This is a genomic window from Mesorhizobium sp. B2-5-11, assembly GCF_006440835.1.
Classification (GTDB): Bacteria; Pseudomonadota; Alphaproteobacteria; order Rhizobiales; family Rhizobiaceae; genus Mesorhizobium.
In genome coordinates, this window is record NZ_VFUK01000015.1 from 1 (window position 1) to 56,870 (window position 56,870).

Genomic DNA, 56,870 nt, shown 5'->3' on the forward strand with positions numbered 1-56,870 from the left:
GTGCCAATTGAGGTGAGCACGCTCGTGATCGGGCGAGTTGCCATCATCAAGAACTTTCGACTGCAACGCAGGTTCCCGTTGTGCCAAGCTCTACAATGCATGCCGGCGGAGCGCCAAGCAGTGGTGGGAGCGCATGTTCCATTCCAAGCGGCGTTCGATCATCTTTTTAGGAGCAGCCTGCGAGCATTCTCTATCTCACCATTTCGGCAGCAACGATCACCGTGGTTTGTGTTCCTCGATTGCGCGTTCGATAGCCTTTACGCGTCTCACCCAAGCGAAGGTCGGCAGTCTGGAAATCGTCTGATGGCCGCGCCACTGACAGTCTCCGAAGCCGACAGTTCCTCAACACGGGTTCGGGCGTCCAGCCGTGTGAAGATGCAATCGCTTCCAGTTCGGCGGCGGTTTGCGTCGTCGGCGCCCGCCAAACGGTGAGTACCCCGCAGCCGTGAGCGAGGCGGCCCATCAAATGACCGAAGATGTTGTCGCTCGACATCGCTGCATCGTACTTCAGCTGCCGAACCTCACGATTTGAGCTTCTATTGTGCAGCTTGCATCCGGAACCAAAGTCTGAGGAGCAAGTTTGGCCGTGAATGCCGAAGTTTGGCATGGCCATTCAAGGAAGGAAAATCCGATGAAAGTACAATGTGGGACGACGGCAGCTGCCGCTGCTTTGGTCATGTTAAGCTTGCCGGCGCTGGCCCAGACGAGTGGGACACCGGAGCTTAAGCCGCCGCCGCAGCAGTCTGGATCCACACCACTGCCAGGCCCTAACAAACAGACAGAAGACCAGACGCGTGAGATGATGCGGCAGATGATGGACGAGATGTTACAGGACAAGCTGCAGGGAGATCGCGGCCCCGAAGAAAGGCCTCCGCATCGGCAAGATTGGCACCGGGACATAGGGCAAGGGCCGCACGATGGGGACAGGATAGCTCGAAAGCCTGATCGCATGGGGCCTCGCATGATGCACGCGGCCAGGATGAAAATAATGTTTGCGATAATGGACGCCGACGGCGATGGAGCACTTTCGCAGAGCGAGATCCAGGATGTGATCGGGAGGATATTTGACGTCGTCGACGAGAACGGCGATGGCAGGATTGATTTGGAGGAGATTGAATCCTTCTCACATAGTCGCGGAAGTGGAGAGATGCAGTAGCACTTCGAACTTAGGCGCTTTTTTGGACGCTATCCCTAGCATCGGTTGGTAGTATGCCCGGCTGGTCGATCGGACCTCCACACCGATGCGAGCATGCTCGTGCAGTGACCCGAAGCAGGCAAGCGTCTCTTCAATTCGTGGAACGTGCCAGAGGCCGAAGTGCCTCGGCGCTTCCAGCAAGGTTTCATGAATTGGCTCAGTTCCGCACCCTGATGGGCGGCTGGTGCAGGCAAAGCACGTCTATTCAAATGCAGGACTGCACAAAACCCGGCGCAAGCCGAACATCCGCCTCACACACCCGACCTTGCGCGTCTCCGATGCCGCGGCGGCGCGGACTCGCCACGACTGATCAGATAATTCGCGACGATTCTCCTGTGGCAGCGCCACCAAAGCGTTTCCGAGCACATGATGGCGCACCGCTGCTGCCTGCCGACGGACAAACGAACCTTAACGGAGACTTTCATGGGCAAAAATCAGCATGTCGTACCTCGCGACGGTCAGTGGGCGGTGCTCGGCGCCGGCAATAACCGCGCCACTTCGCTTCATCCGACCCAAGCCGGTGCGGTCGCCTCGGCAAGAGACATCGCCATCAACCAGCACAGCGAGGTGGTGATCCATCGCCCCAACGGGCAGATCCGCGACTCGAACTCTTACGGCAACGATCCCTTCCCGCCGCGCGGTTAGCGGCTTCAACACAAGGATATCCTGCGCACGTAAAAATAGGCGCTCTTCTTTCTTATCAGACCAGCGACTTTTGCCACCCAAAACCACCCAAATGTTGGAGCCAATGTTGGAACCATACAGGGCGGAAAGCGCTTGGAAACAGCAGTTTGTAGGATTTACAAGGGGTCTAGAGGACGATGGTGGGCCCGGAGGGCGTCTTAAGATCGTTGATTGTATTGAGTTTTTCGTGGGCCAGAAACGGAAAGCTTCCCATATCGTTCCGTATGCTCCCGTGACGCCATTTGGTCCGTTCCAACTAAGTTTGCGAAAGTTTCAGAGCCATGCTTCAGAATCAGCACATTAGGCGTGAAAGCAGCTCTTCTGGAGAATCGCTCGCAGAAGAGCTGCAGTGCCTACCCCTCTCCTGGAACCATGGGGTCTTGTCGAACACGGAGTGCAGTATGCATGGGCTTATCGAAACTCGCGATGGCGCCTCCATGGTTAGATAGAGGCCCGTCACCATGCGAGAAGAGATGTCCAACGCCAATTTCAGCCAAGGCCAAGGCCGTCCGAGCGGTAGACGCGTTTCTTCGTCGACAACGAATACGTCAACTATGATCGGTTGCACAAGTTCAAGCCGCCGCGGCACCGAAAGGGCACCTGGCGTGGTTGTAGCTTTGATGACCTCGCTCTCGCGCTTACACCCCTCACCCGTAGATCGACATCTTCAACCCGGGATTTGATGGAGAGCCAGTTTGGTGGAGCAAGGCCGGCCGCTTGCGCAAGCGATTTGGACTTGGCGAACCAACTGCGCGAAAGGGGGGGTGTCGGCTTGAGATAAAAGCCTTCCATCGTTCGACGCACGAGGGCTTCTCGATCTTTGTCGAGGGCGCGATGTCCCTGGCGTCGACCGCGCTTGCGGTGACCGGGCTGAGGTCCAGTTCCTGACCGCCCAAACTTTGTAGATACCGCTCCAGGAATTCGCGGATTGCCTCTTCGCGCCGGCACGCCTCGGTCCACCGCCCTCGCTCCCCGTAATCATTGCTGTCGTCGCCCATGCTGCCTGCGAAGAATTCAAGCTAACCGAGTGCATCCGCTTTGTTGTCGGCCTTCAGACATGAACGTCTTCAACCGGACACTTTTGAACGCCACGGCGGATGGTCCCATAAGAAACCGCGATCCCGCAATCCAGCAGCATTTCTCCGACCACACGCCTGAAGCGACCGATGGCGCATGTGGCCGACAATCGCGGTGTTAATGCCGCAAACCCACCGATTCTGCGACAAGTCCTAAGCTGGCGTCTGACGAGGACAGCGAATCGCAAGTCCCACCATCCGGATCAGGGCCGCTTGACGACATCCCGATCGTCGGGCGCGTAGACGATGTGGCGCATCGTCAGGCGTGCCTTCAAGACCTTGGCACGAGCCTTGCGTAAGTGGAAACAAACCACGAGCTCGCGCTGAGCCGCATTGAAGGAAAAGTCGGATGTCCGGTATTGCGGGCGCATTTGTGTTGCCTTCAAGTCATTCACAGCAGACGGTTTATAATCGGCTCAAGCACATGGTTCCGAAGCTTGACAATCGTGGACAAGCTGGGTTCGGTCTTGCAGCGTTCATGCACGCAAAAGGAATTCGACATATAAGGTCGTGTCGGCCACCACGCGAATTGGTAACCATCGATTGCGATGGGCAGGACGCGAATTTCAGGCCTCATGTAGCGATTGCACATATTCGAAGTCCATCTTCCCTGGAAAACGATGGCAACGTCGCCCAGCCTGTTGATAACCATAAAGCAGGCTGCCGCCATTTGGCCCTTTCGTTGAATGGGGCTTTAGTCAACGCTAATGAACTTCGGAAAGAATTGCACGCGCGAGGGCATAGCTTCGACGGCCAAACGGATGCAGAGCTTCTGCTCAAGCTTATTGAGCACATTTGCCAAAGAGCTTTTTGGCAGCATGCTCTCCCGGTCAACTACGAAAATGTCTTTCGTGATATCGATGATCGGATTGATGGAGCCGTGAGTGCACTTGTATTAGATGGCGAAGGAAATCTGATCGCTTTCCGCAATAGTAGCGGTTTACGTCCGCTGGAATTTATGCAAACGGAAGATGGTGATATACTTTTTGCTTCTGAAAATTCAGCTTTTGCCGGATTACAAGGCACCACGGAGGAAGTTTCGCCAGGCCACATCAAGTATTTGGATGGAAAAACAGGAGAATGCATTGACAGCTTCGTTGGCCATACCCGATACAGCCCTAAGCTTTGCGTCTACGAAACGCTTTACATCGGAAATCTCGAAACGTCCATACGAGGTCAATCTCACCTGGCCACGCGGCACAATATAGGCGCGAGTCTCGGTGGAACTATTTCGCCGAAAGTGGCGGCACAGATGGGCTCTGCCCCTATTGTCGTTTCCTCCATGCCGCATACCGGGGGCCCGTACGCCGACGGCTTGTTCGCGTCTCTGGCCGAGAAACACGGCGCTTTCGTCCAGCGACGTGAAGTAATCGCAACACAACTTCAGCAGCGGACGCTTATAGGTATCGTTGGCACTCGCAACTCGCTTATCGCGCAGAAATACTGTGTCAATGCAGAGAGCGATGTTAGGGGCAGAGTTGTCATGATGGTGGACGAAGCACTAATTCGGGGGGATACAAGCCGGGCTGTAACAGCAATGCTCCATGCTGCCGGAGCGAAGGCTGTGCATTGGGCGATCGGTTCGCCGCCTATCGTCGCACCGAATTACTACGGCATGGGCATCGAGACGATCGACGAGCTGGCGTTCTGGAAGGTATGGAAAACACTGCCATCCAAAAAGCGGAAAGAAAGCCTTAGCTTTCATAAAACCGAACCGCAAATCCTCAGGATGATCGAAAGCAAAATAGCCCTATCAATCAACGCTGCGTCCATCACCTTTCTGCCCTTTAAGGCTCTGATATCGTTGCTGCCTGGAGGGTCCGATGGGATTGATCTATCTCCGTTTACGTTCGACATGCCAACTCCAGAAGGAGAAAAACGCGCGAATAAGAATTTGAATAGATCGACTATCAATCTCGCCTTAACCTGACTATGCCTGCCTGAGGTCACATAATGAAACCTACTCTTGTATTCGATTGGAACGGGACCCTGCTTGACGATGCCGAGGCATTTCTACAAACAACCAACGCTATTCTGAGCCGCTTCGGTCGCGCTGCCATCGATATGCATACTCTTCGGGAACAGTGCGAGGTTCCACTTTCTATCCTTTACCGCAATCTTGGAATGTCGGAGCGCGAGGTCGCAGAAGTGGAAAACGATGACAGCGCTTTTTTTCACGACATGTACGAACCGCTGGCGAGCAAAGCCGATCTACGCGAAGGCGCGCGCCTCATTTTGGAAACGGCGCGTCAACAAGCTGTCTCAACCATCATTCTCAGCAACCATATAGTCGAGCCCCTTCGTACCCAACTGCGAAGGCTCCGAATCGACGATTGTGTTACCGAGGTTCTGGCATTTGAAAGCCGCGCCACTCAATATAAATCTATGAGTAAGGGCGACCGGCTTGGCGTGTACATGCAAACGAACAATCTGAGTGCCGAGTCGACCTTCATCATTGGCGACATGCCGATCGAAACTGATATTGCACGTAACCTCGGGCTGATCAGCATATCTATTACAGGCGGATTTGTTTCCGAATCACGTTTGCAGGCGGCGCAGCCAGACTACATCATCGATGACCATCACAAGCTGCTGCCCATTCTGAGAAAGTACGGCTTCTTTCGGAATGCGTAAATGAGTTATGCAATAGACCTGACCGGAGATCCGGCATCACCCGCAACGCGTACGACACAGGACAAAAGATCGGCCTGGTCGGCGCAGGAGACATGGGGAACTGGTATGACCCAGTCTTTTACGTCCTGGTACCGAACTGCATATCAAAGCCCGCGCAATGCGCTGTCGCGGATGAACTTGATCGCGCGGAATGCGAACACAATCCCAGGGCCGATTGTGATGCCCGCGCCGGGATAGACCCCTCGCATGACTGAAGTCGCGTCATTGCCGCAGGCGTATAACCCATCGATCGGCTTTCCCCACTGGTCGAGCACCCGGCTATAGGTGTCTGTCGCAAGACCGGTAGCCGTCCCCAAGGTGGCTGGAACGATCCGCAAGGCAACAAAAGGACGGGTCTTGATTTGACCGAGGTTTGAATTCGGCTTGCCAACGGAAGGATCACCGAGCGTTTGGTTGAACGCGGATTCACCTCGCTGGAAATACGGGTCGACACCCGTTCGGGCATGCTCGTTATGCTCCTGAATCGTCTGTGCGAGCGCCTTGGGATCGAGGCCGATCTTCACGGCCAGCGCCGCGAGGGTATCCGCCACCTGGATGTACCCGGCACGCTCATAGGATTTCGTGCTGAGGGTCCACGGCCACGGAAGAACTTGGCCCATTCCGCGCTTTTTGAGAAATTCATGATCGCAGATGAAGTAGAAGTGCTTATCCTTCGGGTAGCCGTTCTCGAACATCGCCATGCAGATGTCGTGATACGGGTTCGACTCGTTGACGAAACGCCGCGCGTCCGGGCCGACGGCGATCACGCCAGGGCGGCCGCGGTCCAGCCAGCCGTAAGGAACCGTCTGCATTCGCCCGCCTTTCTCGCGCAGCAGCGACACGGGTGTCCAGAAGCCGGCACTCGCGACCTCGTTGTCGATCTTGCCGCCCGCTTGCAGTCCAATCTTGATGCCGTCGCCCGTGGCGTCCGCATGGGCCAGGCTTTGGTCATGCTGGTGATCGCCGCTGAGAGCACTGCGAAGTCCGGCATCATGGGGGAACCCCCCGGTTGCGAGCACAACGCCGTGAGTTGCCCGCACGCGCATGTCCCTGCCGTCCTTGCGTATGACCGCCCCAACCACCTTGCCCTGATCTATGATCAGTCCGGTGGCTGGCGCGCTGGTCCAGATATCCACCTGCAGCTGTCTCAGGCTCTTGATGAACCTCGCAATCAATGCGTTTCCGCCGCTGAACTCGGTGCCGCGCCTGTAGCGCATCCGGTCGCCGATGTAGCGCCCCAGGCGCCTCAGGACATGCTTCGTGGAATCCCCCGACTTGAAGGGATTGAGGAATCTTCCAACCTCGCCGGAAGAGATCATCATGCCTCCGAGAACCACGCGAATGGGATCGCCAACCAGATCGAAGTCCTTGTCCAGCAGGCGGCCATCGTACGGAGCGGGGCTCAACGCGCGGCCTGAGTTCATCCCGCCGGGCCGGCTTGAGTGGTAATCGGGAGCCGCGGCGAGCGTGAACCTGACCTCGGAGTGCTTCTGGATCTCGATGAGTGCCTCGGGTCCATCCGCCAGATAGGCTTCGACGAACTCCTTCCGGTAGTAATTCCCGAGTTCTCCCTTCAGATACGTGCGAGCATTGTCGATGCTGTCTTCGACCTTCGCAGCTAAGGCCTGCGGCGAGCAGGGTACCCATATCATTCCGTTCGACAGGGCGGTCGTGCCGCCCAGCTTTGGGGATTTTTCGGTCACCAGCACACTTAGTCCCGACTGGGAAGCATAAAGGGCCGCAGACAAGCCCGCCGCGCCGCTTCCAATCGCGACCATGTCGTAGGCCGCGTCCCAGTGTGTGGGGTCCTCCTGCTTGGTCACGAGTGGGGTTACAGTGTCGGCCATGGATTCCTCGGCAGTCGTGCTTAGGGTTTCTTGCGGTTCAGGGGGACGGCCTTGAAGGCTTCGGCAGCCGATTTCACGGCCCGCTCGATCGGAATGCGCTCGATCGAGGACGCGCCGACAAAGCCGATGCAATCGGTGGACCTGTAGACTTCTTCGGTGTCCTGCGGTTCGGCTATCGCGCCGCCATGGGCAAGAAGGATGACGTCGCCGCGGACAGTGCGCGCCGCGTTGTTGATCCGGTTAATCCGTTCGATCGCCTCGCCGATCGCCTGACCCTCGTCATGGCCGACCAGTCCGCCACGTGTGGCGCCGACATGAGGAACGATGCAGTCCGCGCCTGCTTTGGCCATGTCCGCCGCGTCGTTCGCTGAGGCGACATAGGCCATTGAGAAAATGTCCTTCTTCCGCGCCGTGGCGATCATCTCGACTTCGCGCGCGAAGCCAAGGCCTACGCGGCCACGGCGGTCGCGCCACTTGTCGCCCATCGTCGAAATCGTCGGGTAGTTGATCACGCCGGAGTAGCCAGCGGCCCAAAACTTGTCGAGAAGCCTGTCGAGATCGAGCCGGACCGGGTCCCACGCTTCAACGCCACCAATCACCGGAACGTCGGAGATGACATTGCGGATCTCGTCGGCCATTTCTATGGTCCGCGCGTTCGAATCCCCAATCCGGCTGGTCGGCAGGCCCATGAGCCGCGAGAGGCCCGTGCTGTAGACGACAAGCATGTCCGCACCGCCAAGCGCGGCACATTTGGCGACAAGGCCGCAGCTGCTACCGGCAGCCAGGATCGCGGCGCCTTTTACGGACTGCTCGGCGATCCGGGCCAGGATTTCGTTGCGGTCAAACATTCTCATCGGCGGTCTCCGTATCAATGTGGTCAAGTACCCATTCGACCGCGGCACTTGCGAATTCGGGATCGTTGATGTGGCAATTGAGTTCCCGGACGGGGATGTTCCCGGGAAGCGCGGCGCGCAGGCCTGAGAGCCATGCGCGGTTCGCCTCGGGGTCGTGAAACGGCCCGCCTTCGCGGTCGTAATCCGATACACCTTTCGAGGGCCACAGGACTTGCGCGGGTCCTCTCGACGCCGACAGCTTTTGCGCCGTAAGACGTCCGATCGCGTTCGTCTCTTCAGGCGTCGTGCGCAGCAGGGTCGTATACGGTGTGTGCGCGTACAGCCTGCGCTCGGCGAACTCGGGCGGCACCGAGGAGAGGACACCGAAGTTTACCATGTCCACGGCGCCGGGAGCGATCAATTGCGGAATCCCGCACCGCCCGGCTGCAGTCAGCCGATCCGGTCCGGCGCTGGCGGTGCCGCCCAGGAGCTCGTCGGCCAGCTCGGTCGTGGTGAGATCTATTACGGCATCGAATTCACCCGCGTCGACCAGCGATTCCATCTTTCGACCGCCAGCGCCATTCGCCGGAAAAACGATCGCCTCCATCTTCTTGTCCCCAAGAAGCCGGACGCATGCATTGGCCGCGGGGGTCGTCACGCCAAACGACGTGATGGCTACGATCTTTCGCCGTGATTTCGCTTTGGGAAGGTAATGCATGGCGGCGATTGCCCGCGCCGCGTTTTCAAGCACCCGCGAAGTGAACCCGTTCACGCCGAAGAGATCGACCAGCGTGGGATAGAGCAGGACATCCAGCTTCCCGGCCAGTTCGGCAAGCAGGGCCGGGCGTGCGCTGGAGACTAGCAGCTTGGGAAAACCGTATGGCAGGTCGGCGACGACTTCGCCGAACACGCCGCTCCCCTTGCCGCCGCCGATGCCAATCACGGCGGAGACCTTGCCGGTCTCGAAAAGTCCGTTCACCGACTTGCGGGCCTCGCGCGCGATTCCCGCAAGCAGAACCGCCGGATCATTGGACCGGAACCTTCCGTCCTTTGAGGTGCCCACATCGACGAATAAGACGCTGCGTCCCGCGCCCCTGACGATGTCGGCCACGAACGAAGCCTCGACTTGCTTCGTGTCCATCGTCGCGACAATGGCCACGGAGTTATCAACGGTTGTCTCTGCGATCACGATGTTCCGTACCTTCCTGCAGGGGATGGAGGGGACGTCGAACCTTGAGCTCCCATGTCTTCGCCCTCCAAGGCACCGCTCTTGCTTTGTTGCCCAGGACTAGTAAACGCTTCGGGCAGGCTGGATAATCGGCTGCCGAAGGAGAGATGGGTAAATATGGGTAGGTGGGTAATCGTAGACCGACCGATCTGGACCGATGCCCCGAGCGCCGATGACGCCTACGTGTTTGCGCCGAGCCTTCGCGCCTTGCCCGCTGGGTTTCCCCTTGTAATCGCGACGCTTCCCGTTTGCGACTGGAATGGCGAGTTGCTGCGCGGCCTCAACGAGATCGAGCCCGTTGCAGGCGCTCGTTGCTACGCAGCGATCTTGATGATCGACCCGTTCGCGCTTTGGGAGGACGTCGCGGATGCTCTGACGGAGAAAGGTTTCTGCGGCGTGGTGAACCTTCCGCCAGCCTCTCTCATACAAACCAGCTCGGAGGCGGGGGCCGAAGACCATCTGAATTCAATTGAGCTGGAGCGCATGAGATGGTTCGCGGAGAATGGCTTGGGCTTAGCTCTGACATCGACTAATCGAGACGCAGCCGCGGCAGGGAACCTGTTCGAGAAACAGCCGGAAGCCATGCTCTATCTACCGGCGACGGCCCTTTCCTGTCCGATAGCGCCGATCACGTCGCTTGTGCGTCTGGGCGAAACGGGTAGTGAACTGCCTGTTTGGTCGCTGCCGGCGCCCTCGCTCGCCAAGGCTGAGACGTCATTCTAGGATGCGGTGCTTCTTGATCTTGTTGTATAAGGTTTTGCGGGTAATGCCGAGCGCGGCGGCAGCTTTGCCGCGGTGAAGCTTGTTCCGGCGCAAGGCGTCGATGATCCATTCTCTCTCCGAAAGGGTAGTGGTCGCTTTGGTTGCCGGTTTGGCTCCAAGGACCGGAAGGACCCGTTCCGCCGTGATCGACGTGTTCGAGGGCAAGGTGGCCAGCTGTTCGACGACATGGCGAAGCTCCCTGACATTGCCTGGCCAGGCATGGCTGGCCAGCGCCAAAAAGGCGGAGTTTTCGATCGTCAGCGCCTTTGCATCCGCATCGCCCTTGGTCTCCACTGTGAAATGATGGATGAGCGCAGGAAGGTCTTCCAGACGGTCCCGCATGGGAGGAAGGATAATTTCCAGTCCGGCGAAGACGCTTCTCAATCGTGGCGATAGGGGCAGCGCTTCCAGGCTTGCTCCGGCCGGCACGGTGCAGGTGGCGATGATCTTTGCTTCCGATCGCGTCGCAACCGCGCCGTTTACGGCGCTGAAGGTGCCGCGCTCCAGATAATCGGCAAGCTGCTCCTGGCCGTCTTCAGAAAGTGTGTTGAGGTGAAGAATGACCAGGGAGGTCTCCGTTGACATCTCCAGCAGCGACAGCCGGCGCCGTGCGTCCTTTTCCGCTTCCATGCCGAAGAGCGCCATCTCGTTCTGGTTGCCGGGCGCCTTGCGGCAGGGGAAGGTAACCGGCTTGCGGTGCTTTCTCGCGCCGAAGGCATGCACCAGGGACGCGACGCGACGCTTCCCCGTGCCCGGTTCGCCGACGATCAGAACCGGGTTCGTGCCCGTCGAAAGACGCTTTGCCGCGTCAAGCGCCTGATTCATCAACGCCGATTGCGCGATCACGCCATGGCGGTAGCCGTTCAGCTGGAGCTGCCGCTCCATAAGATCGACCTTTTCCCGCAGAACGTTGATGGTCTTGAACCCCGAGGTCATCTCCAGCACCGACATTTCGAGCGGCACCCGGTCGAGGGAAGAACCGCCTATGAACCCCTGCGTTCCTGTCTCGCGGCAGACGTCCATCAACTCCTGGGGCTTCGTGATCGGGCCGCCTCCGAGCAGACAGACGACATTCCTGTTGATACCGTGAGCCGCCCGGGCGATGTCTCCCGTTCGGGCGGCGAGTTCCGCCAGGCCGATGGACGACGACGACACGGCAGTTTCAGCAGGGTTGAGATTAAAATTCATGCAGATCGCGCCCACGCCCGCTTCGACCATTCGGCGGGCCTCAGCCTGCGTGCGGGTGTAGGCGATCGTCATCAGCCCCCGCGCCGCGGCGTTGATGAGTAGTTCGACCTCGCGCGCATATCCGAGGCCGCAGCCCTCGAGAATCGACCTGCGCGCCTCGTCCACATGGATCACGGACGGAAAATTCGTGATCCCTGCAAACCCCCATCGGGTGATGTTGTCGAGGAAGCGATCGAGGTCGAGCCGAGGGTCGAACGTACAGGCGCCGAAGAACACCGGGAGTTTTGTGCTCCTGAGGATTTCGGAGCGGGCGAAACCGGCAACGAATTCGTTGCTGTTGCGGATGGGAAAGATCGACGCCGGAGACGACCCCCCCATCGCACGGAACCGGCCGGCGTTGAGCGCTAGCACGAAGTCCGCCCCCGCGCGCTCGGCGGCCCGCGCTGTCATGCCGGAGCCGATCGCGGCTCCCAGGATAAATGAACGCGAGTTGCCGAGGATTTGCTTGAAGTCCGTTATCTCAGGCTTTCCCATTGGAATGCCGCGATCCTAGCACGTTTGCGGATCCAATGTTCAATTCCAGCTCCCGGGCGCCTCCAGCCTCGTCAGTGCCTTCCCTTCGGGGTCGAAGAGGTGACAGTCGGCAGCGGAGACGGCGAGCGATACCCGCCCGGCGTTGCCGGCGGGAAAGTGGTGGTTGGGCGATCGGGCGACGACATGGTCGCCGAGAGCGGTCCCATAGAGATATGTCGCACTTCCCAGATGTTCAACGAAGTCGACGTCGATCTCGATGACGAGCTCGCCCGGCATGCCGGTTGGCGCCACGAAATCGTCGGGGCGGATGCCGAGTGTCAGCGCGCGGCCGCCTTTCGACGATGTCGTCTGTATCGGCAGCCAACGGGACATCTTATCGCTCAAGGTAATCTCGGTCCTTGCCTGGTCGGAGCCTTTCTCCTTGCAGGGCAGAAAGTTCATTCTTGGCGACCCTATGAAACCCGCCACGAACTTTGAGGCGGGCCGATGGTAGAGATCGTGCGGCGACCCGACCTGTTCTATGCGCCCGTCCTTTAGGATCACGATCTTGTCGGCCATGGTCATCGCCTCGACCTGATCATGCGTCACATAAATCATGGTGTTGCCCAGCTGCTTATGAAGCTTGGCTATCTGCACTCGCATCTGGACACGCAGCTCGGTATCCAGATTGGATAGCGGCTCGTCGAACAGGAACACCTTGGGCTCTCGGACGATTGCCCTTCCGATCGCCACGCGCTGACGTTGTCCGCCGGACAGCTGCCTTGGTTTTCGGTCGAGAAGGTGCTCGATCTGGAGCAGTGCGGCGGCGGCTTGGACGCGGTCGGCGATCTCGTCCTTCTTCATCTTTGCCATCTTAAGCGGGAACGCGAGATTGTTGCGGACGGACAGATGCGGGTAGAGCGCATAGGACTGGAAGACCATGCCTAGATTGCGGTCCGCGGCATCAATCTTGTTTACCACCTTGTCGTCGATCCTGAGCGTTCCACCGGTGATCTTCTCCAGTCCGCCGATCATGCGCAGCAATGTCGACTTGCCGGATCCGGAGGGACCCACAAAAACCACGAACTCGCCATGCCGAATGTCGAGGTCGATATCGCGCAGGATCTCAAGGTTGCCATAGGCCTTCCTGATCCCTTCGAGGCGAACCTCAGCCATGATTTCCTCCCAAGGTGCCGGCGCGCATCAGCGCTTCAAAAATATTTGTTTCAGGCTCGATACGGTAAAATCCGGCGCCAGCAGCGACGGATCGTCGATCGGCGGAACGCCCGTGGTCACCAGGACTGAGCATAGCCCGGCGCGTTTCCCGGCCTGTATGTCGGTTGGTATCTGGTCGCCGATCATCAGCGTCGAGGCTCGATCTGTGCCGAGCTGCGATAGTGCAGCTTCGATCATGTGCACTTCCGGCTTTCCCACGATGATGGGCTTCACACGTGCGGCAGCCGAGACTGCGGTCAGACAGGCACCTGCCCCGGGCTCGAAACCGGTCTGGGTGGGCAGCAGGAGGTCCGGATTGGTTCCAATCAGCACCGCGCCTTTGAGGATCGCGTCGACTGCGATCGTGAGCTTCTCGTACGTGATTTCCCGGTCGAGCCCCATGACCACGACGCACGGTTGCTTGTCGGTGATCTCGAGCTCCGCATCGGTGATGGCCTTCTTCAGCGAAGGCGCTCCGATGACATAGGTCCGCGTCCCCGCGGGATAGGTTTGCCGGATCATCTTCGCGGCGGTGACTGCGGATGTGACGACGTTCTCCTCCCCCGCCTCCAGGCCAAAGCCGCGCAGCTTCGAGACGACGTCGCCGGCCGTGTGGGTCGAGTTGTTGGTGACGAAGCAGAATGGGATCCGCTCGGCCTGCCAGGCCTTGAATGCCTCGACAGCATCTTCGATCGCATTCTTGCCACGATAGACGACGCCGTCGAGGTCGGAGACGATCCCCGTTATGCGCGGCCACGCAAGCGTTGAAACCATATCAGCCATTCATCAACATCCCGCCGTTTACATGAACGATCTGACCGGTAATGTAGGCGGCCGCGGGGCTCGCCAGGAACACCGCCAGTCCGGCGACGTCTTCCGGCGATCCGACCCGTCCCAGCGGGATGCGACCCGCATGCCTTGCTTCGGTCTCCTCCTTTGGGCGGCCATGCATGGGCGTATCAATTATGCCCGGCGCGACGGCATTCACGTTGACGCCCATGGGTGCGCATTCATAGGCGAGAAGTTTTGTGAGATCGTGGACTACGGCCTTGGAGAAACAGTAGTCGGCTCCGCCTGCCTGATAGTTGAATACGGCGCCCTGCGACGACAGGGATGATCCGATGTTGACGATGCGTCCGCCGCCGTCACGAAGAAATCGTTGCACGACCGACTTGGAGCAGAGGAGCACCGCGTCAGAATTAATCAGCATCGTGCGGTCGATCTTGGCCTTGTCGCCGCAAAGAAGCGACTCCGCCGATTTGATCCCGGCGTTGTTGACGAGAACATCCAGTCGTCCGAAGCGCTCGGCGACGATGTCGAGGACGCGGACGATGTCCTGTTCGCTCGTCACGTCCATGGCGAGCGTGAGCGGTTGGCCGTTGGCTTCAACCATGCCGTAGGTCCGGGTGAGCGCCTCACTGCTCGCATCGGTCGCCACGACATTGGCACCGCTCGCCAGAAAGGCGTTGACGATGGCGGCACCGATACCGCCGCCCGCGCCGGTGACGAGAACCGTCTTGCCGGACATCGTGAAAATTGGTGATGTCATCGTATCTCCAGTAATGTTCTGTGGTTCAGGAACTCGTCGACAGCTGCGGCGGTGGGCATTGACGGCTGTGCGCCCCTTCTCGTGACGCAGAGCGCCGCAACGGCCATGGCCTGGCGGACCGCTTCGCGGACAGGCACATTCCTGGCGAGCGCTGCCGCGAACCCTCCGTTGAAAGCATCGCCTGCCGCCGTGGCATCCACCACGACCACAGGGAACGAAGGAAGGAGAAAGCTTTCCTCGCCGTTCGAATAGAACGCCCCGCGCTCTCCCAGGGTAATGAGGGCTGCCCTGGCCCCCAGTTCGAGTAGAATCGTCGCAGCTCGGGCTGCGCTCTGTGGATCGACGACTTCCACTCCTGTGAGTTCGAAGGTCTCTGACTCGTTGGGGGTGACGAAATCGACCTGGGACCAGGCCTTGCGAGAGAGCCCGGTGCGCACGGGGGCCGGATTGAAGATAAGGCGAAAGCCGAGCCTGGGCTTCAGCGCGAAAAGCCGCTCCAGCGCATTCACGGGGAGGCCCATTTCGGCGACCACGATGGACCTGGGCTCTATGTGATGCGCGACTTCGTCGATCACGGCCGCGGTGACATTCGCGTTTGCGCCAGGATCGATGATGATCATGTTGCTACCGTCGTCTGCCACCATGACGAGCGCTGACCCCGAGGCCTCGCCCGACGCGATCTGGACCGCCTCGGTCAGGACCCCGGCGTCTGACAGGGCGCGCATTAAGACGTCTCCCGCCTCATCATCGCCGAGGCGCGTGAAGAACTTTGGCCGCATGCCAAGCTTCGCCGCGGCCACGGCTTGATTGGCACCCTTGCCTCCGGGGTGACGGACAAGAGAGCCGATCAAGCTTTCACCTATCGTGGGTAGCCGTTCCACATTGAAGCACAAGTCGAGATTCGTGGTGCCAAAGAAGATCAGGGGGCAAGGGTTCATTTAACAGCTCCGAAGGTCAGCCCGCGCTCAAGATGGCGCTGTCCTATGACGATCAGGATAACCGGCACGATCATGGTAACGACCAGCCCGGCGGCCATGACGGGATAGAATTGGATACCGGGATTGAGGAGTTTCAGCAGCGCGACGGTGACAGGCGCCTTGGTTGAACTCAGCATCAGTCCGAGCGCGAAGTTGTGCCAGGCAAGGAGGAATACCAGCAGGGACGCGCCGATGAGGCCGGGCTTCAGCAACGGAAGGACTATGTGCAGGACGACACGAAACGGTTTCGCGCCGTCGATTGCCGCAGCCTCCTCGATGTCTTTCGGGATGTCCTCGACATAGGATCGTGTCAGCCAGACGATCATCGGCAGCGTCACGACCTGGTAGACCCAGATCATGCCTATATAGGTGTCATAAAGGCCCAGGGACTGAAACAAGCTAAAGAGCGGGATCACCACCAAGAGAACGGGAGCGAAGCGAAACCCAAGGATGAAGAACGCGATGTCTTCCTTGTAGGGGATGTCGCGTCTGGCCAATACATAGCCGGCAGGGACTCCCGCGATCAGCGAAACCACAACTGCGCCGAGGGCGATGACGACGCTGTTTATCACGGGTTTGAGGAAGTCGACCTTGATGGTTCCATAGCTCGTGGCGCCCGCCTGGGCCGCATCGAACAGGACGCGGAAATTGTCCATTGTGGGAGTGAAGACGAAGCTCGGAGGCCAGGCCATGACGTCGCTCTGCTGCTTCAACGCCATCATGACGATCCACACGAGCGGAAATGCGAGCACGGCGACGCAGATCAGAACCATTGCGTTGAGCACGATCCTGGTCGTGAGGGAGCGCGTGAAATCCATGGGTCTGGCTCCTATTGCACGCGGCGGCGAACCGCCCGCCAGAGTTTCACGGTAAAGAACGCGCCGATCAACACGATGAGCCAGTTGACGACCATCAAGGCCGCGCCGCGGCCGAATGTAAGGTTCTGAAAAGCCGTGATGTAGGCTTGCACGGAAAGCGCCGAGGTCGAGTTTCCCGGACCGCCCTGCGTGGTTCCGAAGATGATGTCAAACTGGTTCAGGGACTCGATAAGCCGAAAGATCGCGGCGATCAGGATGTGGGGCGCGACCAGCGGCAGCTCGATGTTGACAAATGTGGCCCATGCCTTCCCGCCGTTGATGCGGGCGGCCTCGCGAATATCGTCCGTGATGCCCTGGAGCCCTGCGAAGATGATGAGCGCGAAGAATGGGGTGTAGGTCCAGACATCAATCATTATCACCGAAAGCAGTGCGGTCCTGGTATCCGAAATCCAGGCGAAAGGCGCCAGCCCGATCAGGGACAAAAGATAGTTCATGATGCCGCTCTGCGGGTTCATCATCGTCGTCCACATCAACGCGACACTCATGGGTGGAAGGACGAGGGGAAGTAGGATGACCGGACGCAAAGCCCTGGCCATGAACACGCCGGAGGCGAACAGTTTCGCGACTGCTAGGCCCAGCAGAGCCTCCATCACGACCGACGAGAGCGCGTAAGTTACGGTGACGCGAACACTGTTCCAGAAATCAGCCGTCCTGCCGAGCGCTATAAAGTTGGCGAAGCCGACGAACTTAGCGATCGGCCTGCCCAGGCGAAGGTCAGTCAGAGATTGGTAGACACCATAGAAGAACAGAAGAAGGAAGCCGAACAGGATAAGGACGGCAGGAAGAATGATTGCAAGGCTGAACCAGTCGATGGAACGCCCCTCCAGCGAATCCGAACCGGACGAAGCGCACGCGCCAGGTCCTTCGGCTGCCACCGGCACGATGGGTTTAAGTGCTTGGGATGACACGGCGTGGTCTCCGTCGTTGGCGGGAACAGGGCAGTGCAATAATACTGCCCTGTTCCTTTTGATCAGAGACCAGCGCGGATTTCTTCGGCAAGCGCCCTCAACGTTGTCTCGACGTCATCGCCGTTTACCATCTTCTGCATCGCCACAGCCCATGCGTTCATAGCTTCGCCGAAGCCGACACGCGGTGTGAAAGCCAGCGCGGCGTGGTCCTGTGTCTTTTTGAAGCTGTCAACGAAATTGTTGAACTCGGGCTGCGAAGCGTACTTAGTCCAGGTCTCGTCCTGCCAGGTCGACGTGCGCGGCGGATTGACGAGCTGGCCGGCAACGGCACCCTTGAGGGCCACCTGCTTGGAGGTGGCCCACTGCATGAACAGCCAGGCCGCGCCCTTCTTTTCGGAAGCCGCGTTCATGGCGAGAGCCCAGATCCAGATGTTGGAATCGAAGCTCGTGGCGTTCGGTGCGCGAAGCGGCGGAGCGAAGGCGATCTTGCCGGATGCCGGCTTTCCCGCAACATCGTTCCAGAAGCCGAACATGTTTGAGTCGATCGCCATCGCGGTGCGGCCAGACGAGATGCCGTCCACGACCTGGTACCAGTTATCATTGGCGAAGGAAGGAGCCGCGCACTTTTTGATCATGTCCACGTAATCCTTGTGGAACGCGATCGATTCCGGCGAATCCAGTCCCGTGTCGAGCTTGCCGTCCTTGACGACGAAATCGTGGACACCGTAAGAGCGGGCGATCGAGACTGCGGCGGTGTGGATACTGCTCCAGAAACGCACGCCTCGGACGCCCAACGGCGTGATGGAAGGATCGGCGGCTTTGAGTTCTTCGCACGCGTTTGCCATTTCCGGCGGAGTCGTCGGAACCGCGATGTTGTATTTGTCCAAGATATCCTTGCGGTAGAACAGCTGGATGTTCTCAAATGCGTGCGGGATTGCCCAGATTTGGCCACCATCCCCCGTTGCGACTTGGCCATCTTCCAGCTTCCAGGTAAGCGCCGAGCGTAGGCTCGGGAAGAAGTCGTTGAAGTCATATCCAGCATCGGTAAGCTTCGGATCGCCGAGGTATTTGTCCAGCGGCTCCAGAGCGCCACTCGGAGCGAGGTCCCACGCGGGCTGAATGCCAGTGCCGAACACATCCCATGCTGGCGACTTCGTCGTCAGTTGGATCGTCATCTTGCTCCAGTAGGAGTCGTCCGGGTACAGTTCCGGCGTGACCTTGATGCCGGTCAGCTTCTCAAACTCGGGAAGTTGCGCGGCCAGAGCATCGGCATACGGGTGGATGTCGTAGGCCCAAGTTATGCTGGTCCCTTCGAATTGGCGCCAGTTCATGGTTTCGGCAGCGGCCGAATTGGAGAGCGATGCCGAGACGGCAAAAAACGCTGAAGTCAAAAGCAAGCTGTTTGCGTAGCGACGGGCACCTGTAAAGAGTACGGCGAATGAGCGACCCATGTAATCCTCCCTGGGGCATTTTGCCAATTTCTGGGTCCACTCCTCCATCCCGAGTTCGCCCAAAGCCACCATAAGCGATTTCCAAATACCTCGCTCTGAATGCACCAGGCGAACTGGGTAAAAACGGGTAACCGGAATCTAAAGGTGTTGCAGTATCCCCATCAGGAATACTGCCTCCGTGGTGCTGGTCTTTGCCCGCGCCCTTCCGTGCGATCGGGACGCTGCCCGGTGACGACAACTACCAGCAGGCCGTAGGGAGGTACCCCATTGCCGCCGTTCATTCTTGCGGATCGGCGCGTAATAAACTGTCATTGAGGCTCGCGAAGTGGGTGTGCTCCTGAGCAAGACCTAGGCTTTTCGACCATCGCAAAGCTCGCCGGTTGGTCAAACGAGACGATGCGATCGTAGTTGAGAGCTATACTCAGATTGAAGCAGATGCGCGATCATTGGCCCGAAGGAGCCCTTGGTATGCAAATGGTCAAACGGGAGAAGCAAACTCAACACGAAAGCTGCCAAGGCATAGAGGCCGCGCCAGCGGATCGCTCCCTTCCGGTTCTACCTCACATTGCGGCGCGACAGGTCGTGCGAACTGTTCGCCGATCACAGTTGCGAGAAATCGTCCCGCTATCGGACACGACCATTTATGAAATGGAACAACGAGGCGAGTTCCCACGACGGTTCAATCTGACCCCCCGCTGCGTCGTTTGGGACCTGGGAGAAGTCGAAGCCTGGATTCAGGAACGGCGGAACGCGTCCTCTGCCGGTTCAATCGAACTGGCCCCAGGACCAGACGTGCGGTCACGGAAGAGAAGGCCCGTCAAATCGGATCGAGGATGACGGCTGCCCCGGAAATCGGCTGCAGTGTGGGTGCGTGTTTATTGCCAGCCGCCCACGCTTCAATCATGTCGGCCCATTCCTGCAGCATGTGGCGCCGCTGCGGTTCGTATTCAGCCTTGTTATAGACGCCCCGGGAGGAGCGACTGTCTTCGTGGGCAAGGCATTTTTCGATCCAATCGCGATTGAATCCGATCTCGTTTAGGAGCGTGGACCCGGTCCGCCGTAGATCGTGCACGGTAAAGGGAGCTAGCGGCAGATTTTGTTGTTTTGCGCGTTCCACAATCGCCATCGTAATCCGATTGAAGGTCGCGCGCGACATGGGTTCGTCGGCGTCGTAGCGAGATGGAAGCACGTATCGAGAGTTCGCGGCGCAAGTCTTAAGCGCAATCATGATGTCGAGGGATTGGCGGGACAGGTAGACGTTATGTGGCTTCTTCCGTTTCATTCGCTCTTTGGGAATGCTCCATAGCGCGTTCTCGAAGTCAACCTCATCCCACGTCGCGTCCAGAAGCTCACTTTTCCGAACCATCGTGAGCAGGATCAGCTTTACGCCCAGCCGAATGGTCGACAACGTCGGCACATTTTCCAACTCTTTCAGCATGAGTCGAATTTCTGCGGGTGACAACGCCCGGTCTTTCGCCTCGAAGGTGGCTATGGAAGCTGGCCCTACCTCGTCCGCCGGATTGGCGATCTTCTCGCCGTGCAGAATGGCATAACCATAGACCTGCTTAACGATATCCCGGACATGAATGGCCGTTGCCGGTGCGCCACGGTCCCTCACCTTTGCGCACAGCGCCCGCAAATCGTCCGATGTTATTTCTGCGAGGACCCTTTTGTCCCAAATCGGCAAGATGTCGCGATCAAAGACGGCTTTGCGCATCGAGCGCGTGCTGTCCGCCATCTTCGCCTCTTTAAACCATCTTCTGCCAGCATCGCCGAACGTGGCCGTCCCAGACAGGCGCCGCTTGTCACGCTGCTTTTCCTGGGCTGGCGATTTTCCGGCTGCAACCATTTTTCGTGCGGCAAGACAGCGGTCACGCGCCTCTGCAAGCGAGATGCCTCCCTCCCCATAGCGGCCAAGCGTCACTGTCTCTCGCCGACCATTTACTCGGTAGTCGTATCGGAATGATATCTGCCCTGTGGGAGCCACGGTCGCGTACATACCGTCACGATCAGTGACTTTGTATATTTTATCTTTTGGTTTCAGCTTCTTAAGTGCGATATCTGTGAGCATAGGAGGAGACGGACGGGCGCATCTAGGATTGTGAAACGCCTAATTTTACCGTCATTCGTTTTACCGTCAAGGCTCTGCGAGAGCCCATTGGATTCAATGCCTTACCTCGAAAGATGCCAACATGCTTGAGTCCGGCGCACTGACGGCATCAGTCTGCAGCGAAGATGACGCGAAAAGGAATGCCGTCAGATATACCGTCAAATGATTCCGCTTAGGGGCGATAGTCAGCGATAGACCTAGAGAGAAAAGAAGATAAGATTCAGAGGTTTAATGAAGTTTCTTCGATAGTCGCCGAATGCTGGCGAACGACCGACCTTTATTCCCACTCAATTGTTCCCGGCGGCTTCGACGTCACATCATAGACCACGCGGTTGATGCCGCGGACCTCGTTGATGATGCGGGTGGCGGCGGCGCCCAGGAAGGCCATGTCGTAGTGATAGAAATCTGCCGTCATGCCGTCGACCGAGGTGACGGCGCGCAGCGCGCAGACGAATTCGTAGGTGCGGCCGTCGCCCATGACGCCGACCGTCTGCACCGGCAAGAGCACGGCGAAGGCCTGCCAGATGGCGTCATAGAGGCCGGCCTTGCGGATCTCGTCGAGATAGATGGCGTCGGCTTCGCGCAGGATCTCCAGCTTCTCGCGCGTGATGCCGCCGGGGCAGCGTATGGCAAGACCCGGGCCCGGGAACGGGTGGCGGCCGATGAAACTCTCGGGCAGGCCGAGTTCCTTGCCGAGTGCGCGGACCTCGTCCTTGAACAGTTCGCGCAGCGGCTCGACCAGCTTCATGTTCATGCGCTCGGGCAGGCCGCCGACATTGTGGTGCGACTTGATCGTCACCGACGGGCCACCGGTGAAGGAGACGCTTTCGATGACGTCGGGATAGAGCGTGCCTTGCGCCAGGAAATCGGCGCCACCGAGTTTCTTGGCCTCTTCCTCGAACACCTCGATGAAGAGCCGGCCAATGGTCTTGCGTTTCTTCTCGGGATCCGCCTCGCCTTCGAGCGCACCGATGAAGCGATCCGACGCGTTCACCAGAATGAGCGGCAAATTGTAATGTTCACGGAACATCGAAACGACGCCGGCGGCCTCGTCTTTACGCATCAGGCCATGGTCGACGAGGATGCAAGTGAGCTGGTCACCGACGGCCTCGTGGATGAGCAGCGCGGCGACCGAGGAGTCGACCCCGCCCGAGAGCGCGCAGATGACCTTGCCCTTGCCGACCTGCTTGCGGATCGCCTCGACCGCGTGCTCGCGGTAGGCGCGCATCGTCCAGTCGCCCTCGATGCCGGCGATGTTGTGGACGAAATTCCTGAGCAGCCGGGCGCCGTCGGGCGTATGCACCACTTCCGGATGGAACATGATGCCATACATCTTGCGCTCGACATTGCCGAAGATGGCGAAGGGCGAGCCTTCCGACTTGCCGAACACCTCGAACCCCTTGGGCAAGGAGATGACGCGGTCGCCATGGCTCATCCACACCTGGTGACGCTGGCCGATTGCCCAGAGGCCCTCGAACAGCGGACTTTCCTTCTCGATCTCGACGAAGGCGCGGCCGAATTCGCGATGATTGGAGCTTTCGGCAACGCCGCCCATCTGCACGCACATGGCCATCTGGCCATAGCAGATGCCGAGCACCGGCACGCCGGCCTCGAAGACGATCTGCGGCGCCCGCGGGCTGCCGATATCCGTGGTCGAGGCCGGACCGCCGGACAGGATCACGGCTTTTGGATTGATGCGCTTGAATGCCGCCTCGGCCGACTGGAACGGCACGATCTCGGAAAACACGCCGGCTTCGCGGATGCGGCGGGCAATGAGCTGGGTGAACTGGCTGCCGAAATCGACAATCAGGACGGTGTCGGGTTGATTGGCTGTTTTCATGGCGAGCGTTTAGAGAAAGAAACGAGTCGGCGCAATGGGTTGCGAGCCCGACTTTCAGAACGGTCCCGCCACGTCACCAGGAGAACCCGTCCAAAGCAAGCCCGAGCCGATCGCCTGTTCGAGGCGCATGACGGCATCCGCCAGCTTTTCGTCGATGACGTGCAGATATTCGGTCCAGTCGCCGACATGCCTGAGATCAGCCGCGCCGTCGGAAATGCCGCGCAGCCCAATCAGGGGCACCTCGAACAGCTGGCAGGCGCGCAGGCAGGCGAAGGTCTCCATATCCACCATGTCTGCCGCAATTGCATCAAAGGCCGCGCCGGTGATGATCGCGCCGCCGGTCGACAGCGTGGCTTGCTTTATCCCCGGAATCCGCAACGGCAGCGACACCGTCATCGGCAGGTCGAGGAACGGCGTCGCGCCTTTCTCAAAGCCAAGCGGCGAGGCGTCGATGTCACGATAGCTGACCGAGATGGCCTGGTAAATCTCCGTCTGCTCCAAGGTCCGGCTGCCGGCGGAGCCGAGCGACACGACGAGGTCCGGCAGCGCATCTTGCGACTTCAGCCAAGACAATTCGGCGCCAAGCCGGACGGCTGCCTCGACCGGGCCGACACCGGTCATCAGCGGGGTAAACAGCCGCTGTAGATGCGGCCCGTATTCGGCCTGCACCGCCATGACGAAGAGGACGTTCTTGCCGGACAGGCGCGACACTTTATCGGTCATGATGATTTACTCCTCCCTGTCCTGCTGTCTCCACCACCTGCTCGCCGGGACCCGCTGCCTCCGGCAGCTCCCGGCGTTCGTGGCCTTTCATCGTGCCACTGGCACGATGAATTCGCCTGCGGCGAACCGGCCATTCACCCAGCAATCCCGTCGCGGCCCACCATCGTCATCATGGTGCCGGTCATGGTGGCGATCAACTTGGCTTCGCCGTCGGCGGCGAAGGCATAGGCCTGGCCGTCGGCGACGATGATGGTGCGGCCAGGCTTGGTCACCGAGCCGCGGAACAGGAAGCGCTCGCCCCTGCCCGGCGCCAGCAGATTGACCTTGAACTCGATGGTCAGCACGCCGGAATTCTCCGGCATCAGCGAGAAGGCCGCATAGCCGCAAGCCGAGTCCAGCGCGGTCGAGATGACGCCGGCATGCAGGAAACCATGCTGCTGGGTGAGTGCGGCCGAATAGGGCATTTCGATTTCGATGATGCCGGGCGTCACCAGCGTCAATTCGGCGCCGATGGTCGCCATCGCCTGCTGGCGCGCGAAGGACGCCCTGACGCGGTCCTCATAGTCCGGAGCGGGTACGATCTTTGCTGCCATGGCCGTCGCTGCTTTCACCTTTGCCGGAAAAGCTTATTGCAGAGGCGTGAGCGGCAAGCAATCATCCAATGCTGCACTGCAGCAATTTGATCTCGAGAGCGGAAGCGCAAGTTTCGCTTCCGCTCCATTCAGGAAGCCCTACGCAGCGCGCAGATGTAGAAACCGTCGGTGCCGCTCAGCGCCGGCGACAGGCAGATACCGCCCAGCGCGCCGAGCCGCATCGCCGTTTCATGGCCGGGAAAACGGCTGTCCCAGAGCCGGCGATGGTCGACCGGGGCAAAACCGCCATTGCGCTGGCAAAACGCTGCGACCTGGTCGCCATTCTCCTCGTCGAACACCGAACAGGTGACGTAGACCAGCAGGCCACCCGGCTTGACGAAGCTGCTTGCGGCATCGAGGATCGCCATCTGCTCGCCCTTGCGGGCGTCGAGCTGCCTTTGCGTCAGCCGCCATTTGGCGTCCGGGCGCCGCCGCCAGGTGCCGCTGCCGGTGCAAGGCGCGTCGACCAGGACGAGGTCCATGTGGCCAGTGAGCGGCGACAATTCCGCCGGCTTGGTGACGATCTGCACGTTGCGGTTTTCCGAGCGGCGGATGCGGTCGAAGATCGGCGCCAGCCGCGCCTTCTCGGCATCATGGGCGAAGACCTGACCCGTATTGCCCATCGCCGCCGACAGCGCCAGCGTCTTGCCGCCGGCGCCGGCGCAGAAATCGAGCACCTGCATTCCAGGCTCGGCGCCGGCAAGAGCGGCGGCGATTTGCGATCCCTCGTCCTGGACTTCGAACCAGCCCTTCTGGAAAGCCGGCTCGGCCTGCACGTTGGGATGCCGGCCGTCGCCGTCGATCGGCGGTATGCGAATGCCTTGGGGTGCGATTTGGGCTGGCTTGGCGCCGGTTTCGGCAAGTTCCGCCAGCACTTTGGCCCGATCGGCCTGCAAAGTGTTGACGCGGATGTCGAGCGGCGGGCGGGTGGCGAGCGCCGCGCCCTCCTCGACCCAGGCCTCACCGAACGCGCGTTGCAAAAGCGGCTCGCACCAATCCGGTATGTCGGCGCGCACCGCGGGCGAGGCGTCGGCAAGCCGCCGCTCGTCGGTTGCCTGGAGTTCGGTAGCCGTCAGCAACGGCGGCGCGAACCTGTCGCCGTCGAGCGCTTCGTTGAGCGAGCGCGCGGTCTGGCCCCATTCGAGCAGCAGGGCGCCGAAGCCGATGGCGCGCGGCGTGTCCTCGCCCAGCAGCCAGCCTGCCGAGCGCTTGCGGCGTAGCGCATCGTAGACGATGTTGCCGATCGCCGCACGATCGCCGCCGCCGGCGAAACGGTGCGACAGGCCCCAGTCCTTCAGCGCATCGGCCACCGGCCGGTGACGCCGGCCAATGTCTTCCAGCACTTCGATGGCCGCAGCCAGCCGTCCGCCTAGTCGCATTCTTCAGTCCACCAAATCGAGCGCATCATCTCGGTCTGCTCTTAGAGCCTTTCACGGTGAGATTGAACCCCGCCCCCTCTCGCGACGGCAGGCCGCCTGTTGGGATCGGCGAAAACCGCTCGAGCAGTAAATCTTCCGGTGCGGTCAACAGCAGATCGTCAATAGATGCAAGCTCTCTAATGTTCTTAACTGGCGGCTGCAAGCACGGTAGGGATGCGACAGCTCAGCTTTCCAAGTTTTTCGGTTGGGAATACTCTTGCCGCCATGATTCGCGGCGCGGAAAGCGTGGACCGGCGGATCGTCACGAGGAGATGGCAATGAAGACTTATCTGGCGGAAGTTCTAGGCACATTTCTGTTGGTGTTCATCGGTACCGCGTCGGTGGTGACGGGTGGCTTCGGCGGCGCGCTGCCGCTCGGGCAGGAAGGCATCGGGCTGGCCTTCGGCATCGGCCTTATCGCGGCCGCCTACGCGATCGGCCCCATTTCGGGCGCGCATCTCAACCCGGCTGTGACACTCGGCGTGTTCCTTGCCGGCCGGTTGCCGGCCAAGGACGTCATCCCCTACTGGATCGCACAGATCATTGGCGCCATCCTGGCATCGCTGGCGCTGTGGATCATCGTCTCCGGCCAGGTCGGGGGACACACTGGCGGCTTCGGCGCCAATGGCTGGGACGAGACGAAATGGGGCGTCTCTTCCGCGTTCCTGTGGGAGTTGATCGGCACCTTCACCTTCGTCACCGTGATCCTCGGCGTTACCGCGGAAAGGCATGCGACGGCCTTCGCTGGATTGGTCATCGGCCTGACGCTGGCGGGTATCCACTTCGCCATGATCCCGGTGACCGGCACATCGGTCAATCCGGCCCGTTCCATTGGCCCGGCGCTGTTTTCGGGCGGCGCCGCGATCAGCCAGCTCTGGCTGTTCATCGTCGCGCCGCTGATCGGCGGCGCCATTGCCGGCGTCGTCGCCAAGGCGCGCGTCTTCGAAAAGGACTGACTTCGGAAGCCTGGACAAGAAAAAGGCGCGGGGCCAAGCCCCGCGCCTTTTTCTTGGGTCGAGAAGTCCTTGCTCGGATCAGGCAGCGATGTCGAACCGGTCGGCGTTCATCACCTTGGTCCACGCCGCGACGAAATCCCTGGCGAATTTCTGCCCGGCATCCGCGGACCCGTACACCTCAGACAGCGCACGCAGCTGCGCATGCGAGCCGAAGATAAGGTCGGCGCGGGTACCGGTCCACCTGACCGCCTTGGTCTTGCGGTCGCGCGCTTCGTAGATCTCATCCGAACCGGCGGCCGGATCCCAGACCGTGTTCATGCTGAGCAGGTTGACGAAGAAGTCGTTCGTCAGCGTGCCCGGCCTGTCGGTGAACACGCCGTGCCTGGACTTGCCGGTATTGGCGCCGAGCACCCGCAGGCCGCCGACCAGCACCGTCATCTCCGGCGCGGTCAGCGTCAGCAACTGTGCCCGGTCGACCAGCATCGCCTCGATCGACATCGGCTGCGGCCCCCGGACATAGTTGCGGAAGCCGTCGACTTTCGGCTCAAGCGCGGCAAAGGAGGCGACGTCGGTCTGTTCCTGCGAGGCATCCATGCGGCCCGGCGTGAACGGCACCTTCACCTCGTTGCCGCCATCCTTTGCCGCCTTCTCGACCGCGGCGACGCCGCCGAGCACGATCAGATCGGCCAGCGAGATCTTTTTCCCGCCGGTCTGTGCCGCGTTGAACGCCTTCTGGATGGATTCGAGCGTGGCAAGCACCTTGGCCAATTCAGCAGGCTGGTTGACGTCCCAGTCCTTCTGCGGCGCCAGCCGAATACGGGCGCCATTGGCGCCGCCGCGCTTGTCGGAACCCCTGAACGTCGAGGCCGAAGCCCAGGCGGTCGAGACCAGTTCGGAAACTGACAGGCCCGAGGCCAGGATCTTGGCCTTCAGCGATGCGATATCCTGTTCGCTGACCAGTTCATGGTCGACGGCCGGGATCGGATCCTGCCAGATCAGCTCCTCCTTCGGCACGAGCGGGCCAAGGTAGCGAACGACCGGGCCCATATCGCGATGGGTGAGCTTGAACCAGGCGCGGGCGAAGGCATCGGCGAACTGATCCGGATTCTGGTGGAACCGCCGCGAGATCTTCTCGTAAGCCGGGTCGACCCGCAGCGCGAGATCGGTGGTCAGCATGGCCGGCGCGCGGCGCTTGGAGGGATCATGCGCGTCCGGCACCGTGCCGGCACCTGCGCCGCCCTTAGGCGTCCACTGATGGGCGCCGGCCGGGCTTTTCGTCAATTCCCATTCGTAATTGAACAGGTTGTCGAAGAAGTTGTTGCTCCATTTGGTCGGCGTCGTGGTCCAGGTGACCTCGAGCCCCGAAGTGATGGCATCGCCGGCAATGCCCGACGCGTGCTTGCTCGACCAGCCGAGGCCCTGCGCCTCGATGCCGGCGCCTTCCGGCTCGGCGCCAACCAGCGAGGCATCGCCGGCGCCGTGGGTTTTGCCGAAGGTGTGGCCGCCGGCGATCAGCGCCACTGTCTCCTCGTCATTCATCGCCATGCGGCCGAAGGTTTCCCTGATGTCGCGTGCCGAGGCAAGCGGATCAGGCTTGCCGTTCGGGCCTTCCGGATTGACGTAGATCAGGCCCATCTGCACGGCCCCGAGATGGCCGCGAAGCTCGCGGTCGCCGGAGTAGCGCTCGTCGTCGAGCCATTTGGTTTCCGATCCCCAATCGACGTCCTGCTCGGGTTCCCAGACGTCGGCGCGGCCGCCGGCGAAGCCGAAGGTCTTGAAGCCCATCGATTCCAGGGCGACATTGCCGGTGAGGATCAGCAGGTCGGCCCAGGAAATCTTGCGGCCATATTTCTGCTTGACCGGCCACAGCAGGCGGCGCGCCTTGTCGAGATTGGCGTTGTCAGGCCAGCTGTTGAGCGGTGCGAAACGCTGCTGGCCGGCGCCGGCGCCGCCGCGGCCGTCACCGATGCGGTAGGTGCCGGCGCTGTGCCAGGCCATGCGGATGAACAGCGGCCCGTAATGGCCGAAGTCGGCCGGCCACCAATCCTGCGAATCCGTCATGACATGGTGCAGGTCCTTGATCACCGCGTCGAGATCGAGGCTCGCGAATTCCTTGGCATAGTCGAAGTCCTCGCCCATCGGGTCGGAGAGGTTCGACTGCTGGTGGAGAACGCTGAGGTCCAGTTGGTTGGGCCACCAGTCACGGTTGGTCCTGGCACCGGGTCCATGCGCGACAGGGCAGTTGCCCGCGCTGTTGTCGTCGGTTTTCGCGTCCATCTTGCACTCCAATTTTTTGCCGAGGGTTCCGGGCAGCCAGCGCCGCCATCCTGGAATGATTCCAGACTAGGCCAGCCTGCCGATAAAAACAAATTGCCTTTCCTGTTCCTTTCAATAGGATTTTCTTATGATAGGCCTAACCGTCCGCCAGATGCATTATTTCGACGCACTTGCGCAGACGCTGCATTTCGGGCGTGCGGCGAAACTTGCAGGCGTGAGCCAGCCGGCGCTGTCCTCGCAGATCGCGGAAATGGAGCAGCGGCTGAACTGCCGGCTGTTCGAACGCGGCGGCAAATCGGTGCGCATGACCGACGAGGCGGCAGCCCTTTTGCCGCGCATCGAACGCATCCTTTCCGACATACGCGAGGTCGAGACCATCGCCCGGCGTGGCCGCCCTGCCATGGGAGGGCGCTTCCGGCTGGGCATCATCCCGACCGTCGCGCCCTATCTTTTGCCGCGTGCGCTGCCCGAGCTGAAAATGCATTTCCCGGACTTGCTGCTCGAACTGCGCGAGGCGGTGACCGCCTCGCTCGTCGAGGACATCGCGTCGCAAAAGCTCGATGCCTTCATCGCCGCGCTTCCGCTCGACCATCCCGGCCTGGTGACCGAGGCTTTGTTCCCCGACCGGTTTTTCCTGGCCGTGCCGTCAGGCGATCCGGCTTTCGCCTCGCCGCCGGTGCCGCCTGAAAGCCCGGCGCTGGAAAGGCTGATGCTGCTGGAGGAGGGCCATTGCCTGCGCGAACAGGCACTGGCTGTCTGCGGCAATGTGCGGCCGGTGGCGATGGCAAGCTACGGCGCCACCAGCCTGACCACGCTCTTGCAGATGGTGGCGCACGGGCTCGGCGTGACGCTGATCCCGGAAATGGCCACGGGACCTGCCGGCACTATCCCCGATCTCAAGATCGTGCCGTTCCAGGAACCCATGCCGCAGCGCACGATCTGCTTTGCCTGGCGGCGCAACAGCACCTTGCACAATGAGTGCAGGGAGCTGGCGAAGATCATACGAGGATTGGCGGCGGCGGTGCAGGCGGTGTGAAGGACGAGGAGCCCAAGCTTACTATCGGCCCAGGCAAACCTCGAATGTGCGCCTGTTGAACGGCTTGAGTGGATAGCTCGTCTTCATAAAAGCAAGTGGGTCAAGTGCCACGGAACGTGTTGGGCAGAATTACGGAACCGGGCTCATCGTTGGGTCCATAATGTGTGTCACAAATGCGATATGTCTGCGATCCGGTCTGTATGTCGCAAGCCGGCGGGCGTTGCGACTTCAGGCGGCGGTGCTGGCGCGGCTTGGCTCAAGAATAGACTTGACCTTGTCGGCGACCGCGCGGCCGAGATCGGCGTTGTTGCCAGCGGTGAAATGGATGCCGTCGATACCGTCCGTGGTGACGAAATCGCCGGCATTCAGAAAGTCGATCTTCATGAAATCCGCCATCGCCTTGTACTGCCTGGCCAGCTCCCTGGATTTTTCGTGGCCGCCGCCGAACATGCCCTCGAACCAGGGATCGGGCATCGGGGTCAGCGGCGGCGGCGCGATGACCAGCGCCTTCGGAGCCGGATAAGGCGTGCCGATACCGCCGGCGCTCGTCAGGATCTGCCCGACCAGTTTCGCCATTCCGTTAGCGATCTCGTAGGGTGTCCGGCGAAAATAGGATTTCGTGTCATTGGTGCCCAGCATGACGATGACCAGATCCAGCGGCAGATGGCTGGCGATGGCAGAGGGCAGGTAATTGGCGCCGTTGAGGCGCGGGTCGTTGGGATCGTCGAGACAGGTCGTGCGCGCACTCAAACCTTCTTCGATGATGTGGTAGCCCGCTCCCAGCGCCGCCGCCATAACACCCGTCCAGCGCTGATCATAGGGGTAGCGGTAGGTCGGCGACCCTTCCTTGACCGGAACCCAGCCCCAGGTCAGCGAGTCGCCGTAGCACATGATATTTTTTGGCGGTGACATCCATGTTTCTCCATCTGTTTGCAGTTGTCTGAACGTGCAGATCTATCGATCCAGCCCTAACGCCGGTGCCGGCTTGCCTTGTTTCGATTCAGGAGGTTCGCACGCGCACTCCGTAGAAGATCGCCGCACCGAGGATGATGACGCCCTGGGCGATGAGCTTGCCGGGTTCGTCGATGCCGAGCACCGTCATCACGACGAACAAAAGCGCGAAGCACAGCGAGCCGAAGAAAGGTCCCCAGACGCCGCCGTCGCCGCGACCGAAGGCGACGCCGCCAAGGATTGTCGCCGCGACTGCCAGGATCGGCAGGTCGAGACCGACGCGCACGCTGCCGACGGCGATTGAACCTGTCTGTACCAGGGCCGCGATCGCCGCGATCAGGCCGGCGAGCGTATGCGCCAGGATGACCGTGCGCTGGACCGGCACGCCGGAAAAATGGGCGGCTTCGGCATTCTCGCCGACAGAGGCCACGTAACGACCAAACACTGTCTGCGACAGAAGCAGCCACACCGCGGCGGTCAGCATAATCCAGAACAGCACCGGCGTCGGAACCGACAGGAACTTCGTGTTGTAGAGGTCGTTGAACAGTTTCGGCACATCGCCGGGTGGATTGCCGCTCGACAGGAACTGCACCAGTCCGACCAGGATGATGCTGACGGCCAGCGTGACTATGACGGCCGACACCCGCCGGATGCCGATCATGAAGCCGTTGAACAGGCCAATGACGAGGCCCGTGGCGAGCGCCAGTACGACGAAGAAGGGCAGCGACGCGCCCGGGAAACTGCCCGACGAGATGAAATAGTTGATCAGCAGGATGATGCCGCCGCCGGAGAGGTCGATCGACTTCACGCGCATGACGACGAGCTGCCCCAGCACGAGAATGCCGAGCGGAACGATCTGCCTGATGAAGATGCCCATGATGTTGAGGTTGAGCATGTTCGGCCGTGCGACCCACAGCGTGGCCAGAAGCACGAGGAAGACAAAGTAGGACGGCGGTATGCGAAGCAGACGCCGGGCGATCGGGTTTGCGAGAACGGCAGTCATCGCTCAGAGCCCCATCTTCTTGCGGGATTGCAGCCCGACCACGGCCAAGAGAATGCCGCCCTTGATCGCCGTCTGGACAAAGGGCGAGACGTTGGCGAGGTTCATGCCATTGGCCAGCAGTGCCATCACAAGCGCGCCGATCACCGTGCCGTGCAGGCTGCCGATTCCGCCTGAAAGCTGGGTGCCTCCAAGTGCGACGGCGGTGACCGTGTCGAGTTCGAAAAGCAACCCGACATTTGGATCACCCGACACGATGCGCCCGGCCAGGAAGACACCGGCAACGGCCGCGAAACAGGAGCAGACCACATAGGCGAGGATGATGTTGCGGCGATCGGAGACGCCGAAATTGCGGGCAGCGCTTTCGGCCCCCGACGCGATGCCGCCGCCGATCGCAAACAGATGCAGGCCGTATCGCGATCCGTAGAGCAGCTTCCAAGCCAACAGCATCACGACGATTCCCCAAAAGACCGGATAAGGAATACCGAGGAAACTGCCTGAGACGGCAGCAATGACGATCTCCGGAACGGTGCCGCCGGAGACGGGACGCAAGATGCGCGTGATGCCAAGGACAATGTACTGCGTCGATAGCGTGGCGATGATTGGATGGACGTTGAAACGGGTGATCGCCAGGCCGTTGATCAGCCCGATGAATGCGGCCAGCACGAAGACCGCCGGGATCAGCACGATCGCCGGCTGGTCGAGCGCCAGCACCGCCGTCGTGAAACTGATGACCGAGCCGACCGACAGATCGAGCCCGCCGACGAGCACGACGACGAGTTGTCCGGCCGCCGCGATGACCAGCGGCATCGCCTGCGCAACCAGGTTGAAAAGGTTTTCGGCCGTTGCGAACTGCGTCGTCTGAACCGAGAGCCACAGCGAAATGAGCAAGGCAACCAACAATGGCAGACCCCATTGGCCCTGCCGTGTGTTCCGGCCACTCACGATGTTGGACAGGCTACGATACATGGAAGGCCCCTAGTGCCGGCGCGCCGAGCCGCCCGTCAGGGCCGCGTCGAGGATCTTGTGCTCCGTCGCCTGTGCTGCCGGCATTTCGGCCACGACTGTGTCGTGGTGGACGACATAGATGCGGTCGCAAAGCCCGATCAGCTCGATCGTCTCGCGCGACAGCACCAGCACCGCGCCACCCTTGCGGGTGAAGTCGCGCAGCAGATGGTAGATCTCGGACTTGGCGCCGATGTCGACGCCACGGGTCGGCTCTTCCACCAAGAGAAGATCGAGATCCGCGGCGAGGTAGCGGCCGAGCAGCACTTTTTGCTGATTGCCGCCCGACAGCGAACCGACCGGAGCGGACGGCCCTGTCGCCTTTATGTTCATGACATCCATCATGCGGGCGATGACGCTTCGATAGGGCCGCGCCGGCGCAAGTTCGCGTCGCCTCGAATGCAATCCGATGGCGATGTTGTGGGCGATCGGCAAAGCGAGAAAGAGCCCCTCCTCCTTGCGGTCCTCGGGGACGAAACCGACCTTCAGCTGCTGCAAATGGCGAACGCCTGATGATGTCGAGAGCGGCATGTCGAGCGTTTTGCCGCTAATGGAAATCGTCCCGCCAAAAGGATGGTAGCGGCCGATCAAGGAGCGCAGGAAGCGCTGCTGGCCCTGTCCCTCAACCCCGGCGAGGGCGACGATCTCGCCCTTGTGCAACGTCAGCGACAGAGGCTGCGATGTCTCGGTGATCCTGAGATTCTCGACGCGCAGGATTTCGCCGCCCCTGTCGCCCGTGCGATCTGGGAACAGGTCCTGGAGTTCGCGCCCGACCATCATGGCGATGAGTTCGTCTGTGGTGATCTCGGACACCGTTCTGGTGCCGACCAGTGCGCCGTCCTTCAGCACCGTCACAGTGTCGCACAGCTCGAAGATTTCCTCCATGCGATGCGAAATATAGACGATTGCCTTTCCCCTATCGCGCAGGCGGCGGATATTGCGGTTGAGCACATCGACATCGGCCGCGTTGAGCGCCGCTGTCGGCTCGTCGAGAATAAGCACGCCGGCGTCGGCCTGGATGCAATGCGCGATCTCGACGAATTGCCGCTCGGCAATGGTCAGGTTGGAAACGAGTTGCGAGGAGTCTAGCGTGAGACCGAGTTCGCCGAGTGCCTTGGCGGTTCGGCTGTTCATCGCGGAATAGTCGATCGAGCCGAACCGGTTCGTCGGCTCCCGGCCGAGAAACATGTTCTCGGCGATCGACAGATTAGGCAGCAGCGAGTGTTCCTGGAAAACGGTCGAGATGCCGGCATCGAGCGCGGCGCGCGGTGACTTCAGATCGAGCTTTTCCCCATTCATGAAGATCCCGCCGGAATCGGGCTGATACACGCCCGCCAGGATCTTCATCAAGGTCGATTTTCCGGCGCCGTTCTCGCCCATCAGGGCGTGAACGCTGCCGGCCTTCAGATCGAGGGAAACGGAGTGGAGCGCCTTGCTTCCCCCGAATGCCTTCGAAATGTGCGACATCTCGATAAGATTAGCCACTAAACCCTCGCTTCACCACTGGAAGGGCCCGCGGGGACGCTTGTCCACTCCCCGCCGGCCACGGCGTGTCACTTCTTGCCGTAATATTCCTTGAGCTTTTCTTCGGGGAGTTCGCTCGGCCACCAGACATTGGCCGTCAGGTCGTCGCGATAGTATTTCGCGGCCTTGTCCTTGTCCCAGCCATCAGGGTTGTAGACATAGCGCTTGTAGAGTTGCTTGCCCTCGAGCAGGGCTACAGCGGCGCGCACGCCGGCAGCACCCTGGGCCGGGCTGTATTCCGGAGAGATCGACTTGAATCCATCCGTGATCCACTGGCCGAAATAGCCATTGTTGCCCTCGCCCGAAATCGGCGGGATCGGCGTGCCGAACTGCTTGAAGACATCGACGCAGGCGCGCGTCATGTCGGCGCCGGACGACCAGATGCCGTCGACCTGCGGATTGTTCAGATAGAGCGTCTCGCACAGCTTCTTGGCCTTGTCATACTGCCAGTCGCCATGCTCCTCGGCGATGATCTGCACATGCGTGCCCTTGAGTGATTCCAGTAGCCCGTTGTAGCGGTTGGTGTCTTCCGGGTGGCCGGCAAGGCCGCGCAGGACCCAGATCTTGCCGTTGTCGCCAACGGTCTTCACCAGCCAGTCGCCCATCACCTTGCCGAAGTGCTCGGCTCCACCTTGGATTTCGGTGGTGTAGGCATCGGAATCGATGCGGCCGGTGTGAAGGATGACGGGGATGCCGGCGGCGACCGCCTTGGCAATGCTGGCGTTGGCGGACGTGCTGGTCACCGGCTGAACGATGATCGCGTCGACATGCTGGGCGATCAGATCCTCGATATCGGCTACCTGCTTCTTCTGATCGAAGCCGGCATCGAGCAGGATGAACTTCGAGATGCGCTTGTCCTTTGCCGCGGCATTTTCCGCCTCATGCGCGACCTGCACGGTCCAGGTGTTGGCGTTGACGCCGAAGTCGCTCATTCCGATCACCCAGGGGGGATCCTTCTTGAATGCGCCGGCCTCGGTCATGCGCGTGTCGTCGGGGCGCGGCGCGACGCCGTCCATCAGCTTGACATCTTCCGCGTGCGCCAGGGACGTTACGGCAAGCGCTGATACAACGAGCATCCCCAGCCCGACGGTTTTCAGCAATCCTAACATTGAACTCCTCCTTGTGGTTGCTCCGGCCGTACGGACGCGCACGAGCCGCGAGACGCTCTCCCGATGCATGCTTGTCGTCGCGAACCGACCTATGCACGCAATTCTCCCGCCCCCGAATACATGTGTGTCGAGGCCCAATTTCGGCTGGACAATGATGACGGTCGAGAACTCCTCCGGGCACTTTAGAAGCATAGTGGGTTTGACCTGTCAATAGTTAGTCATGTTGAATGACTATTCCGTTGCTTGCCTTTCGCCACTCCGCTATTCATCATGAAGAGCGCTCGTCCTGCACCGGCGCGCGGTCAGTCCCGGCGGGAAAATCATGCGATCAGTCTTGTGCTACGGCGACTCCAACACACACGGCCAGATCCCCGGCAAGGGGCCGCTCGAGCGCTATGGCCCGGCTGAGCGCTGGCCGGGGATACTGCGCGCTCAGCTAGGCCCCGACTGGTATGTCATCGAGGAAGGATTGAGCGGTCGAACCACCGTCCACGACGATCCGATCGAGGGGGCACACAAGAACGGTAGAACCTATCTCCGCCCCTGTCTGCAGAGCCATGCGACGCTCGACCTCGTCATCATCATGCTCGGCACCAATGACCTCAAGATCCGCTTCAACAAACCGCCGTCGGAAGTGGCTATGGGCATCGGCTGCCTTGTCTACGACATCAAGGAACTGGCGCCCGGTCCGGGCGGCACCACACCCGAAATCATGATCGTCGCACCGCCGCCGATGCAGGACGACGTCAAGGAGTGGAAGTCCATCTTCGCCGGCGCACCGGAGAAATCGCGGCTGCTGGCGCTCGAGTTCGAGGTGCTGGCGGATTCGCTCGAACTGCACTTTTTCGATGCCGGCTCGGTGGTGTCCTGCAGCGAAGCGGACGGATTTCACATCGATGCCGAAGCGCACAGACTGCTTGGCATCGCACTCGCCCGCGCGGTCGATGCGATCGGCTGGAGCCGCTCGACATGAGCAACCATACCGCCGCCCGGCAATGCGCTCTTACCGATGGGGCGACCCTTGCCTGACATGAGGTTTGCACCACCCAATCCCTTGCGCATCGCCGATCGTGCGAGCGGGCTGAACGCGTTGAGCGTGCGCAGCTACAACGAGCGTCTGGTGCTGTCGCTGCTGCTTCAGAACGAGGGCATATCGCGGATGGAAATCGGAGAGAAGACCGGTCTGTCGGCGCAGACGGCCTCGGTCATCGTCCGCTCCCTCGAACAGGAAGGGCTGGTCTCGCAGGGCGAGGCGCAGCGCGGCCGTGTCGGGCCCCCCACCATCCCGCTTTCACTCAACCCGGAAGGCGCCTACGCGGTCGGCGTCGGCTTCAGCCGGCGCAGGATCGACATCGCGCTCATCGACTTCATCGGCACCGTGCGCTTCCACACGCAGTTGCCCGCGGATGAAGCCAATCCGTTTCCGCAAAGCAGCGATTTGCTTGCGACGATCAGGCAAGCCATGACGAGCCTGCCGGTCGAGGCGCGCAGCCGGGTCGCGGGTATCGGGCTGGCCGTTCCCGATGAGGTCGACGCCATGGCTGCAACCGGCAACGGATCGAGCACGTCCCTGAAGGCTTTGCAAAGCGAGATCGAAGAGCAGATCAAGCTGCCGGTCTTCGTCCAGAACGACATCACCGCGGCGGCCGGCGGCGAGAGCATGTTCGGTGTCGCAAAGCCGCTGAACGACTATTTGTTCTTCTATCTCGGAGCTAGGCTGCAGAGCAGGCTCATCCTCAACCACCAGATCTATAAGGGAAACTCCAGTGCCAGCTTCGATCATGGCCTCATGCGCCTGGAAAGCGAACTGGCCATGCGCGGACGCTCGTCCGAAATCATCTGGAGCAGCAGCCCTGAGTGGCCTGATCTTGGAGAGGCCTACACCGAATGGCTGGGGGAATGCTCAAACCGCCTGAAAGCATCGATCTCGGCGCTGACCCAGTTTGTCGAGTTCAGGACGGTCCTCCTGTCCAGCTATGCGCCGCAGAAAATCGCCAAGGCCTTGTGCGCCGATATCGGCCGGGAATTTGCCGCTGTCCAAGCGTTGCCAGCGCGGGTGACCATCAGCCCGAAAGCCGTCGGCGCAGCCAGCCTGCCGTTCAGCTCGCGGTTTATGATTCAATGATCGGAACGCCGATAACAGAAGGGTTGCAAAGCCCCATCTGAGACGTGGATGCACCCGGTTTGAATGTCGGCTAACTCCGGTGCGAGAAGCTGTCCCTCACGCCATCTTCTGTGACCTCGCGCATCAGGAACGGGATGCCGACGACCGTCATCGGCAATTCCGCGCGGAAGCGGATGTGCGTGGGACCTCGTAATGCACGATCTGGCCTGGGGTGATGGCCCGTCACCCTGTCGGAGCACCGCGACGCCGGCGTAGTGGCTTCCCAATTGCCAGAAGGGCAGCGGGAACCGCCCGCGCTCCTCTTCAACGATGCGGAAGCCCGCCTCTCGGATCAAGTGCAGCGGTTGGCGGTTGAGATGACAGCCGCCGGCGATCTGTCCCCACGGCTTGTTCAGCCGCTCCTGCCATCTGCGGCCGCGCGGCCCCTCGGCCTGGCCGTGCTCGATGAAGATCAGCCGGCCCATAGGTTTCAATATGCGGCGGATCTCGGTCAGCGCCGCGTCAGGGTCGGGAATGGTGCAGAAGGCATAGGTGACGACGACCGTGTCGGCGAGGCCATCGATCAAGGGCAGCCTTTCGCCGCTGGCCCGGATGCAGTCGACGTCGAACGGCAGGGAACGGATCTTCGGTTCGGCCAGGCCAAGCATTGTGCCGTCGGGATCGATGCCGACCAGCCGCTCCACCCTGGCGGCGTCGTAATAGGGAAGGTTCAGGCCGGACCCGAAGCCGACTTCGACGACAATGCCCTGCGCCCGCGGGATCAGGCGCCTTCGCATGCGCGCGAACACGTTTGCCGAACAGCCGGCGTGGACGAGGTAGGGAGCAATGCAGCGTGCGTACCAGGAGAGACAGGATTGGCACATGTCTCAGCCTCCTTTCCCTGCGTTCTTGACGCCGATGGGAACGCCACCCCCGGCAATGGCCTCGGACGTGCAATGCTGGCTGAGAGTATTGACCGGTGACATTTCTCGCTCCAAGGAGTCTCCTGATCGGGCCCGATCGGCCCGACGTCGTGGGATGGATAGAAGGCCGGCGTCCCCTGAACGTCCCCGCTCGGCCGCGTACGGGTCGATGGAAAGATTGGAGTTCCGACTTCTGGGGTTTCCGGAGTTCCGTCTGAACGGGCAGCCGGTGGAGCTCGCCTTGCGCAAGGCGGCCGCGCTCCTCATCTATGTCGCCGAGGCCGGCGGGCCCGTGGCGCGCGAGGTCGCCGCCACGCTTCTGTGGCCCGAAACCGACGAAGAAGCCGCACGAGCACGCCTTCGGCGCACACTGCATAAAATTCGCATCGCGTTCGGCACGGAGGTCATCGCCGCCACGGGGGCATCCCTCAGCCTACACCCGGCGCTTTTCGTCGAGCTCGACTCCAAGATTTTCGAGCATGCCTGCAATGTCGGCCCGCTCGACGAGGCGGCCGACATCTATAAGGGCGACTATCTCGGCGGCTTCTCACTCCCGGATTGTCCGGAATTCGACGAATGGGTCTTTTTCAGGCGCGAGGCCTTGCGTAGCCGACTGGTGCAGACGCTGGAGCGTACCATCGAAGCGAAGATCGCCGGCGGCGAACCACGCAGCGGGGTGGTGCATGCGACGCGCCTGGCGGCACTCGACCCCTTGAGCGAAAGTGCGCACCGTCACCTGATCCGCGCCCACCTGGCGGCCGGGGACAGGGCGGCAGCCGAGCGCCAGGCCGAAAGCTGTGTCCGGCTGTTACGAGACGAACTCGGCGTAGCGCCGGACCCGGCCACGCTTGCCCTGGTGCGGGAGCCAACTCAAGATGTCACTTTGGACGTGCCCAGGACGCGCTACGTCGAAGTAGACGGCATCCATCTCGCCTATCAGATCGTCGGCAGCGGACCGACGGACATCGTGCTTGTTCCCGGCTTCATTTCGCATGTCGAGCGTATCTGGGAAGACAGACGCTGCCGCGCCTGGATATCAGCGGTTTCGCGCTTCGGCCGCCTGATCCTGTTCGACCGGCGCGGCATGGGACTTTCCGACCGTGTCGGCGTGCGCCCCACAGTCAAAGCGACAGCGCAGGATATTCTGGCAGTCATGAACGCGGCCGGCAGCAGCCGGGCCTTGCTCATCGGCGCCTCGGAAGGCGGGCCGGGTTGTGCCCGTTTCGCCATCGATCATCCGGATCGGCTTATCGGCCTTGTCCTGTGGGGTTCGCTCGCGAAAGGCAGCCGCGCGTCGGACTATCCCTTCGCCTTGACCGCCGCGCAATACGATCTGTGGAAGCAGCGGCTGATCGCCGGCTGGGGCGGCCCGGCGGAAATCGAGACCTTCGCCCCCAGCCTCTCCGGAGACCGCCAGGCGGAGACCTGGTGGGCGGGATTGCTCAGGGCAGCCTCCAGCCCCGGCGCGGTCGCGGGTCTGCTCGAAGCCCTGCGTGATACCGATGTCCGTTCCCTGCTCGCAAAGGTCTCCGTCCCGACGGTTGTCCTGCACCGGTCCGGCGACCGCGCCGTGCGCGTCGAGGCGGGGCGGCTCCTGGCCGCCGGGATCCCGGGCGCGCGGTTCATCGAGGTCGCCGGTGACGACCACTGGTTTTGGGTCGGCGACCAACAGCCGCTGCTCGACAGCATCAGCAGCATCAGCGCGCTTGCACGAAGCAGCTGATGCGCGATTGCGGCGTCAGCCGCCGTCAGTTCCGCGTGTGGAAATGGCTGTGGGACTGACCGCGAATGGCGAGGCCGGCGCGGATGCCATTTTGGTCATGCTCCGGGATGACGCCGGGCGGCGTCGAGCACGACGTCCGGTGGAAGGCCGGTTTTCGGCCTATTTCGGTGCAGCGGCAGCGGTTCCGCCCGGCGGTATGATCCGCATCATGGATGTCGACACCGTGTCGCCAGGCTTGAACGGGACCGGGACCTTGTTGCTTACCGGCTTCACGCTTTGCAGGAACGCCGCGATCGCCATGGCATCGTCCGCTGTGAGATGCGCAAAAGCAGGCCAGGGCATAATCGGCGCCAAAGTGCGGCCGTCCGGCCGCTGGCCAGTCTGGATCGCAGCGACGATCTGCTCCGGGGTCCAGCTGCCGATGCCGGTCTCCTTGTCGGGTGTGATGTTTCGACCGGGAAAGACACCGACGCCAGGTATCTCAAAGCCCACATCCGAGCCGCCAAGAAAACGCGACATATCGGGTTTGCCGAAGAAGTAGCCGGGCGTGTGGCAGTCGTTGCAGCCGGCGATCGTGACCAGGTACTCGCCACGCGCGACCTGTGCATCGTCGGCCATGGCGGCGTATGATGGAAGGACGACGACCGAGGCCGTGAGCAATGCGAGACGAACTGACGCTGGAAACATGGTTTTCTCCCTTGGTTGTTCTTGGCTTCTCCTACAACCTTTGTCGTGCTCCCGTCGGGGGCTGCCGTTACGCAGCTCGCCCAGCCGATTGCGGCGCACCTGATCCGCTCCACGTTGCGCCTTACGGTTTGCGGCCGATCACGGCGCCGTTCGCGGCGGGAGCATCGAACCAGACCGTCTCGACGTGCCTGAATCCGGCTTCCTCGAGCCACGCCGAATACTCGGCCGGGGTGTAGTTTCGTCCTTCCGTCTCGATCAGCATGTTAAGGCTCATCAGCGCGGCCGGCGCCGGGCCGGTCTTTTCATCATTGACGAGAAGCTCGCTGATGACGACCGCGCCGCCGCTTGGCAAAGCCTCGAAGGATCGGCGCAGCAGGGCGCGGTTCTTCGCCTCGTCCCAATCGTGCATGATCATCGACAGGAGATGCACGTCGTGATCCCCGGGAAGCTGTTCGAAGAAATTGCCGTCCGCGGTCTCGATGCGGTCGGTCAAGCCGGCCTCGGCGATCTTTCCCGCGGCGATCGCGGCCACATGCGGCAAGTCGAACACGGTCGCACGCAGCGCCCCATATTGTTTGCAAAGCTCGATGTCGTACGCGCCCGATCCGCCGCCGATGTCCAGGAGGCGGCGGAAATGACTGAGATCCACGGCTTCGCCGAGCTTGCGCGCGGTCATCGTGGAAAGCGAATGCATCGCCTCCCAGAAAAGCGCCAGCATCGTAGGATCCTCGCCCTCGAACATCGAGGATTGCACTGCCGGATCCCATGTGGTTGGCCGGTTCGTGCGCAGCGCCTCTGCAAGCCTTCCCCAGCCCGCATAGAGTCGCTTGTCGGCCATCTGCACGAAGCCACCGAAGTAATACGGCTTACCCTTCACGAGATAAGTTTCGCTTAAGGGCGTGTTGCGATAGCGGCCGTCCGTTTTCTCCAGGAGCCCAAGTGCAGCGCAGCCGGTCAACAGCATCTCGGCCGGTCGTTGATGCAGGCCGAGCGCTTCCGCCAAACCGGCAACCGTGATGGCGGCGCCGCTCGCAAGGCGGCTGAAGAGGTCCAACTCGTGCGCGGCGGCCAGAGTCTTGAAGGCCCAGAAACCGGTCGAAAGCGCCATCAGTGGGACAGCGGAAGGAAGCTCTTGCTGGGTGACGATTGGTCGGTCGGCCGCGCGCAGCCCTGTCTCGCCCGGGATCGAACCGGGCTGGTGGGCAAGTGTTGTCGTGCGCGTAGCAGAGCGCTGATGGTTGGGCATGGCACTCTCCCCAAATGTTGACGATTGGTCCGCAGCTTCCGAGCCGCGCGGTGATCTCGACGGCGCGGGTTTCGAAAATGCCGCCGATCGAATGGTCCACCAGCACGCGGCGGCGGCCTTGTGCTCGCAAGGCCGCGCCGATGGCGCGCAATAGGGTCAGCCCTGGCGACCGGCGTAGGATCGGCCCCGTGGTCCGGCAGATCGATGGCATGGGCCCGAATGTCCCTCAACAGCTCAGGGGACAAATCCGCGATTTCCCGACGTCTTGAGACGGATAGTTGCCAGGTCTTGAGGGCCGCGACTGTGGTTTTCAGCACAGACCAAGGTAGTCGCACGCTCGACGGGTGATGGATTCGAGTCTCCGCTCGAGGCATTTCAGCCTCCCATAGCCAGCCATCCGCTTCTTCCCTTGCCGCCGAAGCAATGGTAAGGAGGCTAGAGGACCGATAGAAGTGCCAATTCATGGATTCTTGGCCAGTCCAATTCAATTTGGCATGACGACACTTGCAAGGCGCTGCCGCTAAGCCGGCAGGACGCAGGAGGACTGGTGGCAGGCTGAATTCCAGTGCCTGCGTCAGACCAATTCCAGTTGCTGAACAATGACGGCCTTTCACATAAGCCTGGTCGGGCGCAAGAATCTCAGCGGCGAGATTTATCGTCAGATACGGCGCGCCGTTCTGGATCGACGGCTGCGGCCCGGCGACCCTCTGCCGCCTGGCCGCGAACTGGCGCGGACGCTTGCCGTGTCCCGTGCCACCGTGACCGTGGTTTATGAACGGCTCGCCGCGGAAGGGTTCGTGACATCCCGGCAGGGGTCTGGGACGTTCATCAGCGAATTGGTCGTGCCGGCCGGGCGAGAAAAGACCGGACGCCGATCTACCGGCGTGCTCCAGCCACGCCAGATCTGGGAGGCGATAGCCCCACCACCCGCATTCGAGCCGGTTCGGTTCGACTTTCACGCCGGGTTTTGCGATGCTTCGCTGTTTCCGCACGGGGCGTGGCGGCGGTCGGTGGTTTGGGCGCTGCGTTCGGGCGAAGCGACCGCCGGCACTTACGAGCATCCCGCCGGACATCACGATCTCAGGGTCGCAATCGCCAGGCACATAGGCATCTCCCGAGGGATCGGGGCGGCTGCGGACGACATCATTGTCACAAACGGTACGCAGCAGGCACTGGATGTCCTGGCCCGCGTCCTGCTGGCACCGGGCGATGCAATTGCCATTGAAGATCCGGGCTACGGTCCTCCGAGGCATTTGTTCAAGGCCTTGGGTATTCGTGTGGTCGGTGTACCGGTGGATCGCCAGGGCCTGGTCGTTGATGCGCTACCGCGCGGAGTCCGAGCCGTGTATGTCACGCCGTCTCATCAATTTCCGCTTTCGGTGACGATGACGCTGCCGCGCCGGCAGGCGCTGCTGGCCTGGGCCGAGCGAAATAACGCGGCCATCATCGAAGACGACTACGACAGCGAGTTCCGTTTCGGGGGCCGTCCCCTCGAGCCGTTGCAGACGCTCGACGCAAAAGGCCGGGTCATCTACGTCGGCTCCTTCTCGAAGACAATGCTGCCGACGCTTCGGCTGGGCTTCATATTGACGCCGCCATCGCTGCGAGCGGCCGTGCACAAAGCGAAATTCGTCAGCGACTGGCATTCATCGACCCCGGCGCAAGCAGCGCTCGCGCGTTTCATCGATGAGGGCGCCTTTGCGCGTCACATCCGTCGGGTGAACGCAATCTACCGGGAACGACACCAGATCATCGCGAACGCCATCGCCAATGATTTTGCCGATCATCTCGAGCTCATCCCATCGACAACGGGGCTCCATCTCACCGCTCTTGCCCGGAAAATGTCGGCGGACCAGATCGCCGAGGTCGCGCGCCGCGCAGCCGATCGCAGCGTCGCCGTCCAGATCCTGTCACGGTTCGCCGTGAACGCCATACCGCGAGCCGGCATCATGCTGGGGTATGGCGCCATTCCGACGCCCCGCATCGAAGAAGGGTTGCATTTGCTGCGCGCCTGTTTCGACAGTGAACCGCCCTGACCTTCGATTTATCTACGCCACGCGTGGTTGAGCTGGCCTGGGTTTGACCACGGTGGCGAGTACGATGCCGGTGATGATGAAGGCCGCGCCGACCAGATCGTAATCGTGCAAGCCCTCGCCGAGCAGCAGATAGGCTAACACAGCGACGAACACCGTCTGCAGGTAGAGCAGCATGCTCGCTCGGCTCGCGCCGAGCGTTTCCACGCTTTTGTTGTAGAGATAGTACATCAAGGCGCCGCCCGGACCGGCCAGATAGGCGAGCGCGAGAATGCTGTGGACGTCCATGGCGGAGCGTTCGTCGTTGAACAATTCCCACACATGGAACGGCAAGGCGACCAGCGCACCGGCGCCGAGCAGCAGCACGACCATCGGCAGGAGTTCGATGCCGAATTTGGCACGGCGCAAAAGCACGGTGTACAGGCCCCAGCAGAACGCGCTGCCGACGATCCACAGTTCGCCGGCGTTGAACTTGAGTTGCAGCAGCGCCGTCAGGTTCCCGTGGGCAACGATGAAAATCATCCCGGCGAGCGCAACCAGCGCGCCTAGCGACTTCCACAGCCCGAGCGGCTCGCCAAGCACGAAACGGGCGAGCACCATCGTCATGACAGGCGACAGCGCCATGATGATGCCGGCCGTGGTGGCGTCGGTGTCGTTGAGGCCATGGTAGATCATACCTTGGCACAGGGTGAGGCCGATCGCCCCCACCGCGACGACCTCCACGACGCGCGTTCGCAACAGTCCGATCATCGCGTCGTGATGACGGTGCACGATCGGCAGCAGGATGGCGCAGGCAAGCGTCAGCCGCCAGAAGCAGAGGCCCCAGGGTGGCATTTCAGGCGCCACCCATTTGGCCGCGATATAGACGCCAGCCGAAAGCAGCCAGCACAGGACGGCGGCCGGATAGCCGGTCACGGAGGGCACGACCTCGGGTTGCGCGACGTGATGCGCTATCGGCATTGCCTGCATGTCATGCCCTCCCCTTCGATGACGTCGGCCCGATGCGACAATATAGCCTGCGCGGTTGGGTCGTGCATCCGTTTTGAAAGGCGAAAGAAACTGCACTTGGCCGCGGCGCCTGATACAGGCCCCTGTTCCGATCGTGCGGCGCTCGGTGGCTCGCTCGCGATCCAGGCGCGAGCGTAGCCGGGTTTGGAAATGTGAGCGACAGATAGAACCAGTGCACAATTGCGATAAGATGTTTCACCATTCCGGTTTTCGAGGTCCAATGTCTGAAGTGGACTGGCTCAGCCATCTCTTGCAAATCATCACCGTTACCGGCCAGCTCGAGGTCCGCTGCGCCTACGGTGCGCCGTGGCGCATTGCCTGGAGCAAGGCTGCCGCCAACGAAATTCCCTACCACGTCATCGTCAGGGGCCGGGCCATTTTAGAGGACCCGGACACGAGAGCAGCAAGGGAGCTGGTGAGTGGAGATATTGTGCTGCTGCCTCACGGCGCGGCGCATGTGCTGCACGACGGCAGCGGGCAAATACCAATCCCTACCCAGCAACGGCGGCGGGCTGCCGGATGGATGCTGAGCGAGAATGATGGCCAGGGCGAGCAACTGGATCTGCTGTGTGGGCGATTTTTTATCGCACCACCCCATGATCGGCTGGTCCGCAACTACCTGCCTGCGGATCTGGTGGCGCGGTCCAAGGACGGCGATGAAGAAAACGGCATCGGCTCCGCCTCCAGCCAACTGGCCGGCCTGGTGACGCTGATGCGAATGGAGTCCGCCGGTGACAGAGCCGGAGGACGCGCCATTCTCAACGCGCTTTCTTCGGCCCTGTTCACACTGGTACTGCGCGCGGCGAGCCAATCCGGGAAAGCCCCCGAAGGCTTGTTGGCCCTGGCCGGCAATCCCCGGCTTGCTCCAGCCATTTCCGCGATGTTCGCCGATGCGGCACGGCCTTGGAAACTGCCCGATCTGGCCGAATTGTGCGGGATGTCGCGCGCTACGTTCATGCGCCAGTTCCAGGACAAGCTGGGTCGCTCCGCGCTCGATTTGTTGACCGATCTCCGCATGAGCCTGGCCGCCAACGAGTTGAAGAAGCCGGCGATCAGCACCGAGGCCGTGGCCGAGACCGTCGGGTATCAATCCGTTTCGGCGTTCCGGCGTGTTTTCGCCGAAAGGACGGGGATGACGCCGGGGGAGTGGCGGCGACTGGCGCACAAGGGCGAGTAAGACGCGCGGTCCGGAATCGAGAAAGCGCAATTTGATCCTTTCGCGCATCATATTGAGCTAATTCAGCCTCGAAATAATCACTCTTCCCCGTAGATTAGGCTCCGCAATCACTTGATAAGGGAGCCATCCAATGAACTGCCTCGCCACCACCGGACCCGCAACCCGCGTAGCCGCCCAGATCTTCGCGCAAACCGGGAAGAGCGAAAACGCTTTCGCGACGAATGCCGTCATCGAAACGATCCTAAGCCGCAGCGCCGCCAAGTACTACGATCCCGCTGCCACCCTGAGCGACGACCAAATCCGCGACCTGGTGCGTATCGGCACGTCCGCGCCAACCTCCTTCCACCTGCAGAACTGGCGCTTCATCGCCGTACGCTCGCCGGAAGCCAAGGCACGGCTGCGCCCGATCGCCTGGAATCAGCCGGCGATCACCGATGCGGCCGTGACCTTCATCATCATCGGCAGGCTGGCCGATGCCAGCACCGTCCCAGCCCGCCTGGCGCCCGTGGTGGAGGCCGGCATCATGCCGGCGCACCTGGTGCCGGAATGGGAGATCCCCGCTCGCGGTTTGTATGACGATCAGCCGCGGCGCCAGCGCGACGAGGCGGTACGCTCCGCGACCTTTGGCACCGCGGCGATCATCTACACGGCCCGGTCGCTGGGCATGGGTTCGACACCGATGATCGGTTTCGACGCCGAGGCGGTGCACCGCGAGTTCGGCCTGGCCGAAGACGAAGTGCCGGTCATGCTGCTGACCGTCGGGCCGGAGCGAGCCGGCAACTGGCCGCAGAAGCCGCGCATGCCGGTGGCCGATGTCCTGGAGTTTGCATAATCCCCGGCAACTCCAGATCTTACGGAGACGAGGATGGCAAGAACTGCCGCTCTCGTGGAAGGCGCCGCGCCAATGGCTGATTGCATGAGAGATCGAAAAGTCCTTCCACGCCCGTAAATTACCCGAACCAACAAATGTCTGAGGAGACAATTCCCATGAAAGCGATCGTAGTGACGGACCAGGCTGCAGGAACGGCCGGGATGAAATTGGTGCAGCGGCCCGAGCCGCAGGCGGCGATAAACGATGTCGTCGTCGAGATCCATGCGTCGGGGTTCGTCCCGACCGAACTGACGTGGCCCTCGACCTGGACCGATCGCGTCGATCGCGACCGGACGCCATCGATCCCCGGGCACGAACTGGCCGGGGTGGTCACCGCCCTGGGCTACGGTACGACAGGCCTGTCGGTAGGCCAGCGGGTGTTCGGCCTCGCCGATTGGTATCGCGACGGCACCCTGGCGGAGTATATCGCCATCGAGGCCCGCAACCTCGCGCCATTGCCGGGCGATCTCGACTTCACGGTGGGCGCTAGCCTGCCGATCTCGGGCCTGACCGCGTGGCAGGGACTGTTTCAGCACGGCCGTCTTCAGGCGGGGCAGAGCGTCCTTGCGCATGGCGCGGCCGGCGCCGTCGGGTCGATGGTGACGCAGCTCGCACGAGAGGCCGGCGCCTACGTCATTGGCACCGGACGCTCTGCCGACCGCCAGAAGGCGCTCGACTTCGGCGCAAACGAATTCGTCGACCTCGAGAACGACGCCCTCGAAGACGTGCGCGGCGTCGATCTGGTGTTCGATGTCATCGGCGGCGACATCCAGAAGCGGTCCGCGGCGCTGATCCGAGCCGGAGGCACGATGGTGACTGTCGTCGGCCCGGCCGAGGCGAGGCCCGTGGATGGCCTGGCGGTCGACTTCGTCGTCGAAGCCGATCGTGCCCAGCTGAGCGAGATCGTCCAGCGGGTGCGGAACGGACGGCTGCGGACGAACATCGGCAAAGTCGCTCCTCTCGACGAGGCGATCGCCGCCTTCAACTCGACCGAGCGACGCGCGGGGAAAACGGTCATCCGCGTTCGCCCGTGAGGTCTTGGGGGAGAGAGGGACGGTTCCTCTCTCCCCGATTTCGTCCAGACGGGCGGCCCCGGATAGGTTGCGAGCAGCGATATCTCATGTCGGCCCCGCCGGTTTCGGTGTCGCATTCTGTTGGCCCGCCGGGCCGCCGACCGGCAGACATACCCAGAATGTTGATTTCGAGGCGGGACGAAGATGTTCGTCCCGCTATTCGAGATACGGCGCCAGTACATCTTCGATCCATTTCATGAATGCGCGGACGCGGCGCGACAGATTGCTGCGATGTGCTACGACGAAGGACACGGGGATCGCCCGGCGACGCAAATCGGGCATGATCTCCACCAGCGCTCCACTCTTCAAGTATTGGCCAATCCCCAGAAGCGGCGCTTGAATCAGGCCAAGGCCGGCGACGGCGGCAGCGTCGTAGGTCTGCGCGCTGTTGACGTGTAGCGCGCCTGGCAACTGACGCGTCGAGTAGCCGTCGCCGTCCGGATATTCCCATCCATGCGGTCTCGCGCCCAGCATCGTCGAAAAATGAATTGTCCGATGTTCCTGGCGCTGGAGGTCGTCCAGCGACCGAGGGACGCCATAGCGCGCCAGATAAGCGGGACTGGCGGCGTTGACCATGCGCAACAGGCCCAGCGGGCGGGCAATCAGCGTCTCGTCTCCGATGGGACCAAGTCGCAAGACGCAGTCAAACCCCTCTTGAACCAGATCGACTTGCCGGTCGGTACTCGACACCTCCAGCTCCAACTCGGGGTGAGCCGCCATGAACTCCGGCAAGGCCGGCACGATCGTCGTGCGCGCCACTTCGGTCGGAAGATCGACCCGTAAGCGCCCGCGAAGCGCCACGCGATCGCCGGCGAACATCGAGTGCAGATCATCGACTTCAGCCAGCAGATCGCGGGCACGGGCATGAAACGCGCGCCCGTCCTCCGTCAGGCGCACGCTGCGCGTGGTGCGGTGCAGGAGCCTGGCACCGACGTCTTCTTCCAGCTTCCGGACCGCCGTCGAGGCCCTCCCCTTCTGGATGCCCAGGCTATCGGCCGCGCGGGTGAAGCTGCCCATTTCCGCTACCGTCATGAAAATGAGGACGTGCTCGAGATTCTGCATTTTCGTACCTCTATTGTTTTTTATAAAGAGAACAGTTGGTTCATTTTCTCGGTGTTTATCACACTCAGGAGGCACAGTAAGTTTCGGATATGGGATCTCCCCATCGGAGAACGACAAATGTCCGAAACCATGAACCCGCGTCAGGCAGCCGAAACCGTGACCTTGCATCGCGCCCTGTGGGCCGGCCGGATCATGAGCGCGTTTGTCGTTATCGCTCTGGTGGCAGACGGCACCATTCAGCTTTTCGCGCCGGCACAGATCGCGGGCATGTTGCAGGAAACCGGGTTCGCGATGGACCTGACCCGTGTCATGGGCCCGATCATACTCGCCTGCGCCATCCTCTACGCCATTCCGGCCACCGCCGTCCTCGGCGCGATCCTGGTAACGGGCTTTTTGGGCGGCGCCATCTGCGCCCACGTCCGCATTGGTGAGTTGGGATCGCCGCCGGAGATCATTTCCCTGCTTCTGGGCGCGCTGGCGTGGGGCGGCCTCTATCTGCGCGATCCCCGAATCCGGGCCATTCTACCGCTCATCCATTGACCAACCGGGGCAGTGCCCTGTCCCTCGACATCAGGAGAAAACACATGTTTCTAGTAATGGGAATCACGGGAAAAGTTGGCGGCGCAACGGCAGAACATCTGCTGGCGCACGGCAAGGAAGTACGCGCGCTTGTCCGCAATCGCGAGAAGGCAGCCAACTGGGCGAGCAAGGGCGTGGAGCTGGTAGAGGGCGATTGGAATAATTCGGCAGCCATCGAGGAAGCGCTCGGAGGCGTCGAAGGCGCGTTCGTCATGTTGCCCCCTGTCTGGGCGCCCTCGCCCGATTACAAGGAAGCAAAGGGCGTGATTACAAATTATGTCGAGGCGCTCACCAAGGCAGCGCCGCCGCGCGTGGTTGCGCTTTCGTCGATGGGCGCGAACAGAACCGGCGGACACGGAGTGATCACGGCCTTGTCGCTTCTGGAGCGAGGTTTTCGCGACCTGAAATCGCCAATCGCATTTGTGCGCGCCGGCGGGTTCTTCGAAAACTTCCTCTACGGCTTGCAGGTCGCGCAGGGCGGAACGCTACCGGTCTACTACAATCCGACAAACCGCAAATCGACCATGGTCGCGACGAACGACATCGGCGCGGAGGTCGCAACCCTTTTGACCGGGCCGGCGTGGTCGGGCCAGCGCGTCATCGAGCTTGGTTCGATGGTCACCGCCGATGACGTCGCGGGACAGCTGGGTGAAGTCCTCAATCGCGACGTGAAAGCCTTTGCAATCCCGCGTGCAGGGTGGGCGAAAGCCTTCGAGCAATTCGGCATCCCGAAAGGCCACTCCGGACCTGCCGAAGAAATGTTCGAAGCCGTCAACGCGGGATGGATGGACCTTGGCGTCGCGAGTACGGAGCACGTAGCCGGTACGACGTCCGCACGCGATGTGTTCGAGGCTGCACAGAACGCCGCCAAGGCGTAAGTCCGGGAGAGACGGAGACTTCCCGCGTTAGACGCGGCGCGGGAAGTGCTCAGCCGTTCACGCGGAGCGAGCGCCTCGGAAGCGGATGTGGCAGGCGAAAACAAGACGTGCCGGTTGGCGCGCTTACCGAGCGCCCGAACGTCTATGAATGGCAGGCGCGCTGATCGATCCGCTGCCGGTGCTCTATCATTCTTCGTCGAGCCCCCTCTATGAGGGGGCGGTGAAGGAGTGGGGGGCTGAGGCGGTGCCCTTCAGGCTTGAGGTCGGCGCAAGGCGAATGCGCGTTTGTTGGACGGCTGCTATGCGCCGCTTTCCCGCCATTCAGCAAACTTTCAAACGTTCCCGAAAGTGGTCGTTTTCGTCTGCGTTCATGGCGGCAGAGATGTGAGCCGGATCCGAGCGGATCATCGATCTTCATTGCCTTCCCGATTGGCGCTTGGTTTGAGTGGCACGGGAAGACGCTATCTCGCAAGACCCTGAATGCCGGAACTCCGAGCCGAGATAGGTAAGTCGACAGCCAATTGACGCAAATATCTTGCCCTGCGACTCTAGAAACGACTGAGCATGTTCTCTGATGGCGTATTCGCCGTTCTCATCACCGTGCTGGTGCTGGAGTTGAGACCACCCGGTCAGCCGACTTTCGTTGCGTTGCTATCCCTGTGGCCGACGTGGCTGAGTTACGCTGTGAGTTACATCTTCATCGCCATCGTCTGGGCCAATCACCACTACCTCATGCGCTACGCTCGCGAGACGACACCGCACCTCATGTGGTTCAATTTCGCGCATTTGTTTTCGATCTCACTGCTCCGCTATCCACTGCTTGGATGGCGGTGAGCGAACTCGAGCCGCAGCCCGTAGCCTTTTACGCAGCCGCCTTCTCTCTGGTGAATGCAACCTACATCGGGCTGATCTGGGAGCTGCTCGATCGGCGAAGCAGCGTCAAGATTTCGCCCAAAGTACGCAGGCTCATGCGCGTCCGATCCTTACGACCTTGGCCCTCTTCGGCGTGGCTGCAATGATTGCGCTGAAGTACCCCCTTGCGGGCTTGGGTCTCTGCATCTGCTGTCTGCTCGGCTATTTGAATCCCGAACCGCCAATGGCTGAAACGCGGCGAAACTGACAAAAGTAGGCCTAACTCCGCAGCGTTTTTGCGATTTCACAGCGCTGCTCGCGCATCACACATCAGGGTGTCCCCGTTCCTGCAGCACCCAAGTGTTGCCATCTGGATCCGAGAAGCCCGCGAAGCTGGCATGGTCTCGGTGGTTGGGGTCGAAACCTGGGGCGAACGCTCCACCCCAGCCGTCGATCGGAGCCTTGTGCTTGAGTTCGCTGACTTCCACTCCGCGTTCGAGCAACCGGCTTCGCGCAGTCTCAATATCCGTAACGACAAGATAGATGTTGCGAAGCGACCCTGCGGGCGCGTCCGTAACGCCTTTGCCGAATTGTATTGAGCAGTGGGAGCCAGGCGGCGTGAGCTGGACCACACGGAAGGTGGTGTTCGGCGCATAGTCGACATCGAGCGCAAAGCCGACCCGGTCCACATAAAACCGGAGCGCACGATCGATATCGCTTATCGGCAGTGTGACAACCTCAAGCGATAATATTCCGAACGCGGCTGTGCCAGACTTCATAGTCCGTCCCCTTCGATTAGCTTACAAATCGATGACTAGATCACGGGTCGGTTGCGAGCAGCAAATGAGAAGGTTGCCGTCGGCCGGCCTTTCAAGCGGTTCAGGCTCATAGGCGATCGCGCCTGATATCAACCCACTTTCGCAGTTGTGACAAACACCGGTTCGGCATGACCACCGGGAGGGAACGTCACAGGCCTCTGCCAGCTCCAGAATGCTCCGGTACACTGAAGGGTTCCAATGGGCGGCTACACCACTTCGAGCGAAGGAGACCAGCGGACCGGCATCGGTGTCGCCTTCCGGCAGATGTGGCGCGCGCCGCTCGCTGGCAACAACACCGGGGTTCAGCGGCTCGCTCCCGTTGAAGATCTCGATACGAACGCGATCCGGGGCGACGCCCGATGCGGCTAGCGCCTCTTTCATGTCTGCCATGAAGTCGACAGGTCCGCAGAGATAGACGTCCGCGTCCTGCGGGATACTGACACTATTGAAGACCAATGATGATAGGTGGCCGGTTGCATCAAAATCGACGCCGAGTCTGTCGACCGGGTCTGGCCTGCTATAGCAGACATAACTGCGACCATGGGGGAGACTGGCCATCAGACGGCGGACTTCGGCTGCAAAAGGATGGTGCCGTCTGTCGCGAGCCGCGTATAGCCAGAGGACCTGCCGCGTGTCCCGGGCTGCCGCCAGCGCGTATAGTATTGCCAGAAGAGGTGTCGCGCCGATGCCTGCGCTGAGCAGAACCACGGGGCTCTGCCCAGGCTGCAATGTAAAGCTTCCGCGCGGCGAGCTTACGTCGACAAGATCGCCTATCCGCACATGATCCCGCAGAAAAAGGCCGGCCGTCCCGTGCGGTTCGATCTTGACGCTGATTCTGTAGCGCTCTTCCGAGAGTGGGCCCGAGAGCGAGTAGCTGCGAAATAGCGCAGCACTGGAACGGGTCGGGCGAAGGCGCAGCACGATATATTGACCAGGTAGAGCGGGCGGGAGCGGCTTTCCATCGGGATGCCGCATCGACAGAGAGACGACGTCCACGGACTCCTGCTCTAGATCAGCCACCGCGAGCGGCTGAAATCCGGGAGCAGCAGGGTGTAACGCGGCTGGCGGAGCGAGCCCGGCATTGCCGCTCTCTACGCCGGTCGATTGGCTGCGCAGCAAAGCCTCAAAAGAACCCCGCCATCCTGGCGAAAGCGCTTTGATCCGCGCCGCGCGCTCCAATTCGACGCGGGGATGTTCCGGTGAATAAAGCAGTGCATTCAGCTCAGCGACGGTTACCCGTTCATTCGCTTCGCCCACCTTGAGGATTTCGTCGCCCGCTCCTACCTCGCCTTCTTGCAGAACTCGGAAGTAGAATCCTGGCCGGCCGCTGGAAGTCAGCAATGCCGGCATTCGGGGCTCGTCCATGCGGATGCCAACCCGGTAGCATGTGACGCGAGGTTGAGTGACCTCGAAAAGCGCGCCTCCAATACGAAATCGATCTCCGATGCAAACTGCATCGTCTGGCAAGCCCTCGACCGTGAAGTTTTCGCCGAACTGACCATAGACGAAGTCGGTCCTGTTCAGGTGCTTCTGCCAGTAGCGATATGATGCGATTTGATAGACGAAGACGGCCCGCTGCTCGCCCCCGTGCCCGGCGAGGTCGCCCTGACCGTCACCGTCCAAATTCAATCGGCCAACGCGACAACGTCCGGCTACCGGGTTTTTGAAAATGCCGGTGTATACGGTGCGGTCATTCCAAGAGATGTTGCGCGGAAGCCCCACGTTCACGGACAATAGTCGCGCCATGCTCCGCTCCGTTTAATCGCGACCGGTAGCTAGCCGCCGGCAATCATTTCGGGGCCTCCACCAGGTGCCCGCTCCAACTCGGCCACATCGAGATTTCGATCAGGACCGTGAGGGACGACCGTCTGGCCAGGCTCGAGATGAAGCTGAACGTCGTCGAGGAAGACCGAAACTATGTCCGGCTCAAACGACACAAGGTTGGCAATGCGGCGGACTTCGGGATAGGCGTCGGTGTAGGACCATGCCGCCTGACGAGCGTCGCCAATAGAATAATAGCTGCAGAGCCCTTTGTAGGGACAGAACGTCTGAAGCTTTACCGCTGTGAGGGAGGACTCGTAGATGTCATCACGAGGGACATACCAGCGTGGAGCGAACCCGGATTCGTACAGGCCCAATGGATGCCTGGTATCCGCAACGACGCGGTCGTTGTAGCGGACCACGAGGTGACGAGAACTCTGTCGAATATCTATGCGATGGTATGGGTCGGCAGCATGACCCAGGATTCGTTCGTCTTCTTCATAGAAGGCATCCATGGCGCGCCATGCGAACGCCAATCGTCCCTGGAGTTCTGTTGCATGGGCAGGGAGGTTCGTGTGTTGCCACGCTCCTCTGGCCGCCACGTGTTGCTCGCCTACCCGGACAGTGTACCATGAAGTAGACCCAAGATCAGGATGTTGGGTGATCTGCTCTGTCCGCTCCAACACATGTGCTGAAATGTCGGACTCCGGAAAATAAGCTACCGGGTAGCGGGCGGGTTCAAACAGTAGGAGAACGTCGTCGCTTTCGGCAACCCAAACCCCGCCAAACAATACGCGCATGCGCCGGCGCAGCCGTTCCACATATAACATTCTCTTGGGCAACGCTTCGGGGACGAGAAACCGACCGATGGCTCCCGTCGAGAGAGGACCTTGTTGCCAAGACAGTCCCACTGCTCAGTTCCCGATATCGCGGCAGAGCCGCAAATAGCTATTTGCAACGTAAGTCCGAGAAATTGGTTCCACCACCGATCGCAAACTTCCAGAGCGGCTCGCGCGCTCGGAAATTCGCACCCACTTCGCGGAAGACGGCTAGGCGACTGCAAGCCGGCTGAGGGACGGCCGTTCGCACGCTATATGGGTCGATCAAATCGGCGCGGCGCAGCAGCAATCGGCCATTCAACCACCCCAGCGATTGTCCACTTTGGCAGGCGCATTGCCTATAACCTGCCAGTCCGCTTTCGGCCCCGAAATGCGACATTCACACTCGTCTCGGCAACCGCACCTTCCCGCCCCGCGCTCCCCTCACGCGGTCTTCTGCGTCACCAGCCCCAGTTCCTCGACCATCGCCTGGCGCATCAGGAATTTCTGCGGCTTGCCGGTCACCGTCATCGGCAATTCGGCGCGGAAGCGGATGTGGCGCGGAACCTTGTAATGCGCGATCTGGCCGGCGCAGAAGGCCTTGATCTCCTGCTCGGTGGCGATCTGGCCGGGCTTGAGCACAATCCAGGCGCAGAGCTCCTCGCCGTATTTGGCGTCGGGAATGCCGAACACCTGCACCTCCCTGATCTTGGGGTGCCGGTAGAGGAACTCCTCGACCTCGCGCGGATAGACGTTCTCGCCGCCGCGGATGACCATGTCCTTGACCCGGCCGACGATGTTGCAATAGCCCTCGGCATCGATCGTGGCGAGGTCGCCCGTATGCATCCAGCCGTCGGCATCGATCGCCTCGCGGGTCTTGTCCTCGTCGTCCCAATAGCCCTTCATCACGGAATAGCCGCGTGTGCAGAGTTCGCCCGGCGCACCGACGGCAACGGTTGCGCCATCGGCATCGACGGCCTTGACCTCGACATGGGGATGAACGCGCCCGACAGTCGAGACGCGTTTTTCCAAGGGGTCGTCGACGCTGCTCTGGAAGGAGACCGGGCTGGTCTCGGTCATGCCGTAGGCGATGGTCACTTCGGACATATGCATCAGCGACACCACCTTCTTCATCACCTCGATCGGGCATGGCGAGCCGGCCATGATGCCGGTGCGCAGGCTGGACAGGTCGAAGGCGGCGAAATCGGGATGGTCGAGCAGGCCGACGAACATGGTCGGCACGCCGTAGAGGCCGGTGCAGCGTTCCTGCGCCACGGCGTTCAGTGTCGCGCCGGCATCGAAGCCCTCGCCGGGAAAGACCATGGTCGCGCCCTTGGTGACGCAGCCCATCGTGCCCATCGACATGCCAAAGCAATGGTAGAGCGGCACGGGAATGCAGAGCCGGTCGTCCACCGTCAACTTGATCGCCGAGGTGACGAAATTGCCGTTGTTGACGATGTTCAGGTGGGTCAGCGTCGCGCCCTTGGGCGCGCCCGTGGTTCCGCTCGTGAACTGGATGTTGATGGCGTCGTCCGGCTTCAGCCCCTCGGAGATGCGGTCGAGGCTGTCATGCTCGTCGCGCCCCGCCATGGCCAGCACATCGGCGAAGTTGAACATGCCGGGTGAGTTCTCCTCGCCCATGCGGATGACGATCCGGAGCGCCGGCAGTTTCTGTGCCCTAAGCTTGCCGGGCGTGGCC

50 protein-coding genes and 1 pseudogene (1 of these 51 running past the window's edge) are annotated in these 56,870 nt (G+C 61.3%); 19 read left to right on the forward strand and 32 right to left on the reverse strand.

Annotated features, from left to right (window positions below):
• Nucleotides 1-586 precede the first annotated feature (586 nt).
• Nucleotides 587-1,156: an EF-hand domain-containing protein gene (locus tag FJ490_RS29065; protein ID WP_224655859.1), complete on the forward strand. Its 570-nt coding sequence runs from the start codon at nt 587-589 to the stop codon at nt 1,154-1,156.
• Nucleotides 1,157-1,488: 332 nt separating this feature from the next.
• Here the strand turns inward: FJ490_RS29065 and FJ490_RS33395 are convergent.
• A pseudogene (locus FJ490_RS33395) lies at nt 1,489-1,593 on the reverse strand (DUF488 family protein); the annotation flags it as partial.
• 25 nt (nt 1,594-1,618) lie between these two features.
• Here FJ490_RS33395 and FJ490_RS29075 point away from each other — a divergent pair.
• The 3 genes from FJ490_RS29075 (at nt 1,619) to FJ490_RS29085 (ending at nt 5,589) form a co-directional block, all read left to right on the forward strand.
• Nucleotides 1,619-1,840, forward strand: coding sequence for a DUF2188 domain-containing protein (locus FJ490_RS29075; protein WP_140495891.1), 222 nt, complete (start codon nt 1,619-1,621; stop codon nt 1,838-1,840).
• 1,464 nt (nt 1,841-3,304) lie between these two features.
• Nucleotides 3,305-4,885 (forward strand): hypothetical protein, encoded by a 1,581-nt coding sequence (locus FJ490_RS29080; protein WP_224655860.1) that lies wholly within the window; start codon nt 3,305-3,307, stop codon nt 4,883-4,885.
• Nucleotides 4,886-4,908: 23 nt separating this feature from the next.
• Nucleotides 4,909-5,589, forward strand: coding sequence for an HAD hydrolase-like protein (locus FJ490_RS29085; protein WP_064994679.1), 681 nt, complete (start codon nt 4,909-4,911; stop codon nt 5,587-5,589).
• 143 nt (nt 5,590-5,732) lie between these two features.
• On the opposite strand, the gene FJ490_RS29090 is transcribed toward FJ490_RS29085, so the two are convergent.
• From FJ490_RS29090 to FJ490_RS29100, 3 genes are read right to left on the reverse strand one after another with little or no spacing between them, the layout of a single operon-like run.
• Nucleotides 5,733-7,475 (reverse strand): FAD-dependent oxidoreductase, encoded by a 1,743-nt coding sequence (locus tag FJ490_RS29090; protein ID WP_064994678.1) that lies wholly within the window; start codon nt 7,473-7,475, stop codon nt 5,733-5,735.
• A gap of 20 nt (nt 7,476-7,495) precedes the next feature.
• Nucleotides 7,496-8,329 carry a phosphoenolpyruvate hydrolase family protein gene (locus FJ490_RS29095; RefSeq protein ID WP_064994677.1) on the reverse strand — a complete coding sequence of 278 codons (834 nt, stop codon included), beginning with the start codon at nt 8,327-8,329 and terminating at the stop codon, nt 7,496-7,498.
• Nucleotides 8,316-9,497 carry a Tm-1-like ATP-binding domain-containing protein gene (locus FJ490_RS29100; protein WP_224655861.1) on the reverse strand — a complete coding sequence of 394 codons (1,182 nt, stop codon included), beginning with the start codon at nt 9,495-9,497 and terminating at the stop codon, nt 8,316-8,318. Before FJ490_RS29100 ends, FJ490_RS29095 begins: the two co-directional genes overlap by 14 nt.
• Nucleotides 9,498-9,803: 306 nt before the next feature.
• On the opposite strand from FJ490_RS29100, the gene FJ490_RS29105 reads away from it, so the two are divergent.
• Nucleotides 9,804-10,259: a hypothetical protein gene (locus FJ490_RS29105; RefSeq protein WP_140692109.1), complete on the forward strand. Its 456-nt coding sequence runs from the start codon at nt 9,804-9,806 to the stop codon at nt 10,257-10,259.
• Here the strand turns inward: FJ490_RS29105 and FJ490_RS29110 are convergent.
• The 8 genes from FJ490_RS29110 to FJ490_RS29145 all read right to left on the reverse strand — a co-directional run bounded on the left by FJ490_RS29110 (nt 10,251) and on the right by FJ490_RS29145 (nt 19,049).
• Nucleotides 10,251-12,020: a phosphoenolpyruvate hydrolase family protein gene (locus FJ490_RS29110; RefSeq protein ID WP_064994676.1), complete on the reverse strand. Its 1,770-nt coding sequence runs from the start codon at nt 12,018-12,020 to the stop codon at nt 10,251-10,253. The genes FJ490_RS29105 and FJ490_RS29110 overlap by 9 nt on opposite strands.
• 39 nt (nt 12,021-12,059) lie before the next feature.
• Nucleotides 12,060-13,175 carry a sn-glycerol-3-phosphate ABC transporter ATP-binding protein UgpC gene (gene ugpC, locus FJ490_RS29115; protein ID WP_064994675.1) on the reverse strand — a complete coding sequence of 372 codons (1,116 nt, stop codon included), beginning with the start codon at nt 13,173-13,175 and terminating at the stop codon, nt 12,060-12,062.
• Between the two features lie 27 nt (nt 13,176-13,202).
• The gene (locus FJ490_RS29120) at nt 13,203-13,997 is read right to left on the reverse strand and encodes an HAD-IIA family hydrolase (RefSeq protein WP_064994674.1); all 795 of its coding nucleotides are present in this window, start codon (nt 13,995-13,997) and stop codon (nt 13,203-13,205) included.
• Nucleotides 13,990-14,763: a glucose 1-dehydrogenase gene (locus tag FJ490_RS29125; RefSeq protein ID WP_064994673.1), complete on the reverse strand. Its 774-nt coding sequence runs from the start codon at nt 14,761-14,763 to the stop codon at nt 13,990-13,992. Before FJ490_RS29125 ends, FJ490_RS29120 begins: the two co-directional genes overlap by 8 nt.
• Nucleotides 14,760-15,701: a ribokinase gene (locus FJ490_RS29130; RefSeq protein WP_064994672.1), complete on the reverse strand. Its 942-nt coding sequence runs from the start codon at nt 15,699-15,701 to the stop codon at nt 14,760-14,762. Before FJ490_RS29130 ends, FJ490_RS29125 begins: the two co-directional genes overlap by 4 nt.
• A complete protein-coding gene (locus FJ490_RS29135; protein ID WP_064994671.1) occupies nt 15,698-16,558 on the reverse strand; it encodes a carbohydrate ABC transporter permease in 861 nt (286 codons plus the stop codon). Before FJ490_RS29135 ends, FJ490_RS29130 begins: the two co-directional genes overlap by 4 nt.
• A gap of 11 nt (nt 16,559-16,569) precedes the next feature.
• Nucleotides 16,570-17,526: a sugar ABC transporter permease gene (locus FJ490_RS29140; RefSeq protein WP_084016024.1), complete on the reverse strand. Its 957-nt coding sequence runs from the start codon at nt 17,524-17,526 to the stop codon at nt 16,570-16,572.
• Between the two features lie 62 nt (nt 17,527-17,588).
• The gene (locus tag FJ490_RS29145; RefSeq protein ID WP_224655862.1) at nt 17,589-19,049 is read right to left on the reverse strand and encodes a sugar ABC transporter substrate-binding protein; all 1,461 of its coding nucleotides are present in this window, start codon (nt 19,047-19,049) and stop codon (nt 17,589-17,591) included.
• Nucleotides 19,050-19,559: 510 nt separating this feature from the next.
• On the opposite strand from FJ490_RS29145, the gene FJ490_RS29150 reads away from it, so the two are divergent.
• On the forward strand, nt 19,560-19,814 hold the full coding sequence (locus FJ490_RS29150) for an AlpA family phage regulatory protein (RefSeq protein WP_084016063.1): 255 nt from the start codon (nt 19,560-19,562) through the stop codon (nt 19,812-19,814).
• Here the strand turns inward: FJ490_RS29150 and FJ490_RS29155 are convergent.
• The 5 genes from FJ490_RS29155 to FJ490_RS29175 all read right to left on the reverse strand — a co-directional run bounded on the left by FJ490_RS29155 (nt 19,795) and on the right by FJ490_RS29175 (nt 25,661).
• Nucleotides 19,795-21,048 (reverse strand): tyrosine-type recombinase/integrase, encoded by a 1,254-nt coding sequence (locus FJ490_RS29155; RefSeq protein WP_064994668.1) that lies wholly within the window; start codon nt 21,046-21,048, stop codon nt 19,795-19,797. The genes FJ490_RS29150 and FJ490_RS29155 overlap by 20 nt on opposite strands.
• Before the next feature lie 316 nt (nt 21,049-21,364).
• Nucleotides 21,365-22,927, reverse strand: a complete 1,563-nt coding sequence (guaA, locus tag FJ490_RS29160) for a glutamine-hydrolyzing GMP synthase (protein ID WP_140498335.1) — start codon at nt 22,925-22,927, stop codon at nt 21,365-21,367.
• A gap of 54 nt (nt 22,928-22,981) precedes the next feature.
• Complete coding sequence (locus tag FJ490_RS29165) at nt 22,982-23,650, reverse strand: 5'-methylthioadenosine/S-adenosylhomocysteine nucleosidase (protein ID WP_140524774.1); 669 nt, start codon at nt 23,648-23,650, stop codon at nt 22,982-22,984.
• A 134-nt stretch (nt 23,651-23,784) separates the two neighbouring features.
• On the reverse strand, nt 23,785-24,243 hold the full coding sequence (locus tag FJ490_RS29170; RefSeq protein WP_027146613.1) for a PaaI family thioesterase: 459 nt from the start codon (nt 24,241-24,243) through the stop codon (nt 23,785-23,787).
• Nucleotides 24,244-24,371: 128 nt separating this feature from the next.
• Entirely contained in the window at nt 24,372-25,661 is a 1,290-nt protein-coding gene (locus FJ490_RS29175; protein ID WP_140566501.1) for an RsmB/NOP family class I SAM-dependent RNA methyltransferase, read from the reverse strand.
• A 317-nt stretch (nt 25,662-25,978) separates the two neighbouring features.
• On the opposite strand from FJ490_RS29175, the gene FJ490_RS29180 reads away from it, so the two are divergent.
• Nucleotides 25,979-26,656: an MIP family channel protein gene (locus FJ490_RS29180; protein WP_140581171.1), complete on the forward strand. Its 678-nt coding sequence runs from the start codon at nt 25,979-25,981 to the stop codon at nt 26,654-26,656.
• A 78-nt stretch (nt 26,657-26,734) separates the two neighbouring features.
• Here the strand turns inward: FJ490_RS29180 and katG are convergent, their stop codons facing one another.
• Nucleotides 26,735-28,933 (reverse strand): catalase/peroxidase HPI, encoded by a 2,199-nt coding sequence (katG, locus tag FJ490_RS29185; RefSeq protein WP_140672389.1) that lies wholly within the window; start codon nt 28,931-28,933, stop codon nt 26,735-26,737.
• A 127-nt stretch (nt 28,934-29,060) separates the two neighbouring features.
• Here katG and FJ490_RS29190 point away from each other — a divergent pair, with 127 nt between their 5' ends.
• Nucleotides 29,061-29,969: a hydrogen peroxide-inducible genes activator gene (locus FJ490_RS29190; protein WP_140498340.1), complete on the forward strand. Its 909-nt coding sequence runs from the start codon at nt 29,061-29,063 to the stop codon at nt 29,967-29,969.
• Nucleotides 29,970-30,197: 228 nt separating this feature from the next.
• On the opposite strand, the gene FJ490_RS29195 is transcribed toward FJ490_RS29190, so the two are convergent.
• The 5 genes from FJ490_RS29195 to FJ490_RS29215 form a co-directional block, all read right to left on the reverse strand.
• A complete protein-coding gene (locus tag FJ490_RS29195; protein WP_140498341.1) occupies nt 30,198-30,881 on the reverse strand; it encodes an SGNH/GDSL hydrolase family protein in 684 nt (227 codons plus the stop codon).
• Between the two features lie 88 nt (nt 30,882-30,969).
• Entirely contained in the window at nt 30,970-31,923 is a 954-nt protein-coding gene (locus FJ490_RS29200; protein WP_140498342.1) for an ABC transporter permease, read from the reverse strand.
• Between the two features lie 3 nt (nt 31,924-31,926).
• The gene (locus FJ490_RS29205) at nt 31,927-32,889 is read right to left on the reverse strand and encodes an ABC transporter permease (RefSeq protein WP_140515064.1); all 963 of its coding nucleotides are present in this window, start codon (nt 32,887-32,889) and stop codon (nt 31,927-31,929) included.
• A gap of 9 nt (nt 32,890-32,898) precedes the next feature.
• Nucleotides 32,899-34,410, reverse strand: a complete 1,512-nt coding sequence (locus FJ490_RS29210; RefSeq protein ID WP_140729342.1) for a sugar ABC transporter ATP-binding protein — start codon at nt 34,408-34,410, stop codon at nt 32,899-32,901.
• Between the two features lie 68 nt (nt 34,411-34,478).
• Nucleotides 34,479-35,558 (reverse strand): substrate-binding domain-containing protein, encoded by a 1,080-nt coding sequence (locus tag FJ490_RS29215; protein ID WP_140729343.1) that lies wholly within the window; start codon nt 35,556-35,558, stop codon nt 34,479-34,481.
• A gap of 322 nt (nt 35,559-35,880) precedes the next feature.
• Between FJ490_RS29215 and FJ490_RS29220 the strand changes: the two genes are divergently transcribed.
• Nucleotides 35,881-36,531 carry an SGNH/GDSL hydrolase family protein gene (locus FJ490_RS29220; RefSeq protein WP_140498346.1) on the forward strand — a complete coding sequence of 217 codons (651 nt, stop codon included), beginning with the start codon at nt 35,881-35,883 and terminating at the stop codon, nt 36,529-36,531.
• A gap of 81 nt (nt 36,532-36,612) precedes the next feature.
• The gene (locus FJ490_RS29225) at nt 36,613-37,683 is read left to right on the forward strand and encodes an ROK family transcriptional regulator (RefSeq protein ID WP_224684945.1); all 1,071 of its coding nucleotides are present in this window, start codon (nt 36,613-36,615) and stop codon (nt 37,681-37,683) included.
• Here FJ490_RS29225 and FJ490_RS29230 read toward each other — a convergent pair.
• Nucleotides 37,677-38,546, reverse strand: coding sequence for a class I SAM-dependent methyltransferase (locus FJ490_RS29230; RefSeq protein ID WP_224705541.1), 870 nt, complete (start codon nt 38,544-38,546; stop codon nt 37,677-37,679). The two genes, FJ490_RS29225 and FJ490_RS29230, sit on opposite strands and share 7 nt — an antisense overlap.
• Before the next feature lie 208 nt (nt 38,547-38,754).
• On the opposite strand from FJ490_RS29230, the gene FJ490_RS29235 reads away from it, so the two are divergent.
• Complete coding sequence (locus tag FJ490_RS29235) at nt 38,755-40,308, forward strand: alpha/beta hydrolase (RefSeq protein ID WP_140729344.1); 1,554 nt, start codon at nt 38,755-38,757, stop codon at nt 40,306-40,308.
• Nucleotides 40,309-40,467: 159 nt separating this feature from the next.
• Here the strand turns inward: FJ490_RS29235 and FJ490_RS29240 are convergent, their stop codons facing one another.
• Both FJ490_RS29240 and FJ490_RS29245 read right to left on the reverse strand, forming a co-directional pair.
• Nucleotides 40,468-40,926, reverse strand: coding sequence for a cytochrome c (locus FJ490_RS29240; RefSeq protein ID WP_246672722.1), 459 nt, complete (start codon nt 40,924-40,926; stop codon nt 40,468-40,470).
• A 190-nt stretch (nt 40,927-41,116) separates the two neighbouring features.
• Entirely contained in the window at nt 41,117-42,241 is a 1,125-nt protein-coding gene (locus FJ490_RS29245) for an acetylserotonin O-methyltransferase (RefSeq protein ID WP_246672720.1), read from the reverse strand.
• A gap of 599 nt (nt 42,242-42,840) precedes the next feature.
• Here FJ490_RS29245 and FJ490_RS29250 point away from each other — a divergent pair.
• Entirely contained in the window at nt 42,841-44,277 is a 1,437-nt protein-coding gene (locus FJ490_RS29250; RefSeq protein ID WP_140729345.1) for a PLP-dependent aminotransferase family protein, read from the forward strand.
• Between the two features lie 12 nt (nt 44,278-44,289).
• On the opposite strand, the gene FJ490_RS29255 is transcribed toward FJ490_RS29250, so the two are convergent.
• Nucleotides 44,290-45,243, reverse strand: coding sequence for an EamA family transporter (locus FJ490_RS29255; protein WP_140729346.1), 954 nt, complete (start codon nt 45,241-45,243; stop codon nt 44,290-44,292).
• A gap of 259 nt (nt 45,244-45,502) precedes the next feature.
• Here FJ490_RS29255 and FJ490_RS29260 point away from each other — a divergent pair, with 259 nt between their 5' ends.
• From FJ490_RS29260 to FJ490_RS29270, 3 genes are all read left to right on the forward strand, one after another.
• Entirely contained in the window at nt 45,503-46,459 is a 957-nt protein-coding gene (locus FJ490_RS29260) for an AraC family transcriptional regulator (protein ID WP_140729347.1), read from the forward strand.
• 130 nt (nt 46,460-46,589) lie between these two features.
• Nucleotides 46,590-47,291: a nitroreductase family protein gene (locus FJ490_RS29265; RefSeq protein ID WP_224680529.1), complete on the forward strand. Its 702-nt coding sequence runs from the start codon at nt 46,590-46,592 to the stop codon at nt 47,289-47,291.
• Between the two features lie 155 nt (nt 47,292-47,446).
• Nucleotides 47,447-48,364, forward strand: a complete 918-nt coding sequence (locus FJ490_RS29270; protein ID WP_140665594.1) for an NADP-dependent oxidoreductase — start codon at nt 47,447-47,449, stop codon at nt 48,362-48,364.
• 195 nt (nt 48,365-48,559) lie between these two features.
• Here the strand turns inward: FJ490_RS29270 and FJ490_RS29275 are convergent, their stop codons facing one another.
• Entirely contained in the window at nt 48,560-49,465 is a 906-nt protein-coding gene (locus FJ490_RS29275; RefSeq protein WP_140729348.1) for a LysR family transcriptional regulator, read from the reverse strand.
• A 117-nt stretch (nt 49,466-49,582) separates the two neighbouring features.
• Between FJ490_RS29275 and FJ490_RS29280 the strand changes: the two genes are divergently transcribed.
• From FJ490_RS29280 to FJ490_RS33400, 4 genes are all read left to right on the forward strand, one after another.
• Nucleotides 49,583-50,005, forward strand: coding sequence for a DoxX family protein (locus FJ490_RS29280; protein WP_140729349.1), 423 nt, complete (start codon nt 49,583-49,585; stop codon nt 50,003-50,005).
• Entirely contained in the window at nt 50,002-50,922 is a 921-nt protein-coding gene (locus FJ490_RS29285; RefSeq protein ID WP_246672718.1) for an NmrA family NAD(P)-binding protein, read from the forward strand. Before FJ490_RS29280 ends, FJ490_RS29285 begins: the two co-directional genes overlap by 4 nt.
• A 148-nt stretch (nt 50,923-51,070) precedes the next feature.
• A complete protein-coding gene (locus FJ490_RS29290) occupies nt 51,071-51,310 on the forward strand; it encodes a hypothetical protein (RefSeq protein ID WP_140665591.1) in 240 nt (79 codons plus the stop codon).
• A 176-nt stretch (nt 51,311-51,486) separates the two neighbouring features.
• Nucleotides 51,487-51,756: a TMEM175 family protein gene (locus FJ490_RS33400; RefSeq protein WP_246670999.1), complete on the forward strand. Its 270-nt coding sequence runs from the start codon at nt 51,487-51,489 to the stop codon at nt 51,754-51,756.
• A 341-nt stretch (nt 51,757-52,097) separates the two neighbouring features.
• Here the strand turns inward: FJ490_RS33400 and FJ490_RS29300 are convergent, their stop codons facing one another.
• The 4 genes from FJ490_RS29300 to FJ490_RS29315 form a co-directional block, all read right to left on the reverse strand.
• On the reverse strand, nt 52,098-52,553 hold the full coding sequence (locus tag FJ490_RS29300) for a VOC family protein (protein ID WP_140729350.1): 456 nt from the start codon (nt 52,551-52,553) through the stop codon (nt 52,098-52,100).
• Nucleotides 52,554-52,574: 21 nt separating this feature from the next.
• Nucleotides 52,575-54,338, reverse strand: a complete 1,764-nt coding sequence (locus FJ490_RS29305; RefSeq protein WP_140498357.1) for an MOSC and FAD-binding oxidoreductase domain-containing protein — start codon at nt 54,336-54,338, stop codon at nt 52,575-52,577.
• A 29-nt stretch (nt 54,339-54,367) separates the two neighbouring features.
• Nucleotides 54,368-55,183 (reverse strand): DUF427 domain-containing protein, encoded by an 816-nt coding sequence (locus tag FJ490_RS29310; protein WP_246672715.1) that lies wholly within the window; start codon nt 55,181-55,183, stop codon nt 54,368-54,370.
• 432 nt (nt 55,184-55,615) lie between these two features.
• Nucleotides 55,616-56,870, reverse strand: partial view of an AMP-binding protein gene (locus FJ490_RS29315; protein ID WP_140729351.1) — the 3' portion only. It continues 518 nt past the right edge of the window; only the last 1,255 of its 1,773 coding nucleotides appear in the window; the start codon falls outside the window, past its right edge — the gene reads right to left on this strand; its stop codon occupies nt 55,616-55,618.

What these genes read in the sequence shown, in the direction of transcription:
- FJ490_RS29305 (WP_140498357.1), bottom strand. Translation starts at nt 54,338, where the DNA reads ATGGCGCGACTATTGTCCGTGAACGTGGGGCTTCCGCGCAACATCTCT.
- FJ490_RS29255 (WP_140729346.1), bottom strand. Translation starts at nt 45,243, where the DNA reads ATGCAGGCAATGCCGATAGCGCATCACGTCGCGCAACCCGAGGTCGTG.
- katG (WP_140672389.1), bottom strand. Translation starts at nt 28,933, where the DNA reads ATGGACGCGAAAACCGACGACAACAGCGCGGGCAACTGCCCTGTCGCG.
- FJ490_RS29235 (WP_140729344.1), top strand. Translation starts at nt 38,755, where the DNA reads ATGGAAAGATTGGAGTTCCGACTTCTGGGGTTTCCGGAGTTCCGTCTG.
- FJ490_RS29250 (WP_140729345.1), top strand. Translation starts at nt 42,841, where the DNA reads ATGACGGCCTTTCACATAAGCCTGGTCGGGCGCAAGAATCTCAGCGGC.
- FJ490_RS29170 (WP_027146613.1), bottom strand. Translation starts at nt 24,243, where the DNA reads ATGGCAGCAAAGATCGTACCCGCTCCGGACTATGAGGACCGCGTCAGG.
- FJ490_RS29275 (WP_140729348.1), bottom strand. Translation starts at nt 49,465, where the DNA reads ATGCAGAATCTCGAGCACGTCCTCATTTTCATGACGGTAGCGGAAATG.
- FJ490_RS29260 (WP_140729347.1), top strand. Translation starts at nt 45,503, where the DNA reads ATGTCTGAAGTGGACTGGCTCAGCCATCTCTTGCAAATCATCACCGTT.
- FJ490_RS29095 (WP_064994677.1), bottom strand. Translation starts at nt 8,329, where the DNA reads ATGAGAATGTTTGACCGCAACGAAATCCTGGCCCGGATCGCCGAGCAG.
- FJ490_RS29230 (WP_224705541.1), bottom strand. Translation starts at nt 38,546, where the DNA reads ATGTGCCAATCCTGTCTCTCCTGGTACGCACGCTGCATTGCTCCCTAC.
- ugpC (WP_064994675.1), bottom strand. Translation starts at nt 13,175, where the DNA reads ATGGCTGAGGTTCGCCTCGAAGGGATCAGGAAGGCCTATGGCAACCTT.
- FJ490_RS29240 (WP_246672722.1), bottom strand. Translation starts at nt 40,926, where the DNA reads ATGGCCGACGATGCACAGGTCGCGCGTGGCGAGTACCTGGTCACGATC.
- FJ490_RS29270 (WP_140665594.1), top strand. Translation starts at nt 47,447, where the DNA reads ATGAAAGCGATCGTAGTGACGGACCAGGCTGCAGGAACGGCCGGGATG.
- FJ490_RS29290 (WP_140665591.1), top strand. Translation starts at nt 51,071, where the DNA reads ATGGCAGGCGCGCTGATCGATCCGCTGCCGGTGCTCTATCATTCTTCG.
- FJ490_RS29125 (WP_064994673.1), bottom strand. Translation starts at nt 14,763, where the DNA reads ATGACATCACCAATTTTCACGATGTCCGGCAAGACGGTTCTCGTCACC.
- FJ490_RS29300 (WP_140729350.1), bottom strand. Translation starts at nt 52,553, where the DNA reads ATGAAGTCTGGCACAGCCGCGTTCGGAATATTATCGCTTGAGGTTGTC.
- guaA (WP_140498335.1), bottom strand. Translation starts at nt 22,927, where the DNA reads ATGAAAACAGCCAATCAACCCGACACCGTCCTGATTGTCGATTTCGGC.
- FJ490_RS29200 (WP_140498342.1), bottom strand. Translation starts at nt 31,923, where the DNA reads ATGACTGCCGTTCTCGCAAACCCGATCGCCCGGCGTCTGCTTCGCATA.
- FJ490_RS29155 (WP_064994668.1), bottom strand. Translation starts at nt 21,048, where the DNA reads ATGCTCACAGATATCGCACTTAAGAAGCTGAAACCAAAAGATAAAATA.
- FJ490_RS29135 (WP_064994671.1), bottom strand. Translation starts at nt 16,558, where the DNA reads ATGGATTTCACGCGCTCCCTCACGACCAGGATCGTGCTCAACGCAATG.
- FJ490_RS29090 (WP_064994678.1), bottom strand. Translation starts at nt 7,475, where the DNA reads ATGGCCGACACTGTAACCCCACTCGTGACCAAGCAGGAGGACCCCACA.
- FJ490_RS29280 (WP_140729349.1), top strand. Translation starts at nt 49,583, where the DNA reads ATGTCCGAAACCATGAACCCGCGTCAGGCAGCCGAAACCGTGACCTTG.
- FJ490_RS29310 (WP_246672715.1), bottom strand. Translation starts at nt 55,183, where the DNA reads ATGTTATATGTGGAACGGCTGCGCCGGCGCATGCGCGTATTGTTTGGC.
- FJ490_RS29180 (WP_140581171.1), top strand. Translation starts at nt 25,979, where the DNA reads ATGAAGACTTATCTGGCGGAAGTTCTAGGCACATTTCTGTTGGTGTTC.
- FJ490_RS29220 (WP_140498346.1), top strand. Translation starts at nt 35,881, where the DNA reads ATGCGATCAGTCTTGTGCTACGGCGACTCCAACACACACGGCCAGATC.
- FJ490_RS29265 (WP_224680529.1), top strand. Translation starts at nt 46,590, where the DNA reads ATGAACTGCCTCGCCACCACCGGACCCGCAACCCGCGTAGCCGCCCAG.
- FJ490_RS29145 (WP_224655862.1), bottom strand. Translation starts at nt 19,049, where the DNA reads ATGGTGGCTTTGGGCGAACTCGGGATGGAGGAGTGGACCCAGAAATTG.
- FJ490_RS29215 (WP_140729343.1), bottom strand. Translation starts at nt 35,558, where the DNA reads ATGTTAGGATTGCTGAAAACCGTCGGGCTGGGGATGCTCGTTGTATCA.
- FJ490_RS29075 (WP_140495891.1), top strand. Translation starts at nt 1,619, where the DNA reads ATGGGCAAAAATCAGCATGTCGTACCTCGCGACGGTCAGTGGGCGGTG.
- FJ490_RS29085 (WP_064994679.1), top strand. Translation starts at nt 4,909, where the DNA reads ATGAAACCTACTCTTGTATTCGATTGGAACGGGACCCTGCTTGACGAT.
- FJ490_RS29120 (WP_064994674.1), bottom strand. Translation starts at nt 13,997, where the DNA reads ATGGCTGATATGGTTTCAACGCTTGCGTGGCCGCGCATAACGGGGATC.
- FJ490_RS29175 (WP_140566501.1), bottom strand. Translation starts at nt 25,661, where the DNA reads ATGCGACTAGGCGGACGGCTGGCTGCGGCCATCGAAGTGCTGGAAGAC.
- FJ490_RS29080 (WP_224655860.1), top strand. Translation starts at nt 3,305, where the DNA reads ATGTCCGGTATTGCGGGCGCATTTGTGTTGCCTTCAAGTCATTCACAG.
- FJ490_RS29165 (WP_140524774.1), bottom strand. Translation starts at nt 23,650, where the DNA reads ATGACCGATAAAGTGTCGCGCCTGTCCGGCAAGAACGTCCTCTTCGTC.
- FJ490_RS29195 (WP_140498341.1), bottom strand. Translation starts at nt 30,881, where the DNA reads ATGTCACCGCCAAAAAATATCATGTGCTACGGCGACTCGCTGACCTGG.
- FJ490_RS29190 (WP_140498340.1), top strand. Translation starts at nt 29,061, where the DNA reads ATGATAGGCCTAACCGTCCGCCAGATGCATTATTTCGACGCACTTGCG.
- FJ490_RS29245 (WP_246672720.1), bottom strand. Translation starts at nt 42,241, where the DNA reads ATGCCCAACCATCAGCGCTCTGCTACGCGCACGACAACACTTGCCCAC.
- FJ490_RS33400 (WP_246670999.1), top strand. Translation starts at nt 51,487, where the DNA reads ATGTTCTCTGATGGCGTATTCGCCGTTCTCATCACCGTGCTGGTGCTG.
- FJ490_RS29130 (WP_064994672.1), bottom strand. Translation starts at nt 15,701, where the DNA reads ATGAACCCTTGCCCCCTGATCTTCTTTGGCACCACGAATCTCGACTTG.
- FJ490_RS29205 (WP_140515064.1), bottom strand. Translation starts at nt 32,889, where the DNA reads ATGTATCGTAGCCTGTCCAACATCGTGAGTGGCCGGAACACACGGCAG.
- FJ490_RS29110 (WP_064994676.1), bottom strand. Translation starts at nt 12,020, where the DNA reads ATGGGAAAGCCTGAGATAACGGACTTCAAGCAAATCCTCGGCAACTCG.